General features: G+C 41.0%; 50 protein-coding genes and 2 pseudogenes. 37 read left to right on the top strand and 15 right to left on the bottom strand.

Annotation, left to right across the window (positions count from 1 at the left end):
• The coding region (locus P7J58_RS05620; RefSeq protein WP_248040112.1) for a transposase at positions 1-589 on the top strand (589 nt) is incomplete at its 5' end.
• Between the two features lie 353 nt (positions 590-942).
• On the opposite strand, the pseudogene P7J58_RS05615 reads toward P7J58_RS05620, so the two are convergent.
• A pseudogene (locus tag P7J58_RS05615) lies at positions 943-1,149 on the bottom strand (cell surface protein); the annotation flags it as partial.
• Between the two features lie 309 nt (positions 1,150-1,458).
• Here P7J58_RS05615 and P7J58_RS05610 point away from each other — a divergent pair.
• The 5 genes and pseudogenes from P7J58_RS05610 (at position 1,459) to thrS (ending at position 6,764) form a co-directional block, all read left to right on the top strand.
• Positions 1,459-2,457 (top strand): glycosyltransferase family 4 protein, encoded by a 999-nt coding sequence (locus P7J58_RS05610; RefSeq protein ID WP_044777039.1) that lies wholly within the window; start codon positions 1,459-1,461, stop codon positions 2,455-2,457.
• Positions 2,458-3,771: a glycosyltransferase family 4 protein gene (locus P7J58_RS05605; RefSeq protein ID WP_004298833.1), complete on the top strand. Its 1,314-nt coding sequence runs from the start codon at positions 2,458-2,460 to the stop codon at positions 3,769-3,771.
• 14 nt (positions 3,772-3,785) lie between these two features.
• Entirely contained in the window at positions 3,786-4,160 is a 375-nt protein-coding gene (locus P7J58_RS05600; protein WP_408555858.1) for a hypothetical protein, read from the top strand.
• A 262-nt stretch (positions 4,161-4,422) separates the two neighbouring features.
• Positions 4,423-4,794 (top strand): annotated as a pseudogene (locus tag P7J58_RS05595) (MazG-like protein).
• Positions 4,795-4,811: 17 nt separating this feature from the next.
• Positions 4,812-6,764 (top strand): threonine--tRNA ligase, encoded by a 1,953-nt coding sequence (gene thrS / locus P7J58_RS05590; protein WP_289888094.1) that lies wholly within the window; start codon positions 4,812-4,814, stop codon positions 6,762-6,764.
• An 83-nt stretch (positions 6,765-6,847) separates the two neighbouring features.
• Here thrS and P7J58_RS05585 read toward each other — a convergent pair whose 3' ends face one another.
• The 6 genes from P7J58_RS05585 to P7J58_RS05560 all read right to left on the bottom strand — a co-directional run bounded on the left by P7J58_RS05585 (position 6,848) and on the right by P7J58_RS05560 (position 11,020).
• Positions 6,848-7,642 (bottom strand): acyltransferase family protein, encoded by a 795-nt coding sequence (locus tag P7J58_RS05585; protein ID WP_408572566.1) that lies wholly within the window; start codon positions 7,640-7,642, stop codon positions 6,848-6,850.
• Positions 7,606-7,899 (bottom strand): acyltransferase family protein, encoded by a 294-nt coding sequence (locus P7J58_RS05580; RefSeq protein ID WP_104932449.1) that lies wholly within the window; start codon positions 7,897-7,899, stop codon positions 7,606-7,608. The genes P7J58_RS05585 and P7J58_RS05580 overlap by 37 nt, the downstream gene beginning before the upstream one ends.
• 122 nt (positions 7,900-8,021) lie before the next feature.
• Entirely contained in the window at positions 8,022-8,681 is a 660-nt protein-coding gene (locus P7J58_RS05575; protein ID WP_105142740.1) for an amino acid ABC transporter permease, read from the bottom strand.
• 14 nt (positions 8,682-8,695) lie between these two features.
• Positions 8,696-9,394 carry an amino acid ABC transporter permease gene (locus P7J58_RS05570; RefSeq protein ID WP_004298848.1) on the bottom strand — a complete coding sequence of 233 codons (699 nt, stop codon included), beginning with the start codon at positions 9,392-9,394 and terminating at the stop codon, positions 8,696-8,698.
• Between the two features lie 14 nt (positions 9,395-9,408).
• Complete coding sequence (locus P7J58_RS05565; RefSeq protein ID WP_408555860.1) at positions 9,409-10,248, bottom strand: transporter substrate-binding domain-containing protein; 840 nt, start codon at positions 10,246-10,248, stop codon at positions 9,409-9,411.
• A gap of 10 nt (positions 10,249-10,258) precedes the next feature.
• Positions 10,259-11,020, bottom strand: a complete 762-nt coding sequence (locus P7J58_RS05560) for an amino acid ABC transporter ATP-binding protein (protein WP_408555861.1) — start codon at positions 11,018-11,020, stop codon at positions 10,259-10,261.
• 194 nt (positions 11,021-11,214) lie between these two features.
• Between P7J58_RS05560 and yycF the strand changes: the two genes are divergently transcribed.
• From yycF to P7J58_RS05500, 12 genes are all read left to right on the top strand, one after another.
• A complete protein-coding gene (yycF, locus tag P7J58_RS05555) occupies positions 11,215-11,919 on the top strand; it encodes a response regulator YycF (protein WP_408555862.1) in 705 nt (234 codons plus the stop codon).
• Complete coding sequence (gene vicK / locus P7J58_RS05550; RefSeq protein WP_029176482.1) at positions 11,912-13,261, top strand: cell wall metabolism sensor histidine kinase VicK; 1,350 nt, start codon at positions 11,912-11,914, stop codon at positions 13,259-13,261. Before yycF ends, vicK begins: the two co-directional genes overlap by 8 nt.
• Positions 13,262-13,267: 6 nt before the next feature.
• On the top strand, positions 13,268-14,071 hold the full coding sequence (locus tag P7J58_RS05545) for an MBL fold metallo-hydrolase (protein WP_408555863.1): 804 nt from the start codon (positions 13,268-13,270) through the stop codon (positions 14,069-14,071).
• 528 nt (positions 14,072-14,599) lie between these two features.
• Positions 14,600-15,985, top strand: coding sequence for an ABC-F type ribosomal protection protein Vga(F) (gene vga(F), locus P7J58_RS05540; protein ID WP_044766389.1), 1,386 nt, complete (start codon positions 14,600-14,602; stop codon positions 15,983-15,985).
• A 91-nt stretch (positions 15,986-16,076) separates the two neighbouring features.
• Complete coding sequence (gene pbp2b / locus P7J58_RS05535) at positions 16,077-18,152, top strand: penicillin-binding protein PBP2B (protein WP_408555864.1); 2,076 nt, start codon at positions 16,077-16,079, stop codon at positions 18,150-18,152.
• 8 nt (positions 18,153-18,160) lie between these two features.
• On the top strand, positions 18,161-18,757 hold the full coding sequence (recR, locus tag P7J58_RS05530; RefSeq protein ID WP_002935848.1) for a recombination mediator RecR: 597 nt from the start codon (positions 18,161-18,163) through the stop codon (positions 18,755-18,757).
• A gap of 104 nt (positions 18,758-18,861) precedes the next feature.
• Positions 18,862-19,908, top strand: a complete 1,047-nt coding sequence (locus tag P7J58_RS05525; protein WP_024376694.1) for a D-alanine--D-alanine ligase — start codon at positions 18,862-18,864, stop codon at positions 19,906-19,908.
• A gap of 101 nt (positions 19,909-20,009) precedes the next feature.
• Positions 20,010-20,390, top strand: coding sequence for an OsmC family protein (locus P7J58_RS05520; protein ID WP_024418551.1), 381 nt, complete (start codon positions 20,010-20,012; stop codon positions 20,388-20,390).
• Between the two features lies 1 nt (position 20,391).
• Positions 20,392-21,468: an ABC transporter permease gene (locus tag P7J58_RS05515; RefSeq protein ID WP_043027116.1), complete on the top strand. Its 1,077-nt coding sequence runs from the start codon at positions 20,392-20,394 to the stop codon at positions 21,466-21,468.
• 9 nt (positions 21,469-21,477) lie between these two features.
• Positions 21,478-22,146, top strand: a complete 669-nt coding sequence (locus P7J58_RS05510) for an ATP-binding cassette domain-containing protein (RefSeq protein WP_172026284.1) — start codon at positions 21,478-21,480, stop codon at positions 22,144-22,146.
• A gap of 54 nt (positions 22,147-22,200) precedes the next feature.
• Positions 22,201-23,562 carry a UDP-N-acetylmuramoyl-tripeptide--D-alanyl-D-alanine ligase gene (locus tag P7J58_RS05505; protein ID WP_408555865.1) on the top strand — a complete coding sequence of 454 codons (1,362 nt, stop codon included), beginning with the start codon at positions 22,201-22,203 and terminating at the stop codon, positions 23,560-23,562.
• Between the two features lie 90 nt (positions 23,563-23,652).
• Complete coding sequence (locus tag P7J58_RS05500; protein WP_125064845.1) at positions 23,653-24,351, top strand: TIGR02206 family membrane protein; 699 nt, start codon at positions 23,653-23,655, stop codon at positions 24,349-24,351.
• Between the two features lie 30 nt (positions 24,352-24,381).
• Here the strand turns inward: P7J58_RS05500 and P7J58_RS05495 are convergent, their stop codons facing one another.
• Positions 24,382-26,718, bottom strand: coding sequence for a cation-translocating P-type ATPase (locus P7J58_RS05495; RefSeq protein ID WP_408555866.1), 2,337 nt, complete (start codon positions 26,716-26,718; stop codon positions 24,382-24,384).
• Between the two features lie 236 nt (positions 26,719-26,954).
• On the opposite strand from P7J58_RS05495, the gene P7J58_RS05490 reads away from it, so the two are divergent.
• The 5 genes from P7J58_RS05490 (at position 26,955) to P7J58_RS05470 (ending at position 31,944) form a co-directional block, all read left to right on the top strand.
• The gene (locus P7J58_RS05490; protein ID WP_408555867.1) at positions 26,955-28,499 is read left to right on the top strand and encodes a peptide chain release factor 3; all 1,545 of its coding nucleotides are present in this window, start codon (positions 26,955-26,957) and stop codon (positions 28,497-28,499) included.
• Between the two features lie 436 nt (positions 28,500-28,935).
• A complete protein-coding gene (locus P7J58_RS05485) occupies positions 28,936-30,531 on the top strand; it encodes an ATP-binding cassette domain-containing protein (protein WP_408555868.1) in 1,596 nt (531 codons plus the stop codon).
• A gap of 67 nt (positions 30,532-30,598) precedes the next feature.
• On the top strand, positions 30,599-30,982 hold the full coding sequence (locus P7J58_RS05480) for a PH domain-containing protein (RefSeq protein ID WP_044755041.1): 384 nt from the start codon (positions 30,599-30,601) through the stop codon (positions 30,980-30,982).
• Between the two features lie 115 nt (positions 30,983-31,097).
• Entirely contained in the window at positions 31,098-31,424 is a 327-nt protein-coding gene (locus P7J58_RS05475) for an IS630 transposase-related protein (protein WP_408572565.1), read from the top strand.
• A 19-nt stretch (positions 31,425-31,443) separates the two neighbouring features.
• Positions 31,444-31,944 (top strand): transposase, encoded by a 501-nt coding sequence (locus tag P7J58_RS05470; RefSeq protein ID WP_408572564.1) that lies wholly within the window; start codon positions 31,444-31,446, stop codon positions 31,942-31,944.
• Positions 31,945-32,593: 649 nt separating this feature from the next.
• On the opposite strand, the gene P7J58_RS05465 is transcribed toward P7J58_RS05470, so the two are convergent.
• Entirely contained in the window at positions 32,594-33,652 is a 1,059-nt protein-coding gene (locus P7J58_RS05465; protein WP_004298887.1) for a phosphatidylinositol-specific phospholipase C, read from the bottom strand.
• Positions 33,653-34,332: 680 nt separating this feature from the next.
• Between P7J58_RS05465 and P7J58_RS05460 the strand changes: the two genes are divergently transcribed.
• The 5 genes from P7J58_RS05460 to P7J58_RS05440 all read left to right on the top strand — a co-directional run bounded on the left by P7J58_RS05460 (position 34,333) and on the right by P7J58_RS05440 (position 38,166).
• Complete coding sequence (locus tag P7J58_RS05460) at positions 34,333-35,904, top strand: DEAD/DEAH box helicase (RefSeq protein WP_408572563.1); 1,572 nt, start codon at positions 34,333-34,335, stop codon at positions 35,902-35,904.
• Between the two features lie 144 nt (positions 35,905-36,048).
• A complete protein-coding gene (locus tag P7J58_RS05455; protein WP_099832587.1) occupies positions 36,049-36,327 on the top strand; it encodes an autorepressor SdpR family transcription factor in 279 nt (92 codons plus the stop codon).
• The gene (locus tag P7J58_RS05450; protein WP_408572562.1) at positions 36,314-36,913 is read left to right on the top strand and encodes a DUF1648 domain-containing protein; all 600 of its coding nucleotides are present in this window, start codon (positions 36,314-36,316) and stop codon (positions 36,911-36,913) included. Before P7J58_RS05455 ends, P7J58_RS05450 begins: the two co-directional genes overlap by 14 nt.
• A gap of 111 nt (positions 36,914-37,024) precedes the next feature.
• Complete coding sequence (locus P7J58_RS05445) at positions 37,025-37,432, top strand: GNAT family N-acetyltransferase (protein WP_408555869.1); 408 nt, start codon at positions 37,025-37,027, stop codon at positions 37,430-37,432.
• Between the two features lie 122 nt (positions 37,433-37,554).
• Complete coding sequence (locus P7J58_RS05440) at positions 37,555-38,166, top strand: FMN-dependent NADH-azoreductase (RefSeq protein ID WP_408555870.1); 612 nt, start codon at positions 37,555-37,557, stop codon at positions 38,164-38,166.
• Between the two features lie 14 nt (positions 38,167-38,180).
• Here P7J58_RS05440 and P7J58_RS05435 read toward each other — a convergent pair whose 3' ends face one another.
• The 5 genes from P7J58_RS05435 to P7J58_RS05415 form a co-directional block, all read right to left on the bottom strand.
• Complete coding sequence (locus P7J58_RS05435; RefSeq protein WP_029944420.1) at positions 38,181-38,453, bottom strand: GIY-YIG nuclease family protein; 273 nt, start codon at positions 38,451-38,453, stop codon at positions 38,181-38,183.
• Positions 38,443-39,192 carry a tRNA1(Val) (adenine(37)-N6)-methyltransferase gene (locus P7J58_RS05430; protein WP_408555871.1) on the bottom strand — a complete coding sequence of 250 codons (750 nt, stop codon included), beginning with the start codon at positions 39,190-39,192 and terminating at the stop codon, positions 38,443-38,445. Before P7J58_RS05430 ends, P7J58_RS05435 begins: the two co-directional genes overlap by 11 nt.
• Before the next feature lie 78 nt (positions 39,193-39,270).
• Complete coding sequence (locus P7J58_RS05425) at positions 39,271-39,522, bottom strand: hypothetical protein (protein ID WP_024398551.1); 252 nt, start codon at positions 39,520-39,522, stop codon at positions 39,271-39,273.
• A gap of 9 nt (positions 39,523-39,531) precedes the next feature.
• Positions 39,532-39,786, bottom strand: a complete 255-nt coding sequence (locus P7J58_RS05420) for a hypothetical protein (RefSeq protein ID WP_004298902.1) — start codon at positions 39,784-39,786, stop codon at positions 39,532-39,534.
• A 13-nt stretch (positions 39,787-39,799) separates the two neighbouring features.
• Positions 39,800-40,066, bottom strand: coding sequence for a hypothetical protein (locus P7J58_RS05415; protein WP_029187755.1), 267 nt, complete (start codon positions 40,064-40,066; stop codon positions 39,800-39,802).
• A gap of 202 nt (positions 40,067-40,268) precedes the next feature.
• Here P7J58_RS05415 and P7J58_RS05410 point away from each other — a divergent pair, with 202 nt between their 5' ends.
• Positions 40,269-41,360, top strand: coding sequence for a cystathionine gamma-synthase (locus tag P7J58_RS05410; protein WP_029189051.1), 1,092 nt, complete (start codon positions 40,269-40,271; stop codon positions 41,358-41,360).
• 1 nt (position 41,361) lies between these two features.
• Positions 41,362-42,522, top strand: a complete 1,161-nt coding sequence (locus P7J58_RS05405; RefSeq protein ID WP_408555872.1) for a MalY/PatB family protein — start codon at positions 41,362-41,364, stop codon at positions 42,520-42,522.
• A 30-nt stretch (positions 42,523-42,552) separates the two neighbouring features.
• Here P7J58_RS05405 and P7J58_RS05400 read toward each other — a convergent pair whose 3' ends face one another.
• On the bottom strand, positions 42,553-43,392 hold the full coding sequence (locus P7J58_RS05400; RefSeq protein ID WP_002937318.1) for an AraC family transcriptional regulator: 840 nt from the start codon (positions 43,390-43,392) through the stop codon (positions 42,553-42,555).
• A 104-nt stretch (positions 43,393-43,496) separates the two neighbouring features.
• On the opposite strand from P7J58_RS05400, the gene P7J58_RS05395 reads away from it, so the two are divergent.
• The 7 genes from P7J58_RS05395 (at position 43,497) to upp (ending at position 52,684) form a co-directional block, all read left to right on the top strand.
• Entirely contained in the window at positions 43,497-45,671 is a 2,175-nt protein-coding gene (locus P7J58_RS05395) for an alpha-galactosidase (protein ID WP_408555873.1), read from the top strand.
• Between the two features lie 12 nt (positions 45,672-45,683).
• On the top strand, positions 45,684-46,919 hold the full coding sequence (locus tag P7J58_RS05390; protein WP_024376791.1) for an extracellular solute-binding protein: 1,236 nt from the start codon (positions 45,684-45,686) through the stop codon (positions 46,917-46,919).
• 137 nt (positions 46,920-47,056) lie between these two features.
• Complete coding sequence (locus P7J58_RS05385; protein ID WP_004298918.1) at positions 47,057-47,929, top strand: carbohydrate ABC transporter permease; 873 nt, start codon at positions 47,057-47,059, stop codon at positions 47,927-47,929.
• A gap of 10 nt (positions 47,930-47,939) precedes the next feature.
• Positions 47,940-48,770 carry a carbohydrate ABC transporter permease gene (locus tag P7J58_RS05380; RefSeq protein WP_009910491.1) on the top strand — a complete coding sequence of 277 codons (831 nt, stop codon included), beginning with the start codon at positions 47,940-47,942 and terminating at the stop codon, positions 48,768-48,770.
• A gap of 69 nt (positions 48,771-48,839) precedes the next feature.
• A complete protein-coding gene (gene gtfA / locus P7J58_RS05375; protein WP_408555874.1) occupies positions 48,840-50,288 on the top strand; it encodes a sucrose phosphorylase in 1,449 nt (482 codons plus the stop codon).
• Between the two features lie 72 nt (positions 50,289-50,360).
• A complete protein-coding gene (locus P7J58_RS05370; protein ID WP_408555875.1) occupies positions 50,361-51,977 on the top strand; it encodes an alpha-glucosidase in 1,617 nt (538 codons plus the stop codon).
• A gap of 77 nt (positions 51,978-52,054) precedes the next feature.
• Positions 52,055-52,684, top strand: a complete 630-nt coding sequence (upp, locus tag P7J58_RS05365) for a uracil phosphoribosyltransferase (protein WP_002937309.1) — start codon at positions 52,055-52,057, stop codon at positions 52,682-52,684.
• The last annotated feature ends 103 nt before the right edge of the window (positions 52,685-52,787 follow it).

The following is a 52,787-nucleotide window of genomic DNA, read 5'->3' as shown; positions in this document are numbered from 1 at the left end:
GCTCCGTTCCCTAAATCCTGATGGACTTTACGCAGAGATTTTGACAGAATATCTATTGACCTATGAGAAATTAGTAGATCAAATAGAACGGTATGATGCACGAATTGAGCAACTGGGTCAAAGCGACAGTTATCAAGAGAAGGTCTCACGGCTTTCTTGCTTTATTGGCATTAAAACACTAACTGCTCTTTCCATTGTGACAGAAATCGGTGATTTTAATCGCTTTGCGACAGCTCAACATTTTGCTTCTTATCTTGGGCTAACTCCTAGCGAAAATTCTAGCGGCGACAAGGAGAGAAGAGGTGCTATCACCAAAGCTGGGAATAGCCATGTGAGACGACTTCTGATAGAAGCTGCACAATCATTGGCTAAGGGGACGATTGGGTATAAATCCAAAGAATTGAAAAGGAGACAAAGTGGAAACCGAGTGGAGGTGATTGCTTATGCGGATAAGGCTAATGAACGCTTAAGAAGACGTTATCGCACACTTGTTCTAGGAAAAAATAAGAAACAAAATGTTGCTAAAACAGCTATTGCACGAGAATTATCTGGTTTTATTTGGGGGATGATGACAGGAAGAATAGCTTGAAGTTAGCGCTTGTTTTCATGTACACTTTTGACCATTAAGTTTTATCATCGCAGAGCGATGAGGAATCCCTATTTCTATCCAAAATCACTGGGTGAATTTGGACAGAAATAAGGATTGAAATCATGTTTGAATGGAAAGTATCTTGAAGGAGTTTAGGACTTCAAGGTTTGAGTCATCTACGAAACGACTAAGTGGCACAATTGTGATCCACGCTTATAGAGAGTAGGACTCGCGGCAGAACCATTGACCTGTAGGTAACCAATCCACGAATATCAGAGTGGCCAATGCCCGAAGCTAAGAACTAGGCTCTTTCTAGATACTTTTCATTTTTTAATCAGTTCGATTGTTTTTACTTGACAAAGGGCTTTACATATCAGTCGTACTACTGCTGGTATTTTGACATTAACCGTCTTTGAAGTAGCCTGTCCCCCATCAGGTTGTTTTGCGCTGATGATAGTATTTTTTAATTCTTGTGCCGATACATTATTCACTAGAGCAACAGTTCCAAACAATACTATTCCTGGTATTAGGAGCGATGTTCTCCATTTCTTAGTATTCATTATCCTTTTTTCCTTTCTCAAAGCATGATTTATGTAGCTAATCTGTGTCGTTATAACATGCAAATTTTACATCTAAAGTCCTCAATAAATTTTGAACGCTTAGTGCCAGAATGTGCACCATTCGTAAATTATAACATCTTCTAAAAAACATTCAAGCTGTCCTTCTGCTTTTAAAATCTGTTTTATATGTTTTTTATGTAATCATAGATTTGGGATTATATTCTTTAGTATTGGTTTTAATTGATACAAAATTCGTGTAGAATACAGTTTAAAATATGAAAAAATGTAAAAAAGGGCTATAATGGTATTATGAAAGTACTATTGTATTTAGAAGGTAAAACTGTTTTAGAGAAATCAGGAATTGGCCGGGCACTTCAACACCAGATGGAAGCGCTAGATATGGCAGGCATTCCTTATACGACAGACCTGTTGGGAGATTACGATGTCATTCATATCAATACCTATGGTCCACGCTCCTGGTTATTGCTACATGCAGCCAAACGGAGTGGAAAAAAGGTAATCATGCATGGACATTCCACGAAGGAAGATTTTCAAAATTCCTTTATCGGTTCAAATACCCTAGCTCCTTTTGTAGGGAAATATCTAGCAAGTATGTACCAAAAGGCAGACTTTGTCATCACTCCTTCAGAGTATTCAAAAAAACTCATCCAGTCTTACGGTGTGACAACGCCAATTATAGCCGTTTCGAATGGTATTGATTTAGATAAATATAAGAAGGATGAACGCAAGGAAGCAGTCTTTCGAGAGCATTTTAAAATTGAAGAAGGTCAGCCAGTTGTTGTCTGTGCAGGACTTTACTTCCGACGTAAAGGAATTGAAGACTTTGTCAAGGTAGCCGAAAAGATGCCGCATGTCCGCTTCATTTGGCTCGGTTCAATCAATAAGTGGCTGATTCCGTCATATATTAGAAAAATTGTTGAGGGGGATCATCCAGCGAATGTCGAGTTTCCAGGTTATTTTAAAGGTGCTGTTTTTCAAGGTGCAATGAGCGGAGCGGATGCCTTTTTCTTCCCATCGTATGAGGAAACAGAAGGGATTGTAGTTCTGGAAGCTCTTGCTAGCCATCAGCATGTTGTTCTAAGAGATATTCCAGTTTACGATGGTTGGATTGACGAAAACGTTGCCGAATTGGGACATACAGTGGATGATTTTGTCGATTCTATTCAGAAAATCTTAAACAAGCAGGTTGATAAACGTGAGGCGGGCTACCAGGTTGCTGTTAGTCGCTCGATTGATAATGTTTCCCACCAATTGGTGGATGCCTATCGACAAGTATTGGAGATGTAAATGCGGATTGGATTGTTTACAGATACCTATTTTCCACAGGTTTCAGGAGTCGCGACTTCGATTCGGACTCTTAAGACAGAGTTGGAGAAATTGGGACATACGGTATTTATTTTTACGACGACAGATGAGGATGTGAATCGCTACGAAGATTGGGACATTATCCGAATTCCTAGCGTACCTTTTTTTGCCTTTAAAGATCGTCGAGTGGCCTACGCGGGTTTTACAGATGCCTTAAAAATTGCAAGTCGCTATAAACTAGATATTATTCATACTCATACAGAATTCTCTTTGGGGATTTTGGGGAAAATGATTGCCAAGGAACTTGATATTCCGGTGGTACATACTTATCACACCCAGTATGAAGACTACGTACACTATATTGCCAAGGGGAGGATTATTCGTCCCGGGATGGTTAAATATTTAGTACGGGCATTTTTAAAAGATCTGGATGGGGTAATTTGCCCCAGTGAGATTGTTGAAGATCTTTTAATGAGTTACAACGTTCCGATTTCTAAACGAGTCATTCCGACAGGAATTGATTTGGCAAAGTTTGATAGACCAGAAATTGGCAAGGATGAAACAGATGAGTTGCGGGAACAACTAGGAATTGCTAGTGATGAAACGATGTTGTTAAGTCTGTCTAGGATTTCTCACGAGAAGAATATCCAAGCAATCGTTCAGGCAATGCCAAAAATTTTGCTGGAAAATCCCAAGGTGAAGTTGGTCATTGTCGGAGGTGGACCTTATACAGATGATCTTCAGGAAATGATAGCGGAGCTTAATCTAGATGAACACGTCCAGTTGACGGGAATGATTGCTCCAAGTGATACAGCACTTTATTATAAAGCTGCGGATTTCTTTATTTCTGCTTCGACCAGTGAAACACAGGGACTAACTTTCTTAGAAAGCTTAGCTTCTGGAACTCCTATTTTGGCACATAGCAATCCCTACTTAAAAAACGTTATAACAGATAAGATGTTTGGGACACTCTTCATTCGAGAACAGGAGTTGGCAGATGCCGTCGTTGAGGCGATTGTTGCTACGCCACCAATGAATCCGTATGTGCTTGATAAGAAGCTCTATGAGATTTCTTCTACGAATTTTGGACGCAAGGTTTTTGAATATTATCTAGATTTGAAGATTTCGTATGATTTTAGAAAAGAACATACTAATCAAGATAGCGTAGCAGAAGCATTGATAAAAGAGGCTATTTACCTACCGCAAAAAGTAGTAGTTAAATCAACAGACACGACAGCAAAAATATTGAAAAAATCAGTCGAACAAGTAAAATCAATTCGAAATTTCTTTGATTAATTTGGAGGTTTCAAATGGAAAAGCTTCGGAAAGAGAGTTTGAAGAGTCTGGCTATAGTAGCCCTTATTATACTATCCATGTATGCAGGTATTTATCTGATTGCCTTTCATCTGATTAGTGATACTATGCTTTCTAAGGTGCTGGTGGTTGGGAATATATTGCTCTATACTCCCATTGTGCTATTCCTAACAGGTCTTCTTTATGGATTTTTTCACGGCTTTTCTCCTAGCCTTCTTGCCTTGGTTTTACTGCTTTATCCTGTAACCATCTTTTTCTTTAAGGAATGGATTATTCTCTATCAGATTGTCTACACCTTATGTGCTCTGATTGGAAATGGGATAGGAGCCCTGCTATTTTCTCTAAGAAAGAAAATGAGGAAAAATCCTTGAAAAATCAGGAAATCCTGTTATAATAGCTTTTAGAGACTTATCAATTCTAGGAAATCTTTGAGAGAGTGTGCGGTTGGTGTAAGCACATAGAGGATAGGATTGACACTACTCGGTATGATTTTATGCAAACATAAAAGGGTGGCTCCCTTATCGCCAATCTGAGGTAGTCAGGCTTTTTAGCTTGGCTGCGAATGAAGGTGGAACCACGTTACGACGTCCTTTTGCGAGGGCGTCGTGTTTTCTTTTTTGACAAAACAAGGAGATGAAGTTGACCAGCATTCCACAAGAAACGATTGACCGTTGCCTAGCTATTCGCAAGGCTTACAGAGAGTTGGAAGTCAAACACCACGATAAAGAGTGGTCCATTGAGGAGTGAAACAGTCTGGGGATAGACTGTTTCAGCTCAACAACTTAAAATAAAGACTTGTTGACCAATGATATTGGCAACATGAACCGCCTGATTATGACCAAGCAGGGTCGTTACTATGATGAAACGCCCTATACCTTGGAGCATAAAATGGCTGAAAATATCTGGTGGTTGATTGAATTAGCCGACCGCCTGGATATTGATATTCAAAAAGAAATGGAAACCTTTTTAACTCAAAAAGAAGAGTTATTGGGGATTAAAAAATAAATAAAAAGGAGATACTTATGTTAAAAATTACTTTCCCAGATGGTGCTGTTCGTGAGTACCAAGCTGGTGTAACTACTTTTGAAATTGCGGAGAGCATCAGCAAGTCTTTGGCAAAAAAGGCTCTTGCTGGTAAGTTCAATGGTAAATTGATTGATACCACTCGTGCCATCGAAGAGGACGGTACGCTTGAAATCGTAACGCCTGACCACGAGGATGCTTTGGACATCTTGCGTCACTCAGCGGCTCACTTGTTTGCCCAAGCGGCTCGTCGTCTTTTCCCAGACATCAAGTTGGGGGTTGGTCCAGCTATTCAGGATGGTTTCTACTATGACACGGACAATGCGGCTGGTCAGATTTCAAATGAAGACCTGCCACGCATTCAGGAAGAAATGATGAAGATTGTCAAGGAAAACTTCCCTTCAGAACGCCGTGAGGTGACCAAGGAAGAAGCTCTTGAGATTTTCAAAAACGATCCATACAAGTTGGAATTGATTCAGGAACATTCTGATGATGAGGGCGGTTTGACCATTTATACTCAGGGTGAATACGTTGACCTCTGCCGTGGCCCACACGTTCCGTCAACAGGTCGTATCCAGATTTTTGAATTGCTCAATGTGGCTGGTGCATACTGGCGTGGTAAGAGCGAAAATCCGATGATGCAACGTGTTTATGGTACAGCTTGGTTTGACAAGAAAGACCTCAAAGCATACCTGCAAATGCGTGAAGAGGCCAAAGAGCGTGACCACCGTAAACTTGGTAAGGAATTGGATCTTTTCATGATTAGCCAAGAGGTTGGTCAAGGTTTGCCATTCTGGTTGCCAAATGGAGCGACTATCCGTCGTACCTTGGAGCGTTACATCACAGACAAGGAATTGGCTTCAGGCTACCAGCACGTATATACGCCACCATTGGCTTCTGTTGAACTCTATAAGACTTCAGGTCACTGGGATCATTACCATGAAGATATGTTCCCAACTATGGACATGGGTGACGGTGAGGAGTTTGTGCTTCGTCCGATGAACTGCCCGCACCACATTCAAGTTTATAAAAACCATGTGCGTTCTTACCGCGAATTGCCAGTGCGTATCGCTGAGCTTGGTATGATGCACCGCTATGAGAAATCAGGTGCATTGACTGGTTTGCAGCGTGTACGTGAGATGACTCTTAACGACGGTCATATTTTCGTGACACCTGAGCAAATCCAAGAAGAGTTCAAAAAAGCTCTCCAGTTGATTATCGATGTGTACGCAGATTTCAACCTAAACGACTACCGTTTCCGCCTGTCTTATCGTGACCCAGAGGACAAAGAGAAGTACTATGACAACGATGAGATGTGGGAAAATGCCCAGCGTATGCTGAAGGGTGCCATGGATGAAATGGGTGTAGACTACTTTGAAGCAGAGGGTGAAGCAGCCTTCTACGGTCCGAAGTTGGATATTCAGGTGAAGACAGCCCTTGGTAATGAAGAAACTCTGTCAACTATTCAGTTGGACTTCCTCTTGCCAGAACGCTTTGGTCTGACCTATATTGGTGCTGACGGTGAGGAGCACCGCCCAGTCATGATTCACCGTGGTGTTATCTCGACTATGGAACGCTTCACGGCTATCTTGATTGAAACCTATAAGGGTGCCTTCCCAACTTGGTTGGCTCCAACCCAAGTGACCATGATTCCGATTTCTGTGGAAGCTCATTTGGACTACGCTTGGAAGGTTGCCAAAGAATTGCAAGATCGTGGCGTTCGAGTACATGTGGATGAGCGGAATGAGAAGATGCAGTACAAGATTCGTCAGAGCCAGACCAGCAAGATTCCATACCAGCTCATCGTCGGTGATAAGGAAATGGAAGACAATGCAGTCAACGTTCGTCGCTACGGAAGCAAGGCAACACAAACTCAGTCTGTATCAGAATTTGTGGACCATATCCTAGCAGATATTGCCCGCAAGTCACGACCAGCTGAAGCAGCTGAATAAATAAAGCAAGAAGTCCGAAAGGGCTTCTTTTTGCATGTAAAAAAACCTCCCAACCGACTGGCTGGGAGTGCTAGTATCACTTATTAGTTACTTTTCTTTTTAGGGTAGGAAATCACCTTCCCTTGAAATACTTTATCCAGTATAGGAATTCTTTTGACAATCATCAAGACTAGGGAATTGATGATAAGAAGTAATCCAAAACTTATGAGCAGCAGCAGAGGTGTAGAAAAATCTATAAAATATTTCTTTATGAAAAGAGTAATAATTGTCAGGATGTAGGTATGTACCAGATAGAAGTAAAGTGAATACTGGCCAAACCAAGCTATAATAGAGGGTAATCTTCTTTCCAGAGTGATTATGATAGAAACAATCAGGTAGGTCATAGCTAGTCCGTTTGCATATCGTAGGAAGGTATGAAATGGCAGGTGCTGACTTGGGTAGGTTTGGTAGGACTGTAAATAGATGAGATAGAAGACGGTGACCAGACCGGCTAAACTGTGAAAAACGGTCTGTCTAACCATTTTCTTGTGAATTTCTTTCTTGGCAAAATAAATACCTAAAAAATAAAATAGTGGTAAAGAAGTCAGGTGTTGTAACCCGATTGGTAAGTTGCTAATATTTAAGGGACCACCAAATAGTGTAGCGAATAGCGTAAAAAGACCAATGCAAATCAGTGAAACTGGTTCTGTTAGTTGCAACCGATGGAGAATATGAGTTGCGGAGGCCATAAGGATTAAAAACCAAATATACCACATAGATGTATCTGGCAGGAGAAAATTAGAAAGGAAGTGACTTGGGTCTACTTTATCAACGGTATAGCTTGAAAAGAGGATTTTGCTAATTACAATACTACTGCCAAAGACTGCGTATATTTGCAACAGTCGATATATATATATATATATATATATATATAAGTATTATTTCTAGGTTTTGGTTTTAGGTAAAAATGATAGAAACTAAAGCCACTGACAAATACAAAAAATGGCATAAGGAAAGAGTGTAGCCAAGCTTCTAGTCGCCAAAGAGGGATATCGGTATATGGAAGAGCGTTTCGAATATAACCGACTGTATGCAGAAATAAGACAGCTAAAATTCCAAAACCTTTCAGCTGGTCAATATAGATGAGTCGTTTCATAAGTTTCTCCTTTATTTAACTCTAAACTATTTGGGAACAGAGGCATTTCCAAAATGGTTTGAGTACATTTTCTTTGATTATATCATAAAACCAGCTTTCTTGAGAAAACTGGTTCAGATTGTTTATTCAATACTGCTAGCCCAAGACTTAGCTACATAACGTGACAGGCTTGAAATGGCGAAATTGATGACAAAGTAGATGAGAGCAACCATAAGATAGAGGGCGAAAACTTGCTCCGCCTCAAAGTAGCGGCCCATGAGGATTTGACTAGAACCAAAGAGTTCTTGCAAGGCGATAACGGAGTAGAGGAAACTAGTGTCCTTGATGACCGTCACAATCTGTGAGATGATGGCTGGCAGCATCTTGCGAATGGCCTGCGGCATGATGATATAAACCATGATTTGCACAGGGGTAAAACCCTGTGATAAACCAGCTTCGGTCTGGCCCGGTCCGATGGCGTTTAGACCACCACGGATAATCTCGGCCATGGCTGCTGTGGTAAAAATAGTAAAAGCAGTAATACCAGCAGGCGTTGACTTCATTTGGAAGACTAAGAAGACGGTGAAAATCCAAAGTAAGTTAGGCACGTTTCGCACAAACTCGATATAGATTGTCGCAATCCACTTGAAAATTGGATTTTTCCCATTACGCATGATGGCTAAAATCATGCCAAAGAGAACTGATAGAACCACCGAAATGCTAGAGATATAAAGGGTTAACTTCAAACCACTCCACAAGAGTTGGAAGGTTGAAGGTTTGAGTAATTCTAAAACATAATTCATCGTTCAACCTCCTTCTAGTGTGAAAAAGCTGACTTATTCTTTTCTTCAATGCGACGTCCCCAGCTTGCAACAGGGAAGCACATGATGAAGTAAAGGAAAGCAGCACCAGCAAAGGCTGGGATGTAGTTGGCATTCATAGCAGACCAAGATTTTGTCATAAACATAATATCAGCTCCAGAAATGATGGCAACAGTAGCCGTATTCTTAATCAAGTTTACTACTTGGTTGGTCAAAGGTGGAAGAATGGTCGGAATGGCCTGTGGTAAAATGATAATCCGCATGGTTTCAGCTTGAGTAAATCCTTGTGAGAGTGCGGCTTCAGTCTGCCCAGTAGGCACAGCCTCAATCCCTGCACGAATGACCTCTGCGATATAGGCACCGTGATAGAGTCCGACGCAGATAACAGCTGTCCAGTAGATGGACGGCATGAGAACATAATTTGAAATCAGTGGAAGTCCATAATAAACAATCATGAACTGAACTAAAAGCGGCGTGTTCTGATAGTATTCAACATAGACACGTGCGATGATTTTTAAAACTTTATTTTTACTTGAAGAGAGACTACCAAAGACAATTCCTAAAAACATGGCCATGATAAAGGCACCGACAGAAATGGCTAAGGTAAAGAGAAAACCTTGGAAAAAGGTTGGAAAATCCTTGAAATAACTGACCCAATTCTCCCAAGCGTAAGGACTAGTTGTTAAAACTGTCATATTGTTTCACCTTTCTATTCGTCAGTTTCTGTGACTGGTTTGAGGCCATAGGCATCATAGATGCTTTGTAGGCTACCATCGGCAGTCCATTTTTCTACGAGATTATTTAAGTAGTCGTTAAGGTCTTTGTTAGATAATTTAGTAACAATTCCATAGTCAGAAGCTGAGAAGCTAAAGTCCATGAGTTCAGATTTAGAGCTGATATACCCAGAAAGGATAGATTGGTCTACAGAAAATGCGTCTGTACGGTGAGCACGTAGCGAGACAGAGAGTTCTGGATAAGAACCAAGCTCTGCAAAATTGACAGAGATACCATATTTGTCTGCTAGTTCAGAGATGAGGGTACGTGTAATGGAACCCTGAGCTACACCGATTGTCTTTCCATCCAGGTCGGTAAATGTCTTAATTCCACTATCCTTATTAACCAAGAAGCCAACGGCATCTGTGTAGTAAGGAGTTGTGAAATTGTAGAGGAGTTTACGTTCCTCAGTGATGGTGAAGGTTGCGATGACCATATCTACTTGACCGTTATCAAGAAGTGGTCCGCGAGTTTGTGCAGTAACGGGAGTAAATTCGATATCTACACCTAATTCATCTGCAATTTTTCGAGCAATGTCAATTTCCATTCCCTCGAATTCACCAGTATCAGGGTTCTTGTAGCCAAAGTTTGGGACGTCTTGTTTCACTCCGACGCGGAGCACGCCTCTATCGATGATAGCTTGAACTTGATCACTATTGGTAATGGATGCGGGTGTTTCTGTTTGAGCTACTGGTTGTTTTGCGAAAACGAGAAGAATAAGTCCGAAGACCAATAATCTAATTGTAAAGAAAATGTTGATTTTTTTCTTATCCATAGACTTCCTCCTAGAGTTTTACTTTGTCAGATTCGTGGTTGATAATCTTACTGAGGAATTGTTGGGCACGAGGCTCTGTCGGATTGTCAAAGAAGCCATTCACATCTGTTGTATCAACTAAAACTTCTCCTTCAGCCATGAAAATAATGCGATCAGCTACCTCACGGGCAAAGCCCATTTCGTGTGTCACAACAATCATATTCATCCCGTCTCGCGCTAATTTTTGCATAACTGCAAGTACATCACCGATGGTTTCTGGGTCCAAGGCAGATGTTGGTTCATCGAAGAGTAGAAGCTCAGGTTTCATTGCCAAGCCACGAGCGATGGCCACACGTTGTTTTTGTCCACCGGATAACATTGCTGGGTAAGAATCTTTTCTATCCCATAGGTTTACAAATTCAAGGTATTTTTGAGCTGTTTTCTCAGCAGTCGCCTTGTCGATTCCTAAAACTTTCGTAGGTGCCAAGGTAACATTTTCTAACACAGTCTTGTGTGGGTAGAGGTTGAAGTGCTGGAAAACCATGCCGACTTCTTTTCGGAGGGCAACTAATTCTTTGATAGAAGTAGAAGAGATATCGTGTCCGTTAACTACAAGTTTTCCATTATCAATTGATTCCAAACCATTAATAGTACGGATAAGAGTTGATTTACCAGAACCGGAAGGTCCAAGGAGAACCACAACCTGTCCAGGTTCGAATTCCAAGTTGATATTGCGAAGGGCGTGATAATCACCGTAGTATTTGTTAACATCTTTAAATTCTACTAAAGCCATAAAATTCTCCTTATGTAAAGTTTTCTAACGTATGAATATAGTAGCACTGTAAATTAGGAATGTCAAGTAAATTCTGACAATTTAATATTTAGTATGTTATATTTTGTGACATCGTTATGTAAGCTGGTTCTTAAAAATGAAATTTTTAAGTAAGTTTGTTATAATAGAAGAAATAAAATAAAGGTAATATAAAAATGAAGAAAATTTTAATCGTTGATGATGAAAAGCCAATCTCGGATATTATTAAATTTAATATGAGTCGAGAAGGTTATGAAGTTGTAACTGCCTTTGATGGTCGTGAGGCCTTAGAGGTTTTTGAAGCGGAATTTCCTGATATTGTCATTTTGGACCTGATGTTGCCAGAGTTGGACGGACTAGAGGTCGCTCGAACGATTCGTAAGACCAGCAATGTTCCAATCTTGATGTTATCTGCTAAAGATAGCGAATTTGATAAGGTTATCGGGCTTGAAATCGGGGCGGATGATTATGTGACCAAGCCCTTCTCTAATCGCGAATTGCAGGCGCGTGTTAAGGCTCTTCTTCGTCGTAGTGAATTGGCAGAAACGCAGACAAATATTGAGTCAACAGGAACTCCAGAGTTGGTGATTGGCGATTTGGTCATTCTGCCTGATGCGTTTGTCGCTAAGAAGCATGGCAAAGAGCTGGAGCTGACCCATCGTGAGTTTGAATTGCTCCACCATCTGGTCAAACACTTAGGTCAGGTTATGACTCGAGAACATCTATTGGAAACAGTTTGGGGTTATGATTACTTTGGTGATGTCCGCACGGTGGATGTAACGATTCGTCGTCTGCGTGAGAAAATTGAAGATACACCAAGCAGACCAGAATACATTCTTACTCGTCGCGGAGTGGGATATTTTATAAAAGGAAATGATTAATCAATTACGTTATTTAATGACCACAGCAGAATTTTGGTTTGTTGTCATTTTGATTGGTTTTCTAATTGCTCTGACGGTCCTTTTGATTGAAAACTATCGGGATAATAAGCAAATTAAACAACTCAATCAAAAAGTCAATGCCTTAATTGAGGGGAATTATGCAGATGTGTTAGACATGAGGGGAAGTCCTGAAATTACAGACATGGCTAATTCCCTCAATGATTTGTCCGAGGTCATCCGCTTAACTCATGATAATTTAGAACAAGAAAAGACGCGTCTGACGTCCATCCTGTCCTATATGAGTGACGGTGTTATTGCTACAGACCGTATCGGACGGATCATCATGATTAACGATATGGCCCAGAAACAGTTGGGATTATCTAACCCAAAGCAGGAGCAGTATCACCTGCTAGAGGTTTTAGATTTATCAGACCGTTATACGTTGAGAGATTTGTTGGCTCAGACACCTGAGATTGTGATTGATCACCCCAATGAAAACGAAGAATTTTTGACTTTACGCGCTAATTTTGCCACGATTCGTAGTGAGAGTGGTCTGATTTCTGGCTTGGTTGTCGTCTTGCATGATATGACCGAGCAGGCCAAGGAAGAGCGGGAACGTAGGCTGTTTGTGTCAAATGTGAGTCATGAATTGCGTACGCCATTGACTTCCGTTAAATCCTATCTAGAGGCTCTGGATGAGGGAGCGCTGACGGAGTCTGTTGCACCGAGTTTTGTTAAGGTATCCTTAGATGAGACCAACCGCATGATGCGGATGATTACAGACCTCCTAAGCTTATCGCGTATTGATAATCAAGTTGGTCAGATAGATGTCGAACTGATAAACTTTACTGCTTTTGTGACCTTTATTCTTAACCGTTTTGACCAAATGAAAAATGCTGATTCTGATAAGGTCTATACGATTGTTCGTGACTATCAAATCAGTCCTATTTGGGTTGAGATTGATACAGATAAGATGACTCAGGTTTTGGATAATATCTTAAATAATGCCATTAAATATTCGCCAGATGGCGGGACAATTACCTTCAGCATGAAGACCACAGATAGCCAGTTGATTGTATCCGTCTCAGACGAAGGTCTGGGGATTCCGAAAGCAGATTTACCTAGAATTTTTGACCGATTTTATCGCGTAGACAAGGCACGATCTCGTGCCCAAGGTGGTACAGGTCTTGGTTTAGCTATTGCAAAAGAAATCGTGAAACAGCATAAGGGCTTTATCTGGGCTAAAAGCGAATATGGTCATGGCTCAACGTTTACAATTGTCTTGCCGTACAGCAAGGACATCGCACTAGATGAGTGGGATGATTCAGATGAGGAAGAATAGGAGAATATGATCGGAAAAGGTTTTAATTATAGTATTTTAGCTTCAGGGTCCAGCGGGAATTGTTTTTACCTAGAAACAGATAAAAAGAAAATCTTAGTGGATGCTGGCTTATCAGGGAAAAAGATTACCAGTCTTTTGGCGGAAATCGATCGAAAGCCTGAGGATATTGATGCTATCCTGGTAACGCATGAACATAGCGATCACATCCATGGTATCGGTGTTCTAGCACGTAAGTATGGCATGGACATTTATGCCAATGAATTGACCTGGCAGGCTATGGAGAGCAAATTGGGCAAGATTGATGTGGCTCAAAAACATATCTTCGAATTGGGTGCTATGAAGACTTTGGGCGACCTAGATATTGAGTCATTTGGTGTCAGTCATGATGCGGCCTGTCCGCAATTTTACCGTTTTATGAAGGATGACAAATCCTTTGTTATGTTGACGGATACAGGCTATGTCAGTGATCGAATGGCTGGGATTGTGGCGAATGCAGATGCCTATTTGATTGAGTCCAATCATGATGTCGAAATCTTGCGTGCGGGTTCTTATTCCTGGAATCTTAAACAACGGATTTTGTCGGATAAGGGGCACCTTTGTAATGAAGATGGAGCTGATGCCATGATTCGCTCACTAGGAAATCGGACTAAAAAGATTTACCTAGGGCATTTGTCAAAGGAAAACAATATCAAGGAATTGGCCCACATGACCATGGTTAATCAGTTGGCGCAGGCTGATTTAGGAGTTGGAGTGGATTTCCAGATCTACGATACCTCGCCAGATACAGCGACTCCCTTGACCAAGATTTGACAAATTCATTGAACTTGTTTAGAATAAATATATAAAATACGTGAGGTGAAGTTACATGAATAATTAAGCTGCTTATTAGTCGTTCTTAAAACTTGTTGAAAATCAATTATTTGATAATTTAGTCTTTTAGTTAGCTTTTAGTACTTGCTCCAACAGTCTAGGAATAGACTGTTGGAGGTCATAAATAGAGCGAATGATGTTCGCACCAAAAGTTGCAGGCTGCTTGTACAGTCGAGTGACTGTACAAGGTTGGAGATAGCACTTGCGAAGCAAGTTACTTCTACATAGTACGGCAAAGCGAGTTCAAACAATCCAGTGGAATGTTTGAAGTTGGAAATAAGGAAACGATGTTTCCTCTTACGTCGTAGTAATAAAAGATAAACTAAATGACTACACAAGGGATAAGACTGCTCATAAGGGCTTACTATTCATGTGACTTTTTCCATTGGAAAAGGTCATGTTTTGCATGGCTTTTTTCTTGTTCATTGAGCAGAATAGGGGCCCTTTTTGTGAAGAAAAGAGGTCTATATGGAAGTAATGAAATGTATTCAATTAGAGAAGGAATTTGCGGGACGTAGTTTGTTTACAATCCAGCAGTTGAGTCTTCAAGCTGGTCAAAAGGTTGGTTTGGTTGGAAATAATGGTGTTGGCAAGTCTACTTTTTTGAAAATCTTACTGGGACTGGATAGGGATTTTGCTGGTCAGATTGAGGTAAAAGCAGACTGGGCATATGTACCCCAGTTACAGGAAAGGAGCTCGCTTTCAGGTGGGGAACAGGTTTGGAAGTCTATTCAAGAGGCTTTTGCCCAAAGACCACAGTTGTTAATCATGGATGAACCAACTGCCAATCTGGATCAAGAACACCAGGAAAAGCTAATCAAACAAATCAAACGCTATCGAGGCAGTCTATTGGTTGTTAGTCATGATCGGCATTTTCTCAATCAAATTGCCAGTCACATTTGGCATTTAGAAGAAGGAAGTATTCAGGTCTATACAGGGAATTATGAGGCGTTTGTAGAAAGTCGCCGGGCTAGGCGAGAAGGACAGCAGCAGGCCTATGAAGCCTATCAGAAAAAAGTCGCTCAACTAAAAAAAGCCCAACAAGAGCGTCAGGTCAAGGCTCAGAAGATGGGGAAGAGAAAGAAAGGTGTTTCTTCCTCAGAGTGGAAAGTCAGTGCTATGATGGGTTCCTATGATAGTCAAGCCAAGTCTATGGCAAAGACTGCTAAACAGTTAGAGAAAAGGATTGAGAGGTTGGAAAAGGTAAGTCAGCCCAGAAAGGAGGCTCATATTAAAATGGAATCAAAAGGTGCCTTAGATACTGATTTACACAGACTATTTCTTTTGCAAGCAGGTCAAGTTTTGATGGATGAAGTGTATCTATTTGATTTCCCTCAGATAGGGATGACGTTTGGAGAGAAGTTAGCCTTAGTGGGGGCAAATGGTTCTGGAAAGACTAGTTTTGTCCGAAAATTATTTAGGAAAGAATTAGCAGGCTATTATAATCCTAAGTTAAAAATTGCTTATTTTGCACAGGATTTGATAAACCTTGATGAAGAAAAGACTGCTTTGGAAAATGTTAGTTGTACCTCTCTTCAAGATAGGATGACGATTCTCAATTTATTAGGTATGTTAGGACTTTCTTATGATAAGGCTCAGCAGAAGGTAGCAAATCTGTCTGGTGGTGAGCGTGTTCGTCTCTCCTTAGCTAAGGTATTGTTGGCGGATGCAAATCTTTTGATATTAGATGAACCGACAAATTTTCTAGATATGGCAGCTATTGAGGCTTTGGAAACATTCTTGAAAGAATATGAAGGAAGTGTCCTCTTGGTTTCCCATGATCAACAGTTTGTGGAAACATCTGTTCACAGTCAATGGGAGATAGTGCAAGCTTGTCTCGTGAAGAAATCATAAGGAAATATTTTCTGAAAAGGAGGCTCTGTCTAAAAAATATTTTTTGCCTGTGGTATAATAAGAAGGACATTTCTAGAATGAGGTCTTTGAAGTGAAAAAAAGAAAGAACAAGCCTTTGGAACACGATGGAAATTTTATTTCCCTTCGTTTAAATATTTTATTTTCTATCGTGATTTTCCTTTTCCTAGTTTTGATATTGCGTCTGGCAGATATGCAGATCATCAATCATGATTTTTATAGTAATAAGCTGTCTACTGCCAGTCAGAAAATCATCAGCAATGGCTCTATCCGTGGGCAGATTTACGATGCGCAAGGAAAACCTTTAGTTGAAAACGAGATTCAGCAGGTTGTCTCCTTCACACGTTCCAACAAGATGTCTGCTCAGGAAATGAAAGAAGTAGCTAATAAACTCTTGCAGTGGGTCAATGTGTCGGACGTAACAATTACTCAACGTGACAAGGCTGATTATTATTTGGCGGATGAAGAAGTTTATCGTCAGGTAGTCGAGGCCTTGCCAGAAGATAAAAAATACGATTCTGATGGCAACTACCTGAGTGAATCGACAATTTATTCTAATGCGGTTGATAGTATCCCTGCTGAAGCATTGCAATATTCTGAGCAAGATAGCAAGGCGATTGAGCTATTTAAGCAGATGAATGGAGCTACTTACTTCTCTACTGTTAATTTGGTAACAGATACTCTAACAGCTGAACAAGTTGCTCATATCGTAGCCAATGAAAGTCAACTTCCAGGCATTTCAACGACTAACAACTGGCAACGGACGATTTTACCAACTTCCCTCAGCTCTATTATTGGTACAGTAACGAGTGAACAGGCTGGTTTGCCTGCGGAAGATGCGGAATACTATCTCTCCAAGGGCTACTCATCAAATGACCGTGTGGGAACTGCCTACCTCGAGAAACAATATGAAGAAGTATTGCAAGGTCAACGTGAGAAAAAACAAATCAACCTAGATCGAAACGGAAATGTCGAAAGTATTGAGACAATCCAAGAAGGACAGCAGGGAAATAATATTAAACTGACTATTGATTTAGCCTTTCAAGATGGTGTCAATGCTATTTTGAAAAAATACTTTGAAAGTGAGCTGGCTACTGGTAGTGCACTTTACTCGGAAGGAGTTTATGCAGTCGCATTGGAACCTTCAACAGGTGCGGTGCTTGCCATGTCTGGATACAGTCATGAAAAAGGAGCAGGTAGCATAACAGAAGATGCCCTTGGTACTATTACAAGTGTTTTCACACCAGGTTCCATCGTCAAAGGAGCGACAATCAGCTCTGGTTGGGAAAATGGAGTTATCAGTGGCAATCAAGTGCAGTTAGATGAACCAATCTATTTTGCAGGTTCAGCACCAATTACATCTTGGTATGGGGCCTATGGTAGTTTTAATATTGATGCGACAGAGGCTCTAGAATATTCTTCTAACGTCTACATGGTTAAGATTGCTTTGGGATTACTTGGTCAGACCTACTCAGCTAACATGTATTTGAATGATGGCGATACATTGACAAATGCCATGACTAAGCTTCGTTCGACTTTTGCAGAGTATGGTTTAGGTGCGTCAACAGGTATTGACCTTCCACTCGAATCTACAGGATTTTTACCGGAAGAGTATTCGACAGCCAATTTTATTACCAATGCTTTTGGACAGTTTGATAACTATACACCGATGCAGATGGCACAGTATGCAGCGACCATTGCGAATAACGGGACACGGATTTCTCCGCACCTCGTTGAGGGAATTTATGGGAATAATGCCCAAGGTGGTTTGGGGGAATTAATTGAAACCGTATCTGGTAAGGAGATGAATCAGGTTAATATTTCCACTGAGGATATGTCTCTTCTTCGTCAAGGTTTCTACCAAGTTGTCAATGGTAGTGGGCGCTTTAATACAGGTAGTGCTATCGGTCGTGGTGCGGCTGTGACCATCAGTGCCAAGACTGGTACAGCCGAAACCTATACAACGACAGCTTCTGGTGATGTGGTTACTGCGGTCAATACCAACGTTGTTGCTTATGCGCCTAGTGATAATCCTCAAATTGCGGTAGCAGTTGTCCTACCAAATTTGACCAATCAAAGTTCAACAACTACTAAGACAATTACTCAAGAAATTATCAATCTATATCAATCACTTCACCCAATGAATTAAGGAGGCTTATGCTTTACCCTACACCTATTGCCAAGTTAATTGATAGCTATTCTAAATTGCCAGGTATCGGTATAAAAACGGCTACCCGTTTAGCTTTTTATACTATTGGCATGGAGGATGATGTCGTTAATGAGTTTGCAAAAAATTTATTGGCAGCCAAGCGAGACCTATCTTATTGCTCTATTTGTGGTAATTTGACGGATCAGGACCCCTGTGCCATTTGCCAGGACTCAACGCGAGACCAATCTACTATTTTGATTGTAGAGGATAGCCGAGATGTTACAGCCTTGGAAAATATTCAAGAATACCACGGTCTTTATCATGTCTTGCATGGCTTGATTTCTCCCATGAATGGTATCGGACCAGATGATATTAATTTGAAAACCCTCCTCACTCGCCTGATGGACAATGAGGTTACAGAAGTTATTGTGGCGACCAATGCAACAGCAGATGGAGAGGCTACATCCATGTATATCTCACGAGTCCTCAAACCAGCGGGAATCAAAGTAACCCGACTAGCTCGTGGCTTAGCGGTAGGCAGTGATATTGAATATGCAGATGAAGTGACCCTGTTGAGGGCTATTGAAAATCGTACAGAGCTATAGCAGTTCTGTAGTTAGAGACGTTCCTAATTTTAAGATAGGATAGATATGATTTGTTAAATTATGCTATACTAAGAGTAATAGCGTTGGTACAGGAAGGAAAATATATGTCAAAAGAAACCTTGATTTTACTATATGGTGGGCGTTCTGCAGAGCGTGAGGTATCTGTTCTGTCTGCCGAAAGCGTCATGCGTGCTATCAATTATGATAAATTTTTTGTCAAAACCTATTTCATCACTCAAACTGGTGACTTTGTAAAGACGCAAGAGTTTTCTCAAATACCGTCTGCCGATGAAAAACTCATGACAAACGCGACGATTGTTGAAGAGCAAAAAATCCGTCCGAGCGATATTTATGAAGAAAAGGCAGTCGTTTTCCCTGTCCTTCACGGACCAATGGGGGAAGATGGCTCAATTCAAGGCTTCTTGGAAGTTCTCCGTATGCCTTATGTTGGCACTAATATCTTGTCTTCCAGCGTTGCCATGGACAAGATTACAACTAAGCGTATTTTGGAATCAGCTGGAATCTCCCAAGTACCATATGTAGCCGTTATAGAGGGTGAAAATATTGACGAAAAGATTGCAGAGATTGAAGGGAAATTGACTTATCCGGTCTTTGTAAAACCAGCTAATATGGGGTCAAGTGTCGGTATCTCAAAAGCTGAGGATTTAGCTGGCTTGCGTAAGGCACTTGATCTGGCCTTCAAGTATGATAGCCGTGTCCTCGTTGAGCAGGGTGTTAATGCGCGTGAGATTGAGGTCGGTCTTTTGGGAAATGCTGACGTGAAAACCACCCTTCCTGGCGAAGTAGTCAAAGACGTTGCTTTTTATGACTACGATGCCAAATACATCGACAACAAGATTACTATGGAAATCCCAGCTAAGATTGACGAGTCTATCATGGACACCATGCGTGATAATGCTGCCAAGGCCTTCCGAGCTTTCGGTGGTTGTGGCCTGTCCCGCTGTGATTTCTTCCTGACAGAAGACGGCGACATCTTCTTAAATGAGTTGAATACCATGCCAGGATTTACCCAGTGGTCTATGTATCCACTCCTTTGGGATAATATGGGCCTAGCTTACCCAGACTTGATTGAAGAGCTTGTTCGTTTGGCTAAGGAAATGTTTGAAAAACGCGAAAGTCACTTGATTTAAAATGTTTGGAAAAGGTTGGAAAATTTCCAATCTTTTTCTAGTTCACATTCTTGCAAAGGTTTGCAAAAAGGAATAAAATGGAACAAGTTCTGGAGGTGTTTATGTATCAAACGACAGTAAAAGGGGAAGGCCTGTTTCAGGCTCTTTCTCAAGGTTATGGCGAACCGGTTCGTACCTTTGGGGTAACGGAGAAGGGTGAGACTCCGGTTAGTCTAGTTAATATTGGCTTAGCTGCTTGTATCACCATGTGTGTGCAGGGCTACTATGCCAGCCAAGAAGGCAATAAAACCATGCCTGTTCAGGTGGAGAGTCGCTTGGACAATCAGCGTTTTGAGGTGTTGATTGGAATTGGTGAGTCGGTTTCAGCGCAAAAGCAGAAAGAGATTCTTTCCTATGTGGAAAAGAAATGTAAAGTCAAAGCTCTTTTGAGGGAAGACTTGCAGTTTGAGACAAGATTTTATGTCTTAGAAAGTGTGGAGTAAGATGTTTTTAGCAATCGAAGAAATGCGACAGAACAAACTGCGTTACGGCTTGATTTTAGGATTATTAATCCTGATTTCTTACTTGGTCTTTTTCCTGACTGGTTTGGCTTACGGACTCATGCAGGAAAATAGAACAGCAGTTGATAAATGGCAGGCAGACTATGTTCTGCTCAATTCAGAAAGCAATCGCTTGATTGCAGCATCAAAAATTGATACGAGCCTGCTTGATCAGGTGGATGCTAGTGACAAGGCCTTGATTCGCCAACAGGCAGGAGTTGCCTATGTGGATGAAAATGCCACCTCAGACGAAAAAGAAAAGGTAAACATCTTTGCCGTAGAGGCTGATAGTTTTATCGTACCGAATATTGTAGAAGGTCGTTTGTATGAAAAAACGGGAGAAGTCCTTGTAGACAAAACCTTGTCAGAGGTAGAAGGTTTTGGGCTTGGAGATCAAATCTATCTATCAGGTGCTGATGAAAAAGTGACCATTGTAGGTTATACAGACAATGCCTACTTTGGAGTGGCGCCTGTTGTATATATGGACTTTACGGCATTTGCAGAATTGATGCAGGCTGATAAACAACAAGCTGCAACGAGTAATCTTGCCAGTGCCATTGTCGTTCGTGGAGATGTCGCTTCTCTACCAGATGAGCTGGAAAAAGTTGCTATTGCAGACTTTATTGAAAATCTGCCAGGATATAAGGCCCAAAATATGACCTTTGGCTTTATGATAGGATTCTTGATTGTCATCTCAGCCATTGTTATTGGTATTTTTATCTTTGTTTTGACAACTCAGAAATCGCCGATTTTTGGCTTGATGAAAATCCAAGGTCTTTCAAATGGCTATATTTCAGGTTCTGTACTGGCTCAAACCTTCCTACTTGCTGGTGTGGGAACCGTCCTTGGATTGGCTGGGACTTATTTGTCATCCCTTGTCTTGCCAAGCGCTGTTCCATTTGAGAATAACTGGACCTTCTATATTGCAATCGGCCTAGCACTAGTTGTATTTGCTCTATTGGGTGCTAGTTTCTCTGTAGGTTCTATCTTTAAGGTAGATCCATTACGAAATTTGTCTTAGGAGGTTGTTATGAAAACACTTATTTTTGAAAATATTAGTAAGACCTTCCAAGATGGCAGTCAAACCATTACGGCTCTTAAACCAACAAATTTTAGCATTGAAGAAGGCGAATTTGTTGCCATCATTGGACCATCTGGTTCTGGGAAGTCAACATTTTTGACCTTGGTAGGTGGTTTACAAACACCGACAACGGGTCGTGTTTTAATCAATCAGTCGGACTATTCTGATTTACCTGAGAAAAAACGTGCCAAATTGCGCTATAAGGACATTGGTTTTGTCTTGCAGGCTTCCAATTTGATTCCATTTTTAACAGTCGAAAAACAATTAACCTTGGTTGATAAGGTCAATAAGAAAGCTGAACCGAGCAAGCGAAACGAACTCCTATCTGAATTGGGTGTGGAACATCTCAAAAACAAGTTCCCTAAGGATTTGTCAGGCGGAGAACGGCAGCGTGTAGCTATTGCCCGTGCACTTTATAACGATCCAGCTTTGATTCTAGCTGATGAACCAACAGCCAGTCTAGACAGTAATCGCGCTTTTGAAGTGGTTGAGTTATTAGCTAAGGAAGCCAAAGAACGGAACAAATCCATCATCATGGTAACACATGACCAGCGTATGATTGAAAAATGCGACAAGGTATATGAGATGAAAGATGGTGTCCTCACTCAAGTTCGATAAAAAATGGTATAATAGAAAGAGCGAAAGCTCTTTTTTAGTTTATTGGAGAAAACAATGAAATTAACCCTACACGAAGTCGCTCAGGTCTTGGGCGCAAAAAATGATATTAGTCTTTATCCCGATAGAGCCCTTAACAAGGTGGAGTTCGACAGTCGCCTGATTACAGAAGGGGATCTTTTTGTTCCCCTCAAAGGTGCGCGTGATGGTCATGACTTCATTCCTGTTGCTTTTGAAAATGGCTGCGCAGTAACCCTGTCTGAAGTCAGCCTTGATGTTCCTCACATTCTAGTAAATGATTGCTTGGCTGCGCTTCAACAATTAGCGGCCTACTACCTAGAGAAAACAGGGGTAGAAGTCATTGCTGTGACAGGATCAAACGGTAAAACGACCACCAAGGACATGATTCACGATGTTCTGGCGACGACTTACAAGACTTACAAGACACAAGGCAACTACAACAACGAAATCGGTCTGCCATACACCGTCCTCCACATGCCTGATGATACAGAAAAACTGGTCTTGGAAATGGGCCAAGACCAGTTGGGAGACATTCATCTTCTATCCGAAATTGCCAAACCAAGTCTGTCAGTAATTACTCTATTTGGCGAAGCGCATCTGGAATTTTTCGGCTCACGAGCAGAGATTGCCAAAGGAAAATTACAAATTGCAGATGGAATGGATCCAGGTAGTAAACTCTTGATCCCAGCAGATCCGATTGCGGATAAGCTCTTGCCGAGCCATGTAGACCTCATTCGCTTCGGTGAGCAGGCTGATTTGCAGGTGACCAGTCTGGTCGAGTCAAAAGATAGCCTGACCTTCACCGTCAATTTTATGGACGGCGATATTTTCCTCCCAGTAACGGGCAAGTACAATGCCACCAATGCCATGGTAGCAAGCTACGTAGGTAGGACCTTGGGTGTGCCAGATGAGGCAATCAAGTCAGCCCTAGCCAGTCTAAACTTGACCCGCAACCGCACCGAGTGGAAGAAGGCAGCAAACGGAGCAGATATTCTCAGCGATGTCTACAACGCCAATCCAACGGCCATGCGTTTGATTTTGGAAACCTTCTCTAGTATCCCAGCCAATGAAGGCGGCAAGAAAATCGCCGTTTTAGCAGACATGAAAGAACTGGGGAGCCAGTCCGTTGACCTCCACAATCAGATGATTCTGAGCCTGTCGCCTGATGTGCTAGACACCGTCATTTTCTACGGTCAGGATATTGAAGGTCTGGCCCAGTTGGCTAGTCAGATGTTCCCGATTGGAAAAGTCTATTTCTTTAGGAAAAATGCAGAGCAGGACCAATTTGAAGAACTGGTTAAACAGGTTAGAGAAAGTCTAGGAAAAGAGGACCAAATCCTCTTTAAAGGCTCTAATTCCATGAATCTTGGGAAAGTGGTTGAAGAAATAGAAAAGTAGAGAGGCAAGACCTCTCTTTTTCAGCAAGTCTTGTCAAAACATCGAAAAGTTGATATACTAACTTTTTGGGAAAGAGAGGAATTTAATAAGATGAGTGATTTTTTTAGCAATCAGATTTCTGAAGCACCGAACCTGAACGTATTGGAACACCTGTTTCTCATGATTATTTGGTTTTTCATGCTCTATCTTTGTTTTCGTTGTTATCAAAAAAGATGGTTTCATATTGTTTTTTGGTGGCTTCAATTTATACAGATTGTCTCCCTTTATACTTGGTATATCGTAGCTGATTTTCCTCTTTCTGAGAGTCTTCCTTTTTATCATTGTCGCTTGGCTATGCTCTTTATTCTTTGGGCGAAGCCTGGACCTTTGAAACGTTATTTTGCCTATCTGGGTCTTTTTGGATCGCTTGCGGCCTTTATTCATCCAGTATTTGACCCATTTGCATTTCCACATCTGACCTTCTTTACTTTTGTTATTGGTCACTACGCCTTGACGGTTAATTGTATGTTGTACCTGTTATCTGATTTAGAGGGGGAGATGTTGAAGGGGAAAGAGGTAGTGAAATATACGCTTATTATGAATATGCTGATTCTAGGAGTAGCTCTTTTAACTGGTGGAAATTATGGATTTTTGAGACAGGCACCTTTAGTGAACAGTACCAATCTTCCTTTGAATTTCTTCTTGGTAACCTGCCTACTCTGTTTCTCTATTTTGAGTATACAAGCTATGTTAATTGCCTATTTGAAAAAAGAAAGCAAACAAATGAATTCGCATATATTGAAAAAATAAGACTTGAAATTAGTTTTTCAAGTCTTATTTTTAGTTTTTAAATGCGCCTTGTTTGTGGCTAATCCAGAAAAAGACAGGGATAAAAATGAGCATTAATCCAGAATAGATTGGCAATGTGTGACTGTTTAAGGGGTGGATTTCAATCAGACCATGTAGGAAATGGGAGCTGATGAAGAAACCGAAAACGGAATAAATAATAAGAGCCAGTCGAGCTTTTGTCAGTGGCAAACAGGCACGAATGACAGCCAGTAGACCTGTTGAACCAAGAACATAATAAGAGAGGGTTTGCATGTCATGCAAGTTTAAGTATCCAAATACTTGCATTAAATGGAAAATAAGGACACTGAGAACAACCATGAGAGCATTTGGGAGGGCTAAGAGAAGAGATTTTCTGAGAAAATGTTTTTCTACAGGGCGGATATTTCGTTCAAAAGTTAGGATAAAAGGAGGAAAACCTTCGACAAATTGACCAATGAGGGTCATTTGTACTTGAATAAATGGGAAAACTAACAAATATTCTGCTTTACCTAGGGCGATACTAGCGATACAGATAAGGCCAAGTAAGAAAGAGTAGATTGTTTTGATAAGAAAGATGGGAGCAATGTGGGAGATGTTGTTAACAACGCGTCGTCCCTCAAAGAGAATCTCAGGAATATCGCGAAATTCAGAATCTAGGAGGACTAGATTGGCGATTTGTCTGGTAGCGGGATCGCCTTCAGCCATAACAATGGAACAATCAGCTTCGCGTAGTGCAAGAATATCATTGACCCCATCACCGGTCATTGCAGTAGTATGTCCCTGTGTTTTGAGGGTTTGGATGAGCAATTTTTTCTGATGTGGGGATACGCGACCAAAAATGGCGGTTGTTTCAGCTCTGGCAATTAGTTCTTCGTCGTCAACTTTGGAACAATCGATATAGCTATCGTAGTCAGCAAATCCAGCTTCCCTGGCAATGTGTGAGACCGTCACAGGATTGTCACCAGAGATTATTTTTAGAGTCACTTCTTGCGAGCGAAGATAGGCCAGTGTTTCTGCGGCGTCTTCTCGGATTGGATCGGCAATTTCTAATAGAGCTAGAGGTTCAATATTCTCAGGTAGCTGATTTTGAGAAGAAGGAAGGGACTGTTGGCTAAGCGCAAGAATCAGGACACGGGAACCACGAGCCTGTGCCTCAGAAACAGAAGGAGGATTTTGTGTTAGTAACATTTCTGGTGCCCCTAGAAAAATGTGACCAATGTTTTCTATTGTCATTGCCCCCCATTTTCTATCACTAGAAAATGGAATGATGTGACTAGCTTTATAGTGGTGCTCTAAATCACCATATTCTTTTCGAATGGCCTGAGCTGTTGAATTAGTATCCTCACTTGTCTGGATATAGGTAGCGAGTATCTGTTGGATAGTGTCAAGTGAATAATGGTTGGTTAAGGGGAGCAAGTTTTCGACGGTCATTTTCCCCTGAGTAATCGTTCCGGTCTTGTCCAAACAAAGAACATCAACTCGGGCAAGTGTTTCGACGGAATACATTTCTTGTACGAGGACATTTTTCATTCCCAGTTTGATAACGGCAGTTAAGAGAGAAGTGATGGTCAGCAGAGCGATTCCCTTTGGTAACATACCTAGTAGGGCAGTAGAGCTGGTAATAACTGAGTCTTTTAAGGGAAGAAGTTTGATGAAAAAGGCTTCTAGAAAAAGAGCAAGTCCGAATGGAATGATAATTTTTCCTGTAAATTTAGCAATTTTATCCATATTGTAAAGAATACGAGAGACGATAGGTTTGTGAGTTTTCGCCTCAAGCATGAGCTTATTGGCATAGTTTTCTGCGCCAACATGGATGACTTTTGCATAAATCTGTCCGCTAACTAGATAGCTACCAGACAATAATTCAGCCCCAGTATTTTTCACAATCAAGTCGCTTTCACCGGTTAACATGGCCTCGTTTGTCTCGGCTATACCTTCTAAAACAATAGCATCACTAGGAACTTGTTCGCCAGCAGACAGCAAGAGAACATCATCTAAAACAATATCTTCTGGTGCAAGAGAGATTGTCTCACTGTCACGAACAACTCGGATAAAATCCTTGTTCATCAGGTTGAGTTTGTCAATCATTCGTCGTGCTCGCCATTCTGTCAGCATTCCTGAAACAGCGTTGAGGACAATAACTCCGAAGAAGAAAAGGTTGGACCATGCCTGTACAGCTAGTAAGGCTAAGAAAATGGCAAAATTTAGTGCGTTAAAAGATGTAAACACATTTCGTCTGAAGATTTCCCAATTACTGGCACTGGTCTTTGTCTTAAAATGATTGGTTTGCTGGTTTTGAATACGTTCTTGTACTTCCTTGGTTGATAAACCTTTTATTTGTTTGTTCATTATTTTATCTTTCTTTTTCTAGTATATAGAATACATCTCATACTTATTGTAACATATTTATAATACAATAGTATAGGTCTGTAGACCTATTCTTCAATGGTTTGAAAAATTCCCTTATTTCCGATATAATAAGAGAGTTGTCTAGTAAAGAATAAGGATGAATCCAATGTAAATCGAATAGGATAAGAGCTCAGCTCTGCTATGAATCAAAATACAAAAAATGAAAAGGAAACATTATGGCACTACAAGAAGAAATCAAGAAACGCCGCACCTTTGCGATTATCTCTCACCCGGACGCGGGGAAGACCACTATTACTGAGCAGTTGCTCTACTTTGGGGGCGAGATTCGTGAAGCAGGTACGGTCAAAGGGAAAAAGACTGGTAACTTTGCCAAGTCTGACTGGATGGATATTGAGAAACAACGTGGTATCTCTGTCACCTCGTCTGTTATGCAGTTTGACTACGCAGGCAAGCGGGTCAATATCCTGGATACACCAGGGCACGAAGACTTCTCTGAGGATACCTATCGGACCTTGATGGCGGTGGATGCGGCTGTCATGGTGGTGGACTCTGCCAAGGGTATCGAAGCCCAGACCAAAAAGCTCTTTGAGGTTGTGAAGCATCGCAATATTCCAGTCTTTACTTTTATCAACAAGTTGGACCGTGATGGTCGTGAGCCATTGGATTTATTGCAGGAGTTGGAAGAAGTCTTGGGCATCGCTAGCTATCCGATGAACTGGCCAATCGGTATGGGAAAATCTTTCGAAGGTCTCTATGACCTCCATAACAAACGTTTGGAACTCTACCGTGGTGAAGAGCGTTTTGCGAGTTTGGACGAGGGTGACAAGCTCTTTGGTTCTAACCCATTCTATGCACAAGTTCTAGATGATATTGAACTTTTAGCGGAAGCTGGGAATGAATTTTCAGAGCAGGCGATTTTGGACGGCGATTTGACACCTGTTTTCTTCGGATCAGCCCTGACAAACTTTGGGGTGCAGACCTTCCTTGACACCTTCTTGGAGTTTGCTCCAGAGCCACATGGTCACAAGACAACGACAGGGGATGTGATTGATCCGCTCAATAAAGACTTTTCAGGCTTTGTTTTCAAAATCCAAGCCAACATGGACCCTCGTCACCGCGACCGCATTGCCTTTGTCCGTGTGGTTTCGGGCGAATTTGAACGCGGTATGGCAGTTAACCTGTCTCGTACAGGCAAGGGAGCCAAGTTGTCCAACGTGACCCAGTTCATGGCAGAATCTCGTGAGAATGTGGAAAATGCAGTAGCGGGTGACATTATCGGGGTTTACGATACAGGGACCTATCAGGTAGGAGATACTTTGACCGTAGGCAAGAACAAGTTTGAATTTGAACCGCTGCCGACCTTCACGCCTGAAATTTTCATGAAAGTTTCTGCTAAAAATGTCATGAAACAAAAATCCTTCCACAAGGGAATCGAGCAACTGGTACAGGAAGGGGCTATCCAGCTCTACAAGAACTACCAGACAGGCGAGTATATGCTGGGGGCCGTTGGTCAGCTCCAGTTTGAAGTTTTCAAACACCGCATGGAAGGCGAGTACAATGCCGAGGTAGTCATGACCCCAATGGGTAAAAAGACCGTCCGCTGGATTAAGCCAGAAGACCTGGATGAACGCATGTCCTCAAGCCGCAACATCCTAGCCAAAGACCGCTTTGACCAACCCGTCTTCCTCTTTGAAAACGACTTCGCGCTCCGCTGGTTCGCGGACAAATATCCGGATGTGGAGTTGGAAGAGAAGATGTAGCAAACATCTGGGAGATGTTTGCTATCGGGAGATAATAGCCGACAGCAGTCGGCTTACCAATAGCTAAGGTCCAGTGGACCTTTTCTAGTGGGAGATGGGAACTGACGGAAGTCAGTTTACAGCTGTTCAGCTTTGAAAATCAAGTTAAAACTTCCTTAAGTCGCTTCGATGAACTTCAGTTCAATCTTCAGCTCCCTGCCTAGTTTTATTCTTGATTTTCTTTGCGTATTAAAGTCAGTATTCAGCTTCGAAAATCAAGCTAAAACTTTCTTAAGTCGCTTTGATGAACCTCAAGTTCAATCTTCATCTAACCCAATTAACTCTATAATAAGTCAGGCAAGTCCTGGCTTTTTTTAATTTTGTTATCATTGCAAAAAAAGTATTATTATAATATACTATAGTTATATAAATGGAAATGGATTGGAGGTCTTATCCCATGTTTTACTACCTTAGAAAGTGTAAGTCGGAGGTGCTGGCTTATGTCTTGGTAGCTCTTGTCTATGCTCTGATTTTGGCAGCAACAGGTTTTGTCTATGCTAGGGTTTCAGAGGCGGCTCTGTCCGGTGACCAAAAGGCATTTGTGACCAGTTCACTCATAGCGGTGGGCTTTTTCATCTGCGATACCTACTTTGACTACCTGCCTCGTTATCTCAAGTCTAAGTTGGTCAATCGTATCATGGAAAGAACTCGCAATCAGCTGGTGGCTGTCTATGCAGCTGGTGATGATTCAGGAAGTGATGACAAAAAGAGTGCTGACAAGATTCACATTTTGGTCAACCACTTGGATGTCTTAGAAAATGCCTATCTGACACCGCTCTTGTCCATGTTGACCAGTCTTCTTGTCTTTACCTTTTCACTGATTGGTGCCCTTTATTTGCAAGGGACCATGACGCTGATTATGCTGGCTTTGTGCTTTATTCCTTTTCTCGCTCCCTTGATCAATAATCGTATCCTTGCTCATGCCACTCAGGATAGTCAGTCGGAGAAGAATGCCTATCTCAAGCTCTTTAGTGAGTTTGTTCATTCTCTGACCTTTATCCGAATCAGCACCATTACGCCGATTTTTGAGGAGAAACTCCAAGCATCCAGTCAGGAATATGCTAGGCGAGCCAACCATTTTTCCAAAAAACAATCTCAGACCTACGCCGTGTCCTACGGTTTGAGTAGTGTGGTCTATTCGGGTTCCTGGATTATTGGTGGTATCTTTGTCTTTCAAGGCCTGCTGAAGATTTCAGACCTGATTGCTATGACCACCCTCATGGGAACGGTGGCGGGGCCTATCCAGACCATGTCTGGACTGGTGACAGATTACCTGGCCAGTCGGACTGTTGTGGCAGATTTGACGGCGATTTTGCAGGGGCAATTCCAGGAAAATGAAGCCGTGGAAGAACTGACTGAAACCATTGACAGCATCAGCTTGGAAACGATTACCTATGAGCAGAATAATCACCGCCTATTTGATAGGTTTTCCTATCGTTTTCTTGCTAATAGAAAATATGCCATTCTAGGCAAAAGCGGCAGTGGGAAGACGACCTTACTCCGTCTGCTGCTGGGTGTTCAGAAAGCAGATGAGGGACGGGTCTTGGTCAACCAGATCAATCTTGCGAACTTGGAACAAACTTCGGTCTTTGGAAAAATCTATTATCTTCCTCAAAAAACGGCTATTTTCTCAGCTAGTATTGGGGAAAATCTGAGCCTGTTTGGTCCCTTGGATCAGAGAAAGGCTCTGACTTGCTTGAGCAGGGTTGGTCTGCTAGACTGGTTTGAACGACAGGAAAATGGTTTCGCCACCCTGTTATCCTCTGCCCAGCAATTATCGGGAGGGGAGGAGCGGCGGTTTGATATAGCTAGAGCCCTCTATCGTGATGCGGAAGTCTTGTTATTTGATGAGCCAACGACGGGCTTAGATACTAGAAATGAAAGTTTAATTGCGGAAACCTTGTCCAAGATTGAGGATAAGTTGGTCATCGTCGTCACCCATTCGCAGAATGAAGAATTTCTAGGCTTGTTTGACGAGAGGCTTGTATTATAGGCTGGTTTTTACTTTGTTTCCTGTAAGTTTTTCGGTAAAATATGGAAAAGTAAAAAAGGAGTAACACATGGGTTTGTTTTCAGGTTTGATGGGCAATGCCTCACAGATGAATAATGACAAGGTAGAGCAGGAGCTAGGGAATATTTTATTGGCTAATGAACAAGTAGAGATGGCCTTTAGTTTGGTCCGCGACCTGATTGTCTTTACCGAGTATCGCTTGATTTTAGTGGATAAGCAAGGGATTTCTGGTAAGAAGGTAGCCTATAAGTCTATTCCTTACCAGTCCATTTCACGTTTTACGGTCGAAACTTCTGGTCATTTTGATTTAGATGCTGAGCTCAAGATTTGGATTTCTTCTGCGGCAGATCCAGCGGAAACCCTCCAATTCAAGAGTGACAAGAGTGTTATTGCTATCCAAAAAGCTCTGGCTGCGGCTGTTTTGGGAAAATAAATTGTTAGAAAGAATGTTGGAATCTTATCCAGCATTCTTTTTTTATCTAGCAAATGCGATAGCTTGCCAGATATAGTTATTTAGTTTTTTATTTAATATATAATAAAATAGACTTATGACTTACGGAATTGATTTTAGAAAACGCGTTATTGCCTATGTCCAATCAGGACACACAAAAAAGGAAACCTGTGACCTATTTGGTATTGGAACCGATACCTTGTACCGTTGGGAGACACAGCTGAAAAATGAAGGACATCTGAATCGTAAACCACGCTCTCGTAGTCCTCGCAAATTGCCATTGGATAAGTTAGAAGCCTATGTCAAGGAACATCCAGATGCTTTCTTAAGGGAAATTGCAGAGCATTTTGACTGTAGTATTCCCTCAGTTTGGGCAGCCTTAAAAAAACTGAACATCACTTTAAAAAAAGACCACAACCTATAAAGAACAAGATAGCGAAAAAGTGAGACGCTATCTTGATGTTTTAGCCTGCTTTCCAAACACCCCTATTGTTTACATTGATGAGACTGGCATTGATACTTATCTTTATCGTCACAAAGCTAGAGCACCTCGAGGGGAGAAAGTATACGACAAGGTAAGTGGACGCAGATTCGAAAGAATTTCGGTAGTAGCTGGTCAAATTGGTTCTAAAATTGTAGCCCCCTTGCTTTATCATGGAACGATGACAGCGGAATTATTTATCAAGTGGTATCAGGAGCAGCTATTGCCATCCTTGACAGAACCCCATGTCATCATTATGGATAATGCAGCTTTTCATCCCAAGAAACAACTAGATGAGCTTGCAGTGGCTAAGGGACACTATTTTCTTCCGCTTCCACCTTATTCCCCTGAACTTAACCCAATTGAACGATTCTGGGCTGGATTGAAAAGAAAGGTGGTTGAGTGTTTGAGGACAGTTCAATCGGTTGAGTATTGTTTGGAATGCTATTTTAAAGCTAAATAATTATATTTTAGTTTACTTTTAGTACTAGCTCCAACTATCTGGGAGAGTGAAACAGTTCGGGGAACTGTTTCAGCCCGATCCTAGATACAAAAAAGCGAGAAAAAAGATGCTGGAAATAGGGCGAACCGCATTCGCCTCAAAAGCTGTAGGCAGCTTGTACAGTCTAGCAGACTGTACAAGGCTGGAAATGAGACTTGCGAAAGCAAGTCACTTACGCAAAGTACGGCAAAGCGAGTTAACGAAGTAATTAAAGATAGACTAAATGTCTATAACAGCCTAATGATGCATTTTTTTATTGTTGCTCTCAATGTTTCACTGTGCTATCCTTAGTTCACAACTCCTATAGAATTTTTCATGTCACAATCAATCACTTTTATTTTTCGTGAAAGAAGTAATTTTTTGTTATTGATGATATAGTCTGCTTATCGAAAATTTAGTGGTTGACTATTTTTGACTTGAAACGACAATTAAGATATAAAAAACGAGGAGTCCCCCGTTGGGAATTTCCTCGCTAGTCAGTTGAATATTTTTATGTTGATGGTAAAAGGAATTGGAAGGTTAGGGTGAGAATTAGGTATGTATTGTACGAGATGTTATTTATAGAACAGTATTTTAGCTTAAATACTAAACATGCAAAAATATAGAACGATTAACGGTAATTGCATTGTATAACTTCATTGATAAGACGTTCACCGGGGAAATCTGAAATGATGATTCCTGGTCTACGAATTTGATTGTTTCGTAGATAGTCCGCAACAAGAGTATTGGTTCCTTCAAAGGAAATTGTTGCAAATACACCGAGACGTGCTGTGCGTGGGAAGTCAGGGTAGCGATGCCTAAAACCGGGTTCCGTCAATCCAGTAGAGAGTCGGGAAGCATCAGTTGCTGGACGAACATGTCCACTTGCTACAAAATAAGGGAAAGAACCACCAGAACCACTGAGATAATTCATGAAAATAAAATCAATGCTAGATGTATTTGCCTGATTGATATGGTTCTTTATAGCTTCCCATTTTTTATATAAATCCCAATTTGTATTGAGATGGTATTGATCTTGAGTAATAACAAAACGATAATTTATTCCGTGTTCGATAGACAAGACATCAGGTAAAAGCACAATCTGGCCACGAATTTCGCCTAGTGTAGGATTGTATCCGTTTGACGAAGTCATAGGATTCCAGAAAAGAGAGGAATATCGTTGATAATAGGACTCAAAAAGGGTAAACATTTCAGGATCAGAGGCATGAGTATGCTCTTGTTTAATCCGCATTAAGATGGTTTCACTTGGATAACTTATCAAGTAATTTTGAATAGTTGTAAGAACCTCTTCAAATTGGTAGCCCAAGGCGATTGAGCCATGGTAGAGAGCAAAGTGATCTCCCATATATGCGAGACGAATATCTAAATATCGGATTCCAGACTCCAATTGTTGCTGCAAATTCATTGTTTGCGTACGGACAATATCACGAAAAGGAAGATGGTTACTGTGAGCCATGCTATCATGAGTTCCCGGAATGGCAAGCTCTCCTAGAAAACGATTATCAGGAATTGTGGACATCCAGTCTGTATATTGTTCAATATGCGGTGTGGTCACTTGTTCTTCATACCAAAAGGCGCGGTCATAATGAGCGTGGGTAGAAGTAGGGAAGAGCAAAAAAAGACCTAGACAAGCGGTCAGGGCAAAGGATATCTTCTTTTTTGTATTCATATCTATACCTCCTCGTATGTTAATCCTCAATCAGCGCTTGGATAACATAATATAATTAGTGAAATGGTTGGTAATATAATTATAGTAAAAAAACGTTGTTAGTTTCCATCGTGGTTTTTTGATATTGGGACACCAGCGATTAGCTGTGAGAAGTCATCACCTTAATTATATCATAGGGTAAAAATAAAAGCGAAGAGGATAGTCACTAGTCTTGAGAAAGATAGCATTTGTTTACGAAAGCTATTGTTTTGAGTCACCTTTACCTTTATTATTTATATGTCTGAATACAATACCGCATTGGTTGTTCAAACTATGATTCAAATAGTCTTAATTTCTCACTTTCTCACCTTCAAATATTTTTAAGTTTTTTTTGAAAACGTATTATTTTTATTTTCAAGGCAAAAGCCAACCTTTATGCTTAGAATGTGTTATACTAGTTAAGTTACAAGTCTGATACTGGTTAGTTCGCTGCCAGTGGAAATAATTGTTACAAAAAAAGTTAGATAAGGTAGCTTCGCACTGCCTTGTAAAAGAAAGGAAATGCGTTAGGAAACTGGTTCGGGAAGAGTATTCGAACCCGTGCTAAAAACTTCATGAAAAAGATAGACTTCCTAGTGTGTACCCACACTGCGTCAGTCTCCTATTTTCACCTTGTTTTCTTAACGCACTTGGTATCATAATTGAAATTTACTGAATTAAATTTATCAGAAGACATTTTGCTTGCCGTTGAGAAGGCAGGTTTTGAAACGCCGTCACCTATCCAGGAGCAGACTATTCCGCTTGCCCTGGAGGGTAAAGATGTGATTGGTCAAGCCCAGACGGGTACAGGGAAGACCGCAGCCTTTGGTCTGCCAACCCTCAATAAAATTGACACCAACAATCAAGCAGTTCAAGCCCTGATTATTGCCCCAACACGTGAGTTGGCGGTGCAGAGTCAGGAAGAACTCTTCAAATTTGGTCGTGAAAAGGGTGTGAAAGTCCGCTCTGTTTACGGTGGATCAAGCATCGAAAAGCAAATCAAGGCCCTTCGCTCAGGTGCCCACATCGTTGTTGGTACGCCAGGGCGTCTCTTGGACTTGATTAAGAGAAAAGCCCTCAAGCTTGACGGTGTTGAAACCCTCATTCTTGATGAGGCAGATGAAATGCTCAACATGGGCTTCTTGGACGATATTGAAGCGATCATTGAGCGTGTACCAGAAAGTCGCCAAACCCTACTATTTTCTGCGACCATGCCAGAGCCAATCAAGCGTATTGGTGTCAAATTCATGAAAGAGCCTGAGCATGTTAAGATTGCGGCTAAGGAATTGACCAATGTGAACGTTGACCAATACTATATTCGTGTCAAAGAACATGAAAAATTTGACACCATGACACGCCTTATGGACGTTGACCAGCCTGAATTGTCTATCGTCTTCGGTCGTACTAAGCGCCGTGTCGATGAATTGACTCGTGGTTTGAAACTGCGTGGCTTCCGTGCAGAAGGTATCCACGGAGATTTGGACCAGAACAAGCGTCTGCGTGTCATCCGTGATTTTAAAAATGACCAGATTGACGTCCTTGTTGCGACGGACGTTGCAGCGCGTGGATTGGATATTTCAGGTGTAACGCATGTCTATAACTACGATATTCCACAGGATCCAGAAAGCTATGTTCACCGTATCGGTCGTACAGGTCGTGCGGGTCAATCAGGTCAGTCTATTACCTTTGTTTCGCCAAACGAGATGGGCTACTTGGCCATCATCGAAGATTTGACCAAGAAACGTATGAAAGGTCTCAAGCCAGCAACTGCTCAGGAAGCATTCGAAGCCAAGAAGAAAGTTGCCTTGAAAAAGATTGAGCGTGATTTCGCAGACGAGACCATTCGTGGAAACTTTGATAAGTTTAAGAAAGATGCAATCAAGTTGGCGACTGAATTTACGCCTGAAGAGCTTGCTCTCTACGTACTTAGTCTGACCGTACAAGATCCAGATAGCATGCCAGAAGTTGAAATCGCACGTGAAAAACCACTGCCATTCAAGTTTGCACCTGGTCAAGCCAAGGGTAAAGGTGGACGTAGTGGTCGCGACCGTGATCGCGGTGGTCGTCGTGACGGTGACCGCAACCGAGACCGTGGAGGACGCCGTGGTGACCGCAATCGTCGCGATGACAGGTTCAAGCGCGACAACCGCCGTCAAGACAATAAAAAACCACACCAACGCACATCAAGTGAAAAGAAAACAGGCTTTGTTATCCGCAATAAAGGGGAGAGATAAGCGAGTCTATACAGACCATAATTAAGTGGTCTGTTTTTTCGAAATCTATTTAGAAAAATATCAAAATAGTTCTTGACAAACAATAAAAACAGAGTATAATTCTATTTAGAAATATTTCTAAATAGATGACCAAGGAGGCTTATTATGGGATTGTCTGAAACCTTGAAGGCAATTTCTGCTCCTATTCGTAGGCAAATTCTAGATAGTCTTAAGTCGGGGCCGAAGTCTGCTGGGGAAATTGTAGAACAATTTCATTTAACAGGAGCAACAGTTTCTCATCATTTATCCACTTTGAAAAAAGCTGGATTAATTTTGGAGGAAAAGCAGAAAAATTTTATTTATTATCGTCTAAACTACACGGTTTTTGAAGAAGTCTTGGTTTGGATTGCAAGTTTAGGAGGACATCAAGATGAAGAAAATTGACATAAAAACCTTATTAGCAACTTCGAGTATATTTCTACTGATTGCAGTATTGATGATTTGTTACTATAAAGCATTGCCAGATACCCTGGTGACACATTTTGGCGTAAATGGTGAGCCAAATGGCTCTATGGCCAAGTATATGATGATTTTGACACCGCTATCATTTTTTTGTGTTCACCTATTCATTTGTGTACTTTATGATGTGAAAGGGATAGGGAAAACACCAGTCATTCGAGTGGTCAAATGGCTTTTTCCGCTACTGGCTCTCATCATTCAAGTTTCTTTACTCTGGTATAATTTAGGAGGAGAACTGGATTATCGGAGGCTTGTCATTGGACTGCTGGCTGTATATTATATGGTGATAGGGAATTATTTACCCAAAGAGGAATTGGATAGCAAGATCAACGAAATAGAACGAAAGGGAAGAAAGCAGTCAGGCTATCTCTTGATGATTGGTGGGTTGTTGCAGTTAGTAAGTTTGTTGGGTTCACCAACTCTATCTATCCTTGTAATGATTTTGGTTGGTATTTCTGTTGTAAGTCTTAGTATCTATTATGCTTATCTGCATTTTAAAACCGCTTCATAATTGGAGCGTTTTTTGTTATACTAGAAGTAGCAAAACAGGAGGTAAGACCATGGGCATTTTGACAATGGATAAAGCCTTTGTATTCTAAAAAACAATACAAAGGAGAAAGACATGATTACTTACAAACATAATCCTCAACTTGATTTTCAAGCTGTCCTTGACCTCTATGATTCTGTGGACTGGACAGGATATACTAGCCGTCCAGAAATGCTAGAGAAGGCCTTGGAACATAGTCTGCTCGTTCTTGCTGCCTTTGACGGTGACCGTCTAGTGGGTCTTTTGCGGGCAGTTGGCGACGGGCATTCAATCGTTTTTATTCAGGACATCTTGGTCCTGCCACCCTATCAGCGTCAGGGAATTGGTCGCAATCTTTTAGAGCAAGCTATTGCCCACTTTCCAGGTATTTATCAACTCCATCTCTTGACGGACAATACTGAGAAAACACGGTCTTTCTATGAGGCAATTGGCTTTACAGCCGTTGATAGCCTGGACTGTGTCGCTTACACCTATTTAAAATAATAAAACAATCTAAAAGAGCAGAGGCTGGGAGACCAGCCTTTTGCTTCGAGCAAATGATTTGAATTTCAAATCAAAAAGAGTAGAATATAATTGTCAATAATTAGTAATAAAGGAGATGAACAATGGCAACTGTATTAATTGTAAAGGCCCACCCCCTCGACGCACAAAAGTCCTACGCCTTGCGAGCCTTGGAAGAGTTTCAAACTCGTTACGCCAGTTTGCATCCAGAAGATAAGATAGAGATAGTAGATGTCTTTGAGGACCAAATACCAGCTTTGGACAAGCCCTTGTTAGAATCTATGGGAGCGGTTAAAAAAGGTATAGAAATCAGTCCTGAACAAGCAGAGCAGTTGGACCGCTATAATGCCTTGACCCAGCAATTTCTTGCAGCTGATAAGATTGTCGTCGTCAATCCTCTCTGGAATCTCAATGTGCCAAGTCAATTAGTGTCGTGGATTAATACCATTAACGTTGCAGGACTGACATTCAAGTATGGACCTGAGGGCTCTATCGGTTTGGTCAAGGACAAAAAGCTCCTGCACATCCAGTCCAATGGTGGTGTTTATGCAGGTCAAGATCCAGCTGCCCAGTACATCAAGTCTATCTTTGAATTTTTAGGCTTTGAAGACATTCATCAGGTCTTTATTGAGGGACAATCTGCCGATCCAAGCCGGGCTGAATCTATCTATGCTGAGGCAATGACCAAGATTGATACGATTTTGGAGACATTTTAAGTCAAAACCTCGCCCTATGTGGAGCGAGGTTTTTCGGTCATTTCTGCGATATAATCTAACTTACTCTGCCGACTGCGTTTCTTAAACAAAGCCTCGGCAGACATGGCTTCCTGCTTACTAGCAAAGGCTTCTTGATAGACCAGGCTGACAGGCAAGCGTGCGCGGGTGTACTTGGCCCCTTTCCCACGATTATGGGTAGCAAGCCGCTTCTCCACATCAGTCGTATAGCCAGTATAAAGACTCCCGTCGGCACATTCCAAGACATAAAAGTAGGCCTTATTTTCCATAATAAATCTCACGAATGGCAGGAGTATAGTCGCCGTTTTCTTCATGGACAACCAGAGGTGGCAGGATGTGCAGCCCGTCCACCGAGCCGTCCTTGATAGCCTCAATCAGCAACATATTGGCCTCCTTGCTGGACTTGGGATAGACAAACTGGATGCGTTTGGGAGCTAGTTTGTAGGTTCTCAGCGTGTCCAAAATATCTAAAAATCGGTCGGGTCTGTGGACCATGGCCAAGCGACCATTGGACTTGAGTACCTGTTGAGCCACCTGACAAATGCTGTCTAGATTGGTCGCGATTTCGTGTCTGGCTAGAAGATAATGCTCGCTTTCATTGAGGTTTGACTCTTTATCCACCTTGAAGTAGGGAGGATTGCAGAGCATCAAATCAACCTTGGACCGCAGATCGTACTGGGGTAGATTTGCCAAGTCGTCATTGATAATCGAAACCTGTTCCTCCAGACCATTGAGGGCAATGGAGCGGCGGTTCATGTCAGCAAGCCGTTCCTGCAACTCGACCTGAATAATCTGAGCCTTGGTGCGAGTGGAGGCAAAGAGACCCACCGCCCCATTTCCGCTACAAAGGTCAACAATCAGCCCCTTCTGAGCAGGCATTTTTGGAAACCGCGAAAGAAGAACGCTGTCAATCGAGTAGCTAAAAACCTCTCGATTTTGAATAATCTGAACATCTGTCGAGAAGAGCTGGTCAATCCGCTCCCCGTCTAGTAAATCAATTTTTTGCATAGGTTTATTATACCATCTTTGAATGAAAATCACTGTTTATTTTGAATGAAAAGAGAGCGAATACTTCGCCCTCAATCCTTAAACAAAAAATTCTACCCAAGCCCCAACTAGCAAGAATGCGATGCAGAGATAGATTTGCCAATTTGCCCTCAACATCCATTCTTTAGACCAAAAGGCACTACGGGCAGTACCGACAGTAGCAAAGAGCAAAAGTCCAAACCAGAGGCTAGGTCCCTTATTTAGCCACTCCCCGATACTTCCTAGAAACAACATCATCATTAAATAAAAATTCAAACTCCGATAATATTCTTTATTAAATTCTTTAAACATATAAAATCCTCACAGTACAAAGAAGGAAATGATTGTCCAAGCGACAATAAAACTAATCGTTAGATAAATTTGCCATGTTTTTTTAATCCAGCTACGTGACTTAAAGAAAGCTAGATAACCAGCATAAAGTCCGAGTCCAAGCTTGAGAAAATGGATAAACCAAAATGGTCCATGTATAGCTGCAGAAATCACTTGTAGGATACAGGCAAGAGACAAGTAAAATTCCCAGGTCCGATAGAATGCTTTATTGAATTTTTTAGACATAGTAAGCTCCTTTCTATTTACCCAAAATGAATTTCAGATAGATAATCACCACAATCAATCCGATATAGAAGATGTAGCCCATGCGAGTGAGTTCTTTTTCTTCCTTGAAGAAAAAGGTTCGAATGGCATTGATAAAAATAATCAGACAGGCTAATAGGCTATACCAAGTTGGAGTTGGAGAGTTCTCCCTAAAGAAATCTGGCAGTAAAAAACAAGACCAAAAAACTAGAGAATAGAAGGCGCTATAACGATAGAAATGCTTGTTAAACTGGAATTTCATATTCACTCACCTCTTTTTCTTTTATTATATCAAATAAATTATAGGTTTAAAAGTATTTATCGGTAAATCCAGTATGGTTATTGTTATAAAGAAAAACTATAACAAGGCTTGCTATTTTTCTATAAGCATTTTTTGAGGTTTTTCACACCAAATCTCCTATTTCATGCTAGACTATATTGTAAGTTAGATTGGAGTAGATGTTATGACAGATTATAAGATTGATACGATATTAGCTCGAACAGGGATTAACAATGATGAGAAAACAGGGGCCTTGATTTCCCCTATCCACCTTTCGACTACTTACCAGCATCCAGAATTTGGTCAATCAACAGGCTTCGACTACACACGGACCAAAAATCCTACCAGAGCTAGCTTGGAGAAAACCTTAGCTGCCATTGAAAAGGCTGACTATGCCCTAGTGACCAGCTCGGGCATGGCTGCTTTGGTCTTGCTCTTTAACGGTTTCCCAGTTGGAAGTAAGGTGGTTGCGGCGCGTGACCTCTACGGCGGCTCTTTCCGCTGGTTCAACGAGCAGGAGCAGTTGGGGCGCTTTAGTTTCACCTATGCTAACACAGAGGAGGACTTGTTGGCTGCCATCACTGATCAGACGGACTATGTTTTCCTGGAAACACCTACCAATCCCCTTATGGTTGAGTTTGATATTGCTAAGGTTTCGGCTGTCGCCCATGCCAAAGGTGCTAAGGTGATTGTCGATAACACTTTTTACAGCCCTATCTACCAAAATCCACTTGTTCTAGGAGCGGACGTTGTCCTACATTCAGCAACCAAGTACCTATCTGGGCATAATGATGTACTAGCTGGCGCTTTGATGACCAATGATCAAGACCTATATGATAAGCTCTTTTATGACCAAAATACATCGGGTCCAACTCTATCTCCACTGGATTCTTACTTACTCATGCGTGGACTCAAAACCCTCTCGCTTCGAATGGAGCGGGCGACACAAAATGCTCAGAAAATTATTGCCTATTTGGAGAAGAGTCCAGCAGTCAAGCAAGTTTACTATACAGGAAAAGGTGGGATGATTTCGGTTAAGGTGGTAGATGAAAGTCGGATTCCCCATATTCTCAACACCCTGAAAGTCTTTACCTTTGCTGAAAGTCTGGGTGGAGTAGAGAGTCTGATTACCTATCCAGCCACTCAGACCCACGCAGACATTCCAGCTGAAACCCGTCATTCTTACGGTTTGACAGATGATTTGCTTCGTCTGTCTATTGGTATAGAGAATGCGGAAGACTTGATTGCAGATTTGAAAACAGCCTTGGAGGGATAATATGACCCAGTATAATTTTATAGATAGTCCGAATCGTCTATCCCAGCATGCGGAAAAATGGAAAAAAGTGGAGGCTGATCCTGAACTCTTACCTTTATGGATTGCAGATATGGACTTTGAGCCTCTACCAGAAATTCGCCAAGTTATCCGTGACTACGCAGATCATCATGTTTTTGGTTATCCTTATGCTAGTGACAGCCTCTATCAGTCTATTATTGACTGGGAAGATAGACAGCATGGCTACAAGATTGAAAGAGAGTCCATCCTGCTCATCGAAGGAGTTGTTCCTGCCTTATCTGTGGCTATTCAATCTTTGACAGAAGAAGGGGATGCAGTCCTAATTAATACACCTGTCTACCCACCCTTTGCGCGGACTGTCAAATTAAACAATCGTCAGCTAGTCACCAATTCACTAGTTGATGTGGATGGTATTTTTAGGCTTAATCTTAACCAGCTTGAAAAGGACATTGTAGAGAATCAAGTGAAACTCTATATTTTCTGCAATCCCCACAACCCAGGTGGTAGAGTTTGGACAAGAGAGGAAGTGTTGGCTATTGGACGTCTTTGTCAAAAACATGGTGTTATCCTTGTCTCAGATGAAATACATCAAGATTTGACCTTGTATGGTCACAAGCATTATTCCTTTAACACAGTGGATGAAAGTTTTAAAGAGTTTTCAATCATCTTAGCATCTGCGACCAAGACCTTCAATATTGCTGGTACAAAAAATAGCTTTGCAATCATTGAAAATCCAAGCATTCGCAAGACTTTCGCTAAGCGTCAATTGATAAATAATCAGCACGAGATTCCAACGATTGGCTTGTTAACCACAGAAGCTGCTTTCACTTATGGAGATGAGTGGTTGAAGGAGTTGAAGGTTATTTTGGAGAGAAATATAGACTTTGTTGAGGAGTATTTGGCAACCCATACAAGGATCAAGGTCATGAAGCCCCAGGGAACCTACCTCATCTGGCTTGATTTTTCTGCTTATGAGTTAGAGCATGCGGAGCTCTTTGATATTCTTCATTGTAAAGCGAAGTTGATTTTGAATGATGGTTTGACCTTTGGTAAGGAAGGTAAGCACCATGCACGTCTAAATGTGGCAACTCCATTTGATGTCATTGAAGAAGCTTGTCAGCGACTTGGTAAGGTTTTTGGATAAAGAAATAAGGACTAGTGTGAGTAAAATCACCTAATCCTTATTTTTTTGTGTTTTTCGAAATTCTGTCGGGCTCATATGGAAATAATTTTTGAAGGCCGCGCTGAAGGTAAGAGGGTCTTGGTAGCCGACAGAATAGGCGATTTCAGTGATACTCCGAGAAGCATCTTCTAATAGTTGACAAGAACGATTCATTTTTACTTGTAAAATATAATCTTTGATAGAATAGCCAGTTTCCTGCTTAAAAATTTTATAGAGATAGCTTCGGCTTAAAGCTAGAAAATCTGCTATTTCAGAAACTTTAATTGGATGGGCATAGTGGTTATGGATCATCTTGATGGCTTGCTGAACATAGTGCTTGGTTTGTGTTTCAGGCTTAATTAATGTTTCACTGGGAAATTCCTCGATGAGTGCTGCTAAGAGTTGGTTGAGGTAGCCAATTAAGACCAATTCTGTGATAGAGGGGATGGGATGCATCTGAACATGGTTAATCTGATGCATGTAGCCTAGAATTGGTGACTCTAGATTGGAGTGGAGGTAGTAGTTTTCTAGCAGTTGACTTTGATTAAGTAGGTCTTTTGCTCGTGAACCACTAAAACCAACCCATATATAGGTCCACGGGTCTATATCATCAGCTTGATAGAAAATGGAAACATCCTTTGGAAGAATAAACAAATCGCCTGCAGCAAGATAGCTTGTTTTTCCGTCAACAAGAATTTTTCCTCTTCCTTTTGTAATAAAATGCAGGACAAAATTATCACGGATAGTAGGACCGAAGGAATAGCCCTTGTCACATTGTTCGGCACCGTAATGGTCTACATTTAGGTCAAAGTTGTGACTATCCAATTCATTATAGATATTTAGAATATTCATTTCAATCCTCCTAGGAAACATTATACCATGTTTTAAAAACAAAAGACTATTAAGTAAAGCGTTTTCATTTTGTAAAATAATAGCATAAAGAAGAGATAGGAGAGATGAATGTGATTGAGATTTATAATGAAAAACAGATTTTCCACCTGAAAACAAGAGAATTCTCTTATATCATCCAAGTGTTGGAAACAGGCGATCTGGTTCATCGTTATTTTGGGAAAAAAATCGAAAAATTTAGCGATGGAAACAAAATAACATATTTAGATCGATCGTTTTCTCCGAGTCCAATTACTGGGGATAGGACATACTCATTGGATGTCCTCCCACTCGAATATTCCAGCAATGGTCTGGGAGATTTTAGAACCTCAGCATTAGATGTTCGGAACGAATTTGGAGTCACTCTTGACCTAAAATACAAAGAGTATCGATTATACAAGGGGAAAAAAGAACTGAGGGGATTACCAGCAAGTTTTGGAAATCAAGAAGAGGTAGAGAGTCTTGAAATTGATCTTTACGATCAGTTGACAGATATTACCGTAACACTTCAGTATTCTGTTTTTGAAGAAGCTTCCTATCTCGCACGGTCAGCTACAATTCAAACTGGCAAATATCCATGCAAACTAGAGAAGGTCTTGTCTGCAACGCTTGATTTTCCACATCAAGATTTCATTGTTCACAGCTTGGCAGGACGTTATGCCTATGAAAAAGAGTGGACACAGACCCCATTGACAAAAGGTCAGTATTCGATTGGTAGCATTCGAGGTGCTTCTAGTCACTCAAGAACACCTTTCTTAGCACTAGCCTCACCCGATGCAGGCGAGGACAAGGGCGATGTTTATGCAGCCCACCTTGTCTATAGTGGCAACTTTACAGCATTTGTCGAAACAACAGCCATGGAAACCAGTCGTTTGGGACTAGGATTGGAAAGTCACTATTTCTCATGGCAATTGGATAAGGATGACCGGTTTCAAACTCCAGAAGTTCTCTTATCATACACTGATAAAGGATTTACTGGCATGACACAAAATAGTCATCACTTTATCACAAAACACCTCATTCGATCATCGTTTGTAAACAAACCAAGACCCATTTTAATCAACAACTGGGAAGCGACCTATTTTGAATTTACAGAAGAAAAGATTTTACAGTTAGCTCAGGTTGCAAGTCGAGCTGGTATTGAATTGTTTGTTCTGGATGATGGTTGGTTTGGTAAACGAAACAATGATGAAAGTTCATTGGGCGATTGGAAAGTCAATTTGGATAAGTTGCCAAATGGTTTGAATGGTTTAGCAGAGCGAATAAATGAGCTTGGCATGAAATTCGGATTGTGGTTTGAACCAGAGATGATTTCTATTGATAGCGATCTTTATCGTGAGCATCCTGATTGGGCAATTCGCACAGAAGGACGCTTACCAATCTACAGCCGAGAACAATTAGTTTTGGATTTGACCAAGCAGGAAGTCTGTGACTACATCATTGATAGCGTCTCTTCCATATTAGAATCAGCCAATATTTCTTATGTAAAATGGGATATGAACCGTAATATCACCAATATCCCTGAAAGTTTAGCAAATGACCAGCGCTTTGAGTTCCACCATCGTTACATGCTAGGTCTCTACCGTGTATTAGACCACCTTACAAAGCGGTTCCCGGATATTCTTTTCGAATCCTGTGCAGGCGGTGGAGGTCGTAATGATTTGGGAATCATGCATTACATGCCGCAAGCTTGGGCAAGTGATGATACAGATGCGATTGAGCGCTTATCTATTCAAGAAGGTACTAGTTTGATTTATCCCCCTTCCTCAATTGGTGCACACGTTTCTGCCGTTCCAAACCATCAGGTTGGTCGGATCACACCTCTTGCTACACGAGGCAATGTGGCTATGATGGGAGGAGCATTTGGTTACGAGCTGGATTTAACGAAACTTTCCGAAAAGGAATTGGATGAAATCAGTCAGCAAATCGAAACCTATCACTCCATTCGTGAAACTATACAATTCGGTCAGCTCTACCGTCTGAAAAAGACGACCAATACCTGGGCTGCCAATTATGTTGGTCAAGATAAGAATCAAGCGGTCTTTACATTTGTAAAAATTCTTGCTAAACCGGAGGCACCATTGCTTCATGTCCGGTTAAAGGGGCTAGACCCAGATGCCTTGTATGAATGCCCTCAATTGGGAGAAACATTCTACGGGGATGAACTGATGAACATTGGTCTTACAATGCCACATGTTCAAAAAGATTATTTTAGTGTACAATATATTTTTAACAAAATCTAGGAGGATTTTATAATGAAAATGAAAACATTTTTAAAATGTGCGTCAGTATGTGCTTTTGCCAGCTTCTTGGTTGCTTGTGGGAATGCAAGTAGTAGCGATAAGGTAGAAATAGAATATTTCTCACAAAAACCAGAAATGCAAGCTACCCTTCAGGAAATTATTAATGATTTCGAAAAGGAAAATCCTACGATTGATGTTAAATTTTCAAATGTACCAGATGCAGGAACTGTTTTGAAAACCCGTATGGCCAACAATGAAGCGCCAGATGTGATTAACATTTATCCACAAAATGCGGACTTTAAAGCATATGCAGCGGATGGGCGTTTCCTAGAAATTGGTGATGATGCAGGTCTCAGTCATCTAAAAGATGGTGCTGTAACGCCTTATCTTGTTAACGAAAAAAATTATACCCTTCCTTTGACAGCAAATGCCTATGGTATTTACTATAATAAGGATAAGTTCAAAGAATTGGGGCTCGAAGTTCCAACTACCTATGCAGAATTTGTGGCTTTGGTAGACAAAATCAAAGCAGACGGTAGCGCAGCACCATTTGCCCTTTCATTGAATGACGCTTGGTCATTGAATGGCTACCATCAGTTAGCCTGGGTAACTGTTGCTGGTGGATTTGATGGCGCTGAAGATATTCTAATCCGCAGTGCAAAGGGAGCAATTCAAGATGACGCTACAACAAAAGCTGTCTTAGAACGCTTGCAATTGTTGACAGATAACGGACAAAAAGGTGCAACAGGCGCGCTCTATGCAGATGCGGTGGCAGCCTTTGCAGCAGGTGATGCTCTCATGCTTCCACAAGGTACATGGGCAGCTACAGCTGTAAACCAACAAGAACCAGAATTTGAATATGGTATGTTTACATTCCCTGGCGATAAAGAAGGTGGCGACTATACCATCGGTGCAGCTGACCTTGCTCTATCTATTTCAGCAGATACAGAGCACCCAGAAGAGTCTAAAAAATTCCTAGAATACCTTTCTCGTCCAGAAGTTATCCAGAAATACTATGATGTAGATGGCTCACCAACTTCAGTTGAAGGTGTAGATACAGAAGGTAAGTTTGAAGAAACTGCTGGAGTGACACAATATGCCTTCACTGACAAACATGTAGTTTGGTTGCAATCTGAATGGGAATCAGAAGATGAGTTCTGGAACATTACTGTTGAAATGGTTAAAAATCCAAACTCAGCAGAATTAGTGAAAAAACTGAACGCATTCTTTGACCCAATGAAAAAATAATTCAAGAAAACTATAAGGAGGGCTAGAACAGCCTAGCTCTTCTTTATAGTTGCTTAGGGTCAGTTTGAATCCCTCCTAACCACTCCATTCAAACTGACCCTAAGTAACTATACATTTTAGAAAAAAGGAGTACCATGATGAATCAAAAAGGTTTTATTGCCAAATATTGGCCCTATCTATTTGTTGCCATACCAATTGGTCTACAGTTAATCTTTTTCTTCTATCCCTTATTAACGGGAATCTATTATAGTCTGACGGATTGGAATGGATTGACATCAGATTTCAGCTTGATTGGTATTCAAAACTATCTAGATATCTTGAAGAATCCTGATTTTTATACGTCCATGACTTTTACCATTATCTTCACCATTGGTTTGGTCATCGGAGAAATTGTTATAGGGATTTGGTTGGCTAGTCTCCTTAATCGTAAGATTAAAGCTGTTGGTTTCTTTAGAACCTGGTATTTCTTCCCAGCAGTTCTTTCAACCGTTACTTTAGGCTTGATTTTTGTCCAATTGTTCAACTATGGTTTCACACAAATTGGAGAATTACTACATATTGATTGGTTGATGGAAAACTTATTGGTACAAGAAAATACTGTTATTCCAGCTGTACTTTTTGTGGCTCTCTGGCAGGGATTGGCGATGCCAGTCATCATCTTCTTGTCTGGGTTACAAAGTATTCCAGAAGATGTGAAAGAAGCAGCTGCAATCGATGGTGCAACACGCTCTCAACAATTCTTCAATATTGAACTTCCATTCTTATTACCATCTATCAGTATGGTTTTCATCTTGGCAATGAAGTCAGGTTTGACAGCATTTGACCTTATCTTTGCACTGACAAGTGGTGGCCCAGACGGCAAAACAGAATCTTTGGGTTTACTCGTTTACAACTATGCTTTTGTAGATAATAAATTCTCTTATGCCAATGCTTTGGCTGTAGTACTCTTCATCTTCATTATTGTCATCTCATTGATTCAGATGAGAATTTCGAAGAAATTTGAAATTTAGGAGGACTGTCATGAATACTCAAAAACAGAAAAATTGGTGGGTCTATCTCGTGCTCTTCAGCGGTATTCTCTTCATGTTTATTCCGCTACTTGTGACGATTATAAGTTCGTTCAAACCAACCAAGGAAATCACGAGCAACTTCTTTGGTCTTCCTGAAAATTTCACCTTAAATAACTACGAACGCTTGTTTAATGATGGGATTGTTCAATATTTTGGCAATTCTGCCTTGATTACGATTGTAGCTGTTGGCTTGATTTTACTTGTTATTCCAATGGCAGCCTTCGCCGTAGCCCGTCAAATGAAACGCCAGACGGTGTTTAACTTTATCTACTTTTTCTTGATTATTGGGATTTTTGTACCTTTCCAGGTGATTATGCTCCCAATGACCAAATTAATGTCAAGCCTTGGTTTGAACAATATTGTCGGTTTGATTATCCTCTATTTGACCTATGCAGTTCCTCAGGCCCTCTTCCTCTACGTCGGCTATATTAAGACCATTGTTCCTGAGGAAATGGATGAGGCGGCAGCTATTGATGGTTGTGATAAATTTACCATGTACTGGAAAATCATTTTCCCACTCATGAAACCTATGCATGCAACTGTTTTGATTATCAATGCCCTCTGGGTCTGGAACGATTTCCTCTTGCCCCTATTGGTATTGAACCGTGACCAAAGCATGTGGACTTTACCTCTTTTCCAATACAACTATCAAGGCATGTATTTCAGTGATTATGGACCATCATTTGCATCCTATGTGGTGGGAATTATTCCAATCTTACTTGTCTATCTTGTCTTCCAAAAACATATTATTTCAGGTATGACGAGTGGTTCTGTCAAATAAATCGAAAGGTTGACTTGTTCAACCTTTTCAAATAAAAGTAAAAGAAAAGGCTTACAAAGGAGAAAATCTATGAAAATTAAAAATCAAGCGATGTTGATTACTTATTCTGATAGTTTAGGCAAGAATCTTAAGGATTTGAAAAAAGTTCTTGAGGGGCCATTAAAGGATGTTGTGGGAGGTATCCATATTCTGCCGTTTTTCCCATCATCTGGTGACCGTGGGTTTGCGCCAATGGATTATACAAAGGTGGACCCTGCATTTGGAGATTGGTCAGATATTGAAGCATTAAGCAAGGACTATTATCTGATGTTCGATTTTATGATCAATCATATTTCTGCAAAATCTCCTTATTTCCTTGATTTTCTTGAAAAGAAAGACGATTCAGCTTATGCGGATTTGTTTATTCGCTATAAAAACTTTTGGCCAAATAGTGAGCCAACGCAAGAAGATGTTGATTTGATCTACAAGCGTAAACCTCGTGCTCCCTATCGCATTGCCAAATTTGCTGATGGTAGCGAGGAGAAGGTATGGTGTACCTTTGATGAGCAACAGATTGACTTGGATGTGACTACAGAAACAACACGTCGGTTCATCCAAGAAAATTTGGAGCAGTTGGCAGAACATGGTGCTTCGATTATTCGTTTGGACGCCTTCGCTTATGCCAATAAAAAAATAGGAACCAACTGTTTCTTTGTGGAGCCAGATATTTGGGAAATGCTCCATTTTCCACGTCAGTTATTGGCACCAAAAGATGTAGAAATCTTACCAGAAATTCATGAACACTACACCATTCAGCAAAAAATTGCGGAACAGGATTATTATGTTTATGACTTTGCCTTGCCAATGCTGGTTCTCCACGCTTTGTATTCTGGTCATGTCAATCGTTTGGTTCACTGGATGGAGATTTGCCCTCGTAAGCAATTTACAACTCTTGATACACATGATGGAATAGGTGTTGTGGACGTTAAGGATTTGCTGACGGATGAGGAGACAGAGGAAACGCGTGAAGCCTTGTATGCACAAGGTGCCAATGTGAAGAAAATTTATAGTACAGAAGCCTACAATAATTTGGATATTTATCAGATTAACTGTACTTATTATTCTGCCCTTGGCAATAACGATCAAGCTTACCTATTAGCGCGTGTTCTTCAATGTTTTGCACCAGGTATTCCACAGATTTACTATGTTGGCTTACTTGCAGGTGAAAATGATATTGAACTTTTAGAATCAAGTAAGGAAGGCCGCAATATCAATCGCCATTATTATGATTTGGAAGAAATTGAGCACGAAGTACAACGACCAGTTGTACAATCCTTGTTCAAACTACTTAAATTCCGCAATACAAGTCCAGCTTTCGACGGGGAGTTCTCTGTTAAGATGCTGGATGAAACAAGTATGGAAATTTTCTGGAATAATCAAGATGCAGGGGTGTCTGCCCGTCTAACAGCAAACCTAAAAGAAAAAACCTTTGAAATTGTTGAAATAGAAGAGGGCAAAATGACCACAATTGAGTTATAATATGATTATATAGAAATAGGGGGATTCCCCTTTTTCTTACGTAAATAAGATTGTACAGAAAGGATCAATCAAATGTCCGAAATACAAAAGACAGATTGGTGGAAGAAGTCCGTCATTTACCAAATTTATCCTCGTAGTTTTCAAGATTCAAATGGAGATGGAGTAGGGGATATTCGAGGGATTATCAGCCGATTAGATTATCTTCACGAGCTAGGAATTGATGCTATTTGGCTCAGTCCAGTCTATCAGTCCCCTATGGATGACAATGGTTACGACATCAGTGATTACCAAGGAATTGCTCCAGAATTTGGGACCATGGAAGATATGGAAGAGCTGATTGCAGAAGGCCATAAGCGCAATATCAAAATAATCATGGATTTGGTACTCAATCATACCTCGGATGAACATTTCTGGTTTCAAGAAGCCCTCAAAGGACCAGATAATCCCTATTATGATTATTATGTTTGGGCTGATGAGCCGAATGCATTACGCTCGACCTTCTCAGGCTCTGCTTGGGAATACGTTCCACATCTGAACAAATACTACCTTCATCAATTCTCTGTTAAGCAACCGGATTTGAACTGGAAAAATCCTGCTCTGAAACAAGAAATCTGGGATATGATCAATTTTTGGATTGAAAAAGGTGTCGGTGGTTTCAGGCTAGATGTAATTGATTTGATTGGAAAAGAACCGGAAAAATTAATTACAGCTGATGGACCGACTCTCCATCCTCTTATTCAGGAATTAAATGAGAAGACCTTTGGTGCTTACGACTTAGTGACTGTTGGGGAAACCTGGAGTGCCAATCCAGAAAATGCTCAGTTATATTCACATCCTGACCGAAAAGAATTTTCGATGATTTTCCAATTTGAACATGTCGGACTTGATCAGCAGGAAGGGAAAGAAAAGTGGGATTTGGCACCGCTAGATCCAGCACGTTTGCATAAGGTTCTATCTAAATGGCAGACTGAACTGGTTGGTAAAGGCTGGAACTCACTTTTCTGGAATAACCATGATTTACCTCGTGCCATTTCTCGCTTTGGTGATGATCGACCTGCCTTTCGTGAGCTAAGTGGTAAAATGTTGGCTATTTATCTTCACTTTATGTCAGGGACACCTTATATCTACCAAGGTGAGGAAATTGGTATGATTAATACACCGATTACGGATATTAGCCAAGCGGACGATATTGAAACACGTCGCATGTATGCGGAACGGATTGAAAATGGCTTCACCAAGGAGGAATTGCTTACTTCTATAAATGCCAAAGGTCGCGATAATGCTCGCCGTCCAATGCAATGGACAGGAGCAGAAGGAGCGGGCTTCAGTACAGGTCAAGCCTGGCTGGCTTTGGGAGATACTGTCAAAGACATCAATGTTGAAAAAGCACTGGCAGACAAACAATCGCTTTTCTATACCTATCAAAAATTAATCGCTCTTCGGAAAGAGTATCCTTGTATGTCTGAAGGAAAATATGAAGTGATGGAGACTGGAAATAGCTTGGTAATGGCTTACCGTAAATATGATGAACTGGATGATTTCATCATCCTGGTAAATTTCACCAGTGATGAGCAGGCCTATGAAGTATCAAGTGAAGGGTATTCCTTGTTTATGCATAACTACGATGAAGCAGCATTTTTGGATAGACAATTATTAAGACCGTATGAGGCAATCGTTCTCAAAAAATAAATTCCTTTTCTTTTCCCATGCTTTTTTCATGAATTTTTGGTAAAATAGAAAAAACAAAAAAGAGAGGTTTTATCATCATGGGTAAATTCCAAGTCATTTCACACCCACTCATTCAGCATAAGTTGTCAATCCTTCGTCGTACATCTACTTCAACAAAGGATTTTCGTGAGTTGGTTAATGAAATCGCGATGCTGATGGGTTACGAAGTTTTGCGTGACTTGCCACTTGAAGATGTGGAGATTGAAACGCCAATCACAAAAACAGTTCAGAAACAAATTGCAGGTAAAAAATTAGCTATCGTACCAATTCTTCGTGCAGGTGTTGGTATGGTTGATGGTTTGCTAAGCTTGGTACCAGCAGCTAAAGTTGGTCACATCGGTATGTACCGCGATGAAGAAACCCTTCAACCCGTTGAGTATCTTGTGAAATTACCAGAAGACATTGATCAACGTCATATTTTTGTAGTTGACCCAATGCTTGCGACAGGTGGTTCAGCTATTCTTGCAGTGGATTCATTGAAAAAGCGTGGCGCTTCAAATATTAAATTTGTTGCCCTTGTTTCAGCTCCAGAAGGTGTCAAAGCTCTTCAAGAAGCACATCCAGATATTGATATCTACACTGCAGCTTTGGATGAAAAACTCAATGAAAAAGGCTACATCGTACCAGGTTTGGGAGATGCAGGTGACCGCTTGTTCGGTACAAAATAATTAAGAAATCAGCTCTGCTGGTTTCTTCAGACTGAAGACAAAGTCCTTAGAATTGATTTTCTAAGGGCTTTTCTTCGTATTTAGGAGTATAATATAAGAAAAA

It is taken from the genome of Streptococcus suis, from assembly GCF_046032535.1.
Taxonomy (GTDB): domain Bacteria; phylum Bacillota; class Bacilli; order Lactobacillales; family Streptococcaceae; genus Streptococcus; species Streptococcus suis_AK.
The sequence above is the reverse complement of the archived record's forward strand: the minus strand, read 5'-3'. Positions and strand labels throughout refer to the sequence as shown.

Bases quoted from the DNA above. Each gene is read 5' to 3' on its own strand.
- P7J58_RS05610 (WP_044777039.1), top strand. From the start codon at position 1,459: ATGAAAGTACTATTGTATTTAGAAGGTAAAACTGTTTTAGAGAAATCA.
- P7J58_RS05605 (WP_004298833.1), top strand. From the start codon at position 2,458: ATGCGGATTGGATTGTTTACAGATACCTATTTTCCACAGGTTTCAGGA.
- P7J58_RS05600 (WP_408555858.1), top strand. From the start codon at position 3,786: ATGGAAAAGCTTCGGAAAGAGAGTTTGAAGAGTCTGGCTATAGTAGCC.
- thrS (WP_289888094.1), top strand. From the start codon at position 4,812: ATGTTAAAAATTACTTTCCCAGATGGTGCTGTTCGTGAGTACCAAGCT.
- P7J58_RS05580 (WP_104932449.1), bottom strand. From the start codon at position 7,899: ATGAAACGACTCATCTATATTGACCAGCTGAAAGGTTTTGGAATTTTA.
- P7J58_RS05575 (WP_105142740.1), bottom strand. From the start codon at position 8,681: ATGAATTATGTTTTAGAATTACTCAAACCTTCAACCTTCCAACTCTTG.
- P7J58_RS05570 (WP_004298848.1), bottom strand. From the start codon at position 9,394: ATGACAGTTTTAACAACTAGTCCTTACGCTTGGGAGAATTGGGTCAGT.
- P7J58_RS05565 (WP_408555860.1), bottom strand. From the start codon at position 10,248: ATGGATAAGAAAAAAATCAACATTTTCTTTACAATTAGATTATTGGTC.
- P7J58_RS05560 (WP_408555861.1), bottom strand. From the start codon at position 11,020: ATGGCTTTAGTAGAATTTAAAGATGTTAACAAATACTACGGTGATTAT.
- yycF (WP_408555862.1), top strand. From the start codon at position 11,215: ATGAAGAAAATTTTAATCGTTGATGATGAAAAGCCAATCTCGGATATT.
- vicK (WP_029176482.1), top strand. From the start codon at position 11,912: ATGATTAATCAATTACGTTATTTAATGACCACAGCAGAATTTTGGTTT.
- P7J58_RS05545 (WP_408555863.1), top strand. From the start codon at position 13,268: ATGATCGGAAAAGGTTTTAATTATAGTATTTTAGCTTCAGGGTCCAGC.
- recR (WP_002935848.1), top strand. From the start codon at position 18,161: ATGCTTTACCCTACACCTATTGCCAAGTTAATTGATAGCTATTCTAAA.
- P7J58_RS05525 (WP_024376694.1), top strand. From the start codon at position 18,862: ATGTCAAAAGAAACCTTGATTTTACTATATGGTGGGCGTTCTGCAGAG.
- P7J58_RS05520 (WP_024418551.1), top strand. From the start codon at position 20,010: ATGTATCAAACGACAGTAAAAGGGGAAGGCCTGTTTCAGGCTCTTTCT.
- P7J58_RS05515 (WP_043027116.1), top strand. From the start codon at position 20,392: ATGTTTTTAGCAATCGAAGAAATGCGACAGAACAAACTGCGTTACGGC.
- P7J58_RS05510 (WP_172026284.1), top strand. From the start codon at position 21,478: ATGAAAACACTTATTTTTGAAAATATTAGTAAGACCTTCCAAGATGGC.
- P7J58_RS05505 (WP_408555865.1), top strand. From the start codon at position 22,201: ATGAAATTAACCCTACACGAAGTCGCTCAGGTCTTGGGCGCAAAAAAT.
- P7J58_RS05500 (WP_125064845.1), top strand. From the start codon at position 23,653: ATGAGTGATTTTTTTAGCAATCAGATTTCTGAAGCACCGAACCTGAAC.
- P7J58_RS05495 (WP_408555866.1), bottom strand. From the start codon at position 26,718: ATGAACAAACAAATAAAAGGTTTATCAACCAAGGAAGTACAAGAACGT.
- P7J58_RS05490 (WP_408555867.1), top strand. From the start codon at position 26,955: ATGGCACTACAAGAAGAAATCAAGAAACGCCGCACCTTTGCGATTATC.
- P7J58_RS05485 (WP_408555868.1), top strand. From the start codon at position 28,936: ATGTTTTACTACCTTAGAAAGTGTAAGTCGGAGGTGCTGGCTTATGTC.
- P7J58_RS05480 (WP_044755041.1), top strand. From the start codon at position 30,599: ATGGGTTTGTTTTCAGGTTTGATGGGCAATGCCTCACAGATGAATAAT.
- P7J58_RS05475 (WP_408572565.1), top strand. From the start codon at position 31,098: ATGACTTACGGAATTGATTTTAGAAAACGCGTTATTGCCTATGTCCAA.
- P7J58_RS05465 (WP_004298887.1), bottom strand. From the start codon at position 33,652: ATGAATACAAAAAAGAAGATATCCTTTGCCCTGACCGCTTGTCTAGGT.
- P7J58_RS05455 (WP_099832587.1), top strand. From the start codon at position 36,049: ATGGGATTGTCTGAAACCTTGAAGGCAATTTCTGCTCCTATTCGTAGG.
- P7J58_RS05450 (WP_408572562.1), top strand. From the start codon at position 36,314: ATGAAGAAAATTGACATAAAAACCTTATTAGCAACTTCGAGTATATTT.
- P7J58_RS05445 (WP_408555869.1), top strand. From the start codon at position 37,025: ATGATTACTTACAAACATAATCCTCAACTTGATTTTCAAGCTGTCCTT.
- P7J58_RS05440 (WP_408555870.1), top strand. From the start codon at position 37,555: ATGGCAACTGTATTAATTGTAAAGGCCCACCCCCTCGACGCACAAAAG.
- P7J58_RS05435 (WP_029944420.1), bottom strand. From the start codon at position 38,453: ATGGAAAATAAGGCCTACTTTTATGTCTTGGAATGTGCCGACGGGAGT.
- P7J58_RS05430 (WP_408555871.1), bottom strand. From the start codon at position 39,192: ATGCAAAAAATTGATTTACTAGACGGGGAGCGGATTGACCAGCTCTTC.
- P7J58_RS05425 (WP_024398551.1), bottom strand. From the start codon at position 39,522: ATGTTTAAAGAATTTAATAAAGAATATTATCGGAGTTTGAATTTTTAT.
- P7J58_RS05420 (WP_004298902.1), bottom strand. From the start codon at position 39,786: ATGTCTAAAAAATTCAATAAAGCATTCTATCGGACCTGGGAATTTTAC.
- P7J58_RS05415 (WP_029187755.1), bottom strand. From the start codon at position 40,066: ATGAAATTCCAGTTTAACAAGCATTTCTATCGTTATAGCGCCTTCTAT.
- P7J58_RS05410 (WP_029189051.1), top strand. From the start codon at position 40,269: ATGACAGATTATAAGATTGATACGATATTAGCTCGAACAGGGATTAAC.
- P7J58_RS05405 (WP_408555872.1), top strand. From the start codon at position 41,362: ATGACCCAGTATAATTTTATAGATAGTCCGAATCGTCTATCCCAGCAT.
- P7J58_RS05400 (WP_002937318.1), bottom strand. From the start codon at position 43,392: ATGAATATTCTAAATATCTATAATGAATTGGATAGTCACAACTTTGAC.
- P7J58_RS05395 (WP_408555873.1), top strand. From the start codon at position 43,497: ATGAATGTGATTGAGATTTATAATGAAAAACAGATTTTCCACCTGAAA.
- P7J58_RS05390 (WP_024376791.1), top strand. From the start codon at position 45,684: ATGAAAATGAAAACATTTTTAAAATGTGCGTCAGTATGTGCTTTTGCC.
- P7J58_RS05385 (WP_004298918.1), top strand. From the start codon at position 47,057: ATGAATCAAAAAGGTTTTATTGCCAAATATTGGCCCTATCTATTTGTT.
- P7J58_RS05380 (WP_009910491.1), top strand. From the start codon at position 47,940: ATGAATACTCAAAAACAGAAAAATTGGTGGGTCTATCTCGTGCTCTTC.
- gtfA (WP_408555874.1), top strand. From the start codon at position 48,840: ATGAAAATTAAAAATCAAGCGATGTTGATTACTTATTCTGATAGTTTA.
- P7J58_RS05370 (WP_408555875.1), top strand. From the start codon at position 50,361: ATGTCCGAAATACAAAAGACAGATTGGTGGAAGAAGTCCGTCATTTAC.
- upp (WP_002937309.1), top strand. From the start codon at position 52,055: ATGGGTAAATTCCAAGTCATTTCACACCCACTCATTCAGCATAAGTTG.